At 64.4% G+C, this 53,911-nt stretch carries 62 protein-coding genes and 1 tRNA gene (1 of these 63 cut by a window edge); 24 read left to right on the top strand and 39 right to left on the bottom strand.

The window, feature by feature from the left end:
• A protein-coding gene (cysN, locus tag AB7F41_RS09570; RefSeq protein WP_428382420.1) for a sulfate adenylyltransferase subunit CysN crosses the window boundary here: on the top strand, positions 1-434 show its end. It extends 1,468 nt beyond the left edge of the window; the window shows 434 of its 1,902 coding nt (coding positions 1,469-1,902); its start codon lies off the left edge, out of view; the stop codon is at positions 432-434.
• Between the two features lie 84 nt (positions 435-518).
• On the top strand, positions 519-1,340 hold the full coding sequence (locus AB7F41_RS09565) for an ABC transporter permease (protein ID WP_428406524.1): 822 nt from the start codon (positions 519-521) through the stop codon (positions 1,338-1,340).
• On the opposite strand, the gene AB7F41_RS09560 is transcribed toward AB7F41_RS09565, so the two are convergent.
• The 3 genes from AB7F41_RS09560 to AB7F41_RS09550 are packed head-to-tail and all read right to left on the bottom strand — an operon-like array spanning position 1,245 to position 3,538.
• Positions 1,245-2,486 (bottom strand): GSCFA domain-containing protein, encoded by a 1,242-nt coding sequence (locus AB7F41_RS09560; protein ID WP_428382416.1) that lies wholly within the window; start codon positions 2,484-2,486, stop codon positions 1,245-1,247. The genes AB7F41_RS09565 and AB7F41_RS09560 overlap by 96 nt on opposite strands.
• Positions 2,483-3,253 (bottom strand): hypothetical protein, encoded by a 771-nt coding sequence (locus tag AB7F41_RS09555; protein ID WP_428382414.1) that lies wholly within the window; start codon positions 3,251-3,253, stop codon positions 2,483-2,485. The genes AB7F41_RS09560 and AB7F41_RS09555 overlap by 4 nt, the downstream gene beginning before the upstream one ends.
• 3 nt (positions 3,254-3,256) lie before the next feature.
• Positions 3,257-3,538, bottom strand: a complete 282-nt coding sequence (locus tag AB7F41_RS09550; RefSeq protein WP_428382412.1) for a hypothetical protein — start codon at positions 3,536-3,538, stop codon at positions 3,257-3,259.
• Between the two features lie 141 nt (positions 3,539-3,679).
• Between AB7F41_RS09550 and AB7F41_RS09545 the strand changes: the two genes are divergently transcribed.
• Together AB7F41_RS09545 and AB7F41_RS09540 are read left to right on the top strand one after the other, a co-directional pair.
• On the top strand, positions 3,680-4,840 hold the full coding sequence (locus AB7F41_RS09545) for a class I SAM-dependent methyltransferase (RefSeq protein WP_428382410.1): 1,161 nt from the start codon (positions 3,680-3,682) through the stop codon (positions 4,838-4,840).
• Entirely contained in the window at positions 4,833-5,819 is a 987-nt protein-coding gene (locus tag AB7F41_RS09540) for an alginate O-acetyltransferase AlgX-related protein (protein ID WP_428382408.1), read from the top strand. The genes AB7F41_RS09545 and AB7F41_RS09540 overlap by 8 nt, the downstream gene beginning before the upstream one ends.
• Here AB7F41_RS09540 and AB7F41_RS09535 read toward each other — a convergent pair.
• From AB7F41_RS09535 to AB7F41_RS09525, 3 genes are all read right to left on the bottom strand, one after another.
• The gene (locus tag AB7F41_RS09535; protein WP_428382406.1) at positions 5,795-6,121 is read right to left on the bottom strand and encodes a hypothetical protein; all 327 of its coding nucleotides are present in this window, start codon (positions 6,119-6,121) and stop codon (positions 5,795-5,797) included. The genes AB7F41_RS09540 and AB7F41_RS09535 overlap by 25 nt on opposite strands.
• A gap of 238 nt (positions 6,122-6,359) precedes the next feature.
• Entirely contained in the window at positions 6,360-7,898 is a 1,539-nt protein-coding gene (locus AB7F41_RS09530; protein ID WP_428382405.1) for a class I adenylate-forming enzyme family protein, read from the bottom strand.
• 161 nt (positions 7,899-8,059) lie between these two features.
• Positions 8,060-9,115, bottom strand: coding sequence for an aldose epimerase family protein (locus tag AB7F41_RS09525; protein ID WP_428382403.1), 1,056 nt, complete (start codon positions 9,113-9,115; stop codon positions 8,060-8,062).
• A 196-nt stretch (positions 9,116-9,311) separates the two neighbouring features.
• On the opposite strand from AB7F41_RS09525, the gene AB7F41_RS09520 reads away from it, so the two are divergent.
• Positions 9,312-9,764, top strand: coding sequence for an OsmC family protein (locus tag AB7F41_RS09520; protein ID WP_428382402.1), 453 nt, complete (start codon positions 9,312-9,314; stop codon positions 9,762-9,764).
• 77 nt (positions 9,765-9,841) lie between these two features.
• On the opposite strand, the gene AB7F41_RS09515 is transcribed toward AB7F41_RS09520, so the two are convergent.
• Positions 9,842-9,931 (bottom strand) — tRNA-Ser (locus AB7F41_RS09515).
• Positions 9,932-10,324: 393 nt separating this feature from the next.
• Between AB7F41_RS09515 and AB7F41_RS09510 the strand changes: the two genes are divergently transcribed.
• Both AB7F41_RS09510 and AB7F41_RS09505 read left to right on the top strand, forming a co-directional pair.
• Positions 10,325-10,561, top strand: a complete 237-nt coding sequence (locus AB7F41_RS09510; protein ID WP_428382400.1) for an antitoxin — start codon at positions 10,325-10,327, stop codon at positions 10,559-10,561.
• Positions 10,562-10,566: 5 nt separating this feature from the next.
• Complete coding sequence (locus AB7F41_RS09505; RefSeq protein ID WP_428382398.1) at positions 10,567-10,950, top strand: PIN domain-containing protein; 384 nt, start codon at positions 10,567-10,569, stop codon at positions 10,948-10,950.
• Positions 10,951-10,957: 7 nt separating this feature from the next.
• On the opposite strand, the gene prfB is transcribed toward AB7F41_RS09505, so the two are convergent.
• The 7 genes from prfB to AB7F41_RS09470 form a co-directional block, all read right to left on the bottom strand.
• A protein-coding gene (prfB, locus tag AB7F41_RS09500) for a peptide chain release factor 2 (RefSeq protein WP_428382480.1) occupies positions 10,958-12,089 on the bottom strand; the annotation gives its coding sequence in 2 pieces (ribosomal slippage) (positions 10,958-12,019 and positions 12,021-12,089; 1,131 coding nt in all).
• A 101-nt stretch (positions 12,090-12,190) separates the two neighbouring features.
• Positions 12,191-13,279, bottom strand: coding sequence for a transporter (locus tag AB7F41_RS09495; protein ID WP_428382396.1), 1,089 nt, complete (start codon positions 13,277-13,279; stop codon positions 12,191-12,193).
• A 69-nt stretch (positions 13,280-13,348) separates the two neighbouring features.
• Positions 13,349-14,845 (bottom strand): pyridoxal phosphate-dependent decarboxylase family protein, encoded by a 1,497-nt coding sequence (locus AB7F41_RS09490; RefSeq protein ID WP_428382394.1) that lies wholly within the window; start codon positions 14,843-14,845, stop codon positions 13,349-13,351.
• Positions 14,846-14,963: 118 nt separating this feature from the next.
• Complete coding sequence (locus AB7F41_RS09485) at positions 14,964-15,671, bottom strand: fumarylacetoacetate hydrolase family protein (RefSeq protein WP_428382393.1); 708 nt, start codon at positions 15,669-15,671, stop codon at positions 14,964-14,966.
• A gap of 21 nt (positions 15,672-15,692) precedes the next feature.
• On the bottom strand, positions 15,693-16,664 hold the full coding sequence (locus tag AB7F41_RS09480) for an Hsp33 family molecular chaperone (protein ID WP_428382391.1): 972 nt from the start codon (positions 16,662-16,664) through the stop codon (positions 15,693-15,695).
• Positions 16,664-17,608 (bottom strand): ornithine carbamoyltransferase, encoded by a 945-nt coding sequence (gene argF, locus AB7F41_RS09475; protein ID WP_428382389.1) that lies wholly within the window; start codon positions 17,606-17,608, stop codon positions 16,664-16,666. Before argF ends, AB7F41_RS09480 begins: the two co-directional genes overlap by 1 nt.
• Positions 17,608-18,804, bottom strand: a complete 1,197-nt coding sequence (locus AB7F41_RS09470; protein ID WP_428382388.1) for an aspartate aminotransferase family protein — start codon at positions 18,802-18,804, stop codon at positions 17,608-17,610. The genes argF and AB7F41_RS09470 overlap by 1 nt, the downstream gene beginning before the upstream one ends.
• 414 nt (positions 18,805-19,218) lie before the next feature.
• Here AB7F41_RS09470 and AB7F41_RS09465 point away from each other — a divergent pair, with 414 nt between their 5' ends.
• Positions 19,219-19,737 (top strand): GcrA family cell cycle regulator, encoded by a 519-nt coding sequence (locus tag AB7F41_RS09465; RefSeq protein WP_428382386.1) that lies wholly within the window; start codon positions 19,219-19,221, stop codon positions 19,735-19,737.
• 17 nt (positions 19,738-19,754) lie between these two features.
• Here the strand turns inward: AB7F41_RS09465 and phoB are convergent, their stop codons facing one another.
• From phoB to AB7F41_RS09425, 8 genes are all read right to left on the bottom strand, one after another.
• Positions 19,755-20,498, bottom strand: a complete 744-nt coding sequence (gene phoB, locus AB7F41_RS09460) for a phosphate regulon transcriptional regulator PhoB (protein WP_428382384.1) — start codon at positions 20,496-20,498, stop codon at positions 19,755-19,757.
• A 13-nt stretch (positions 20,499-20,511) separates the two neighbouring features.
• On the bottom strand, positions 20,512-21,228 hold the full coding sequence (phoU, locus tag AB7F41_RS09455; RefSeq protein ID WP_428382382.1) for a phosphate signaling complex protein PhoU: 717 nt from the start codon (positions 21,226-21,228) through the stop codon (positions 20,512-20,514).
• Between the two features lie 24 nt (positions 21,229-21,252).
• Complete coding sequence (gene pstB, locus AB7F41_RS09450; RefSeq protein ID WP_428382381.1) at positions 21,253-22,038, bottom strand: phosphate ABC transporter ATP-binding protein PstB; 786 nt, start codon at positions 22,036-22,038, stop codon at positions 21,253-21,255.
• Entirely contained in the window at positions 22,035-22,877 is an 843-nt protein-coding gene (gene pstA / locus AB7F41_RS09445) for a phosphate ABC transporter permease PstA (RefSeq protein WP_428382379.1), read from the bottom strand. The genes pstB and pstA overlap by 4 nt, the downstream gene beginning before the upstream one ends.
• Positions 22,878-22,889: 12 nt before the next feature.
• Entirely contained in the window at positions 22,890-23,807 is a 918-nt protein-coding gene (gene pstC, locus AB7F41_RS09440) for a phosphate ABC transporter permease subunit PstC (RefSeq protein WP_428382377.1), read from the bottom strand.
• A gap of 221 nt (positions 23,808-24,028) precedes the next feature.
• Complete coding sequence (pstS, locus tag AB7F41_RS09435) at positions 24,029-25,087, bottom strand: phosphate ABC transporter substrate-binding protein PstS (RefSeq protein ID WP_428382375.1); 1,059 nt, start codon at positions 25,085-25,087, stop codon at positions 24,029-24,031.
• Between the two features lie 171 nt (positions 25,088-25,258).
• On the bottom strand, positions 25,259-26,356 hold the full coding sequence (locus AB7F41_RS09430; RefSeq protein WP_428382373.1) for an ATP-binding protein: 1,098 nt from the start codon (positions 26,354-26,356) through the stop codon (positions 25,259-25,261).
• Entirely contained in the window at positions 26,353-27,450 is a 1,098-nt protein-coding gene (locus AB7F41_RS09425; protein ID WP_428382371.1) for a lysylphosphatidylglycerol synthase domain-containing protein, read from the bottom strand. The genes AB7F41_RS09430 and AB7F41_RS09425 overlap by 4 nt, the downstream gene beginning before the upstream one ends.
• Positions 27,451-27,766: 316 nt before the next feature.
• On the opposite strand from AB7F41_RS09425, the gene AB7F41_RS09420 reads away from it, so the two are divergent.
• Positions 27,767-28,114, top strand: coding sequence for a four-helix bundle copper-binding protein (locus tag AB7F41_RS09420; RefSeq protein WP_428382369.1), 348 nt, complete (start codon positions 27,767-27,769; stop codon positions 28,112-28,114).
• A gap of 25 nt (positions 28,115-28,139) precedes the next feature.
• Here the strand turns inward: AB7F41_RS09420 and AB7F41_RS09415 are convergent, their stop codons facing one another.
• The 4 genes from AB7F41_RS09415 to fabA all read right to left on the bottom strand — a co-directional run bounded on the left by AB7F41_RS09415 (position 28,140) and on the right by fabA (position 31,213).
• The gene (locus AB7F41_RS09415; RefSeq protein WP_428382367.1) at positions 28,140-28,448 is read right to left on the bottom strand and encodes a c-type cytochrome; all 309 of its coding nucleotides are present in this window, start codon (positions 28,446-28,448) and stop codon (positions 28,140-28,142) included.
• Positions 28,449-28,452: 4 nt separating this feature from the next.
• Positions 28,453-29,262: an enoyl-ACP reductase FabI gene (fabI, locus tag AB7F41_RS09410; RefSeq protein WP_428382366.1), complete on the bottom strand. Its 810-nt coding sequence runs from the start codon at positions 29,260-29,262 to the stop codon at positions 28,453-28,455.
• A gap of 152 nt (positions 29,263-29,414) precedes the next feature.
• Positions 29,415-30,638: a beta-ketoacyl-ACP synthase I gene (gene fabB, locus AB7F41_RS09405; RefSeq protein WP_428382364.1), complete on the bottom strand. Its 1,224-nt coding sequence runs from the start codon at positions 30,636-30,638 to the stop codon at positions 29,415-29,417.
• Between the two features lie 56 nt (positions 30,639-30,694).
• Positions 30,695-31,213 carry a 3-hydroxyacyl-[acyl-carrier-protein] dehydratase FabA gene (gene fabA, locus AB7F41_RS09400; protein ID WP_428382478.1) on the bottom strand — a complete coding sequence of 173 codons (519 nt, stop codon included), beginning with the start codon at positions 31,211-31,213 and terminating at the stop codon, positions 30,695-30,697.
• A 212-nt stretch (positions 31,214-31,425) separates the two neighbouring features.
• Here fabA and irrA point away from each other — a divergent pair, with 212 nt between their 5' ends.
• The 3 genes from irrA to AB7F41_RS09385 all read left to right on the top strand — a co-directional run bounded on the left by irrA (position 31,426) and on the right by AB7F41_RS09385 (position 33,330).
• A complete protein-coding gene (irrA, locus tag AB7F41_RS09395; RefSeq protein WP_428382362.1) occupies positions 31,426-31,872 on the top strand; it encodes an iron response transcriptional regulator IrrA in 447 nt (148 codons plus the stop codon).
• A 100-nt stretch (positions 31,873-31,972) separates the two neighbouring features.
• The gene (locus AB7F41_RS09390; protein ID WP_428382361.1) at positions 31,973-32,959 is read left to right on the top strand and encodes a sensor histidine kinase; all 987 of its coding nucleotides are present in this window, start codon (positions 31,973-31,975) and stop codon (positions 32,957-32,959) included.
• Complete coding sequence (locus AB7F41_RS09385; RefSeq protein WP_428382359.1) at positions 32,956-33,330, top strand: response regulator; 375 nt, start codon at positions 32,956-32,958, stop codon at positions 33,328-33,330. Before AB7F41_RS09390 ends, AB7F41_RS09385 begins: the two co-directional genes overlap by 4 nt.
• Here the strand turns inward: AB7F41_RS09385 and AB7F41_RS09380 are convergent, their stop codons facing one another.
• The gene (locus tag AB7F41_RS09380; RefSeq protein WP_428382476.1) at positions 33,331-33,942 is read right to left on the bottom strand and encodes an SH3 domain-containing protein; all 612 of its coding nucleotides are present in this window, start codon (positions 33,940-33,942) and stop codon (positions 33,331-33,333) included.
• Between the two features lie 191 nt (positions 33,943-34,133).
• On the opposite strand from AB7F41_RS09380, the gene AB7F41_RS09375 reads away from it, so the two are divergent.
• Entirely contained in the window at positions 34,134-35,129 is a 996-nt protein-coding gene (locus AB7F41_RS09375) for a 2-hydroxyacid dehydrogenase (protein WP_428382357.1), read from the top strand.
• A 64-nt stretch (positions 35,130-35,193) separates the two neighbouring features.
• Positions 35,194-35,682 (top strand): META domain-containing protein, encoded by a 489-nt coding sequence (locus tag AB7F41_RS09370; RefSeq protein ID WP_428382355.1) that lies wholly within the window; start codon positions 35,194-35,196, stop codon positions 35,680-35,682.
• A 92-nt stretch (positions 35,683-35,774) separates the two neighbouring features.
• Here AB7F41_RS09370 and AB7F41_RS09365 read toward each other — a convergent pair whose 3' ends face one another.
• The 5 genes from AB7F41_RS09365 to AB7F41_RS09345 all read right to left on the bottom strand — a co-directional run bounded on the left by AB7F41_RS09365 (position 35,775) and on the right by AB7F41_RS09345 (position 41,446).
• Positions 35,775-36,593, bottom strand: coding sequence for a universal stress protein (locus tag AB7F41_RS09365; RefSeq protein WP_428382354.1), 819 nt, complete (start codon positions 36,591-36,593; stop codon positions 35,775-35,777).
• 75 nt (positions 36,594-36,668) lie between these two features.
• On the bottom strand, positions 36,669-38,162 hold the full coding sequence (gene hisS, locus AB7F41_RS09360; RefSeq protein ID WP_428382353.1) for a histidine--tRNA ligase: 1,494 nt from the start codon (positions 38,160-38,162) through the stop codon (positions 36,669-36,671).
• Positions 38,163-38,278: 116 nt separating this feature from the next.
• Positions 38,279-38,725, bottom strand: a complete 447-nt coding sequence (locus AB7F41_RS09355) for a GIY-YIG nuclease family protein (protein ID WP_428382351.1) — start codon at positions 38,723-38,725, stop codon at positions 38,279-38,281.
• Positions 38,726-38,778: 53 nt separating this feature from the next.
• Complete coding sequence (dxs, locus tag AB7F41_RS09350; RefSeq protein ID WP_428382349.1) at positions 38,779-40,707, bottom strand: 1-deoxy-D-xylulose-5-phosphate synthase; 1,929 nt, start codon at positions 40,705-40,707, stop codon at positions 38,779-38,781.
• Between the two features lie 151 nt (positions 40,708-40,858).
• Positions 40,859-41,446: a L,D-transpeptidase gene (locus AB7F41_RS09345; protein WP_428382348.1), complete on the bottom strand. Its 588-nt coding sequence runs from the start codon at positions 41,444-41,446 to the stop codon at positions 40,859-40,861.
• A 254-nt stretch (positions 41,447-41,700) separates the two neighbouring features.
• On the opposite strand from AB7F41_RS09345, the gene lptM reads away from it, so the two are divergent.
• On the top strand, positions 41,701-41,991 hold the full coding sequence (gene lptM, locus AB7F41_RS09340) for an LPS translocon maturation chaperone LptM (protein ID WP_428382346.1): 291 nt from the start codon (positions 41,701-41,703) through the stop codon (positions 41,989-41,991).
• A 4-nt stretch (positions 41,992-41,995) separates the two neighbouring features.
• Positions 41,996-43,261: a diaminopimelate decarboxylase gene (lysA, locus tag AB7F41_RS09335; protein ID WP_428406523.1), complete on the top strand. Its 1,266-nt coding sequence runs from the start codon at positions 41,996-41,998 to the stop codon at positions 43,259-43,261.
• Between the two features lie 48 nt (positions 43,262-43,309).
• Here lysA and AB7F41_RS09330 read toward each other — a convergent pair whose 3' ends face one another.
• The gene (locus AB7F41_RS09330) at positions 43,310-44,176 is read right to left on the bottom strand and encodes an alpha/beta hydrolase (RefSeq protein WP_428381532.1); all 867 of its coding nucleotides are present in this window, start codon (positions 44,174-44,176) and stop codon (positions 43,310-43,312) included.
• Between the two features lie 40 nt (positions 44,177-44,216).
• Positions 44,217-44,357: a hypothetical protein gene (locus AB7F41_RS09325; RefSeq protein ID WP_428381530.1), complete on the bottom strand. Its 141-nt coding sequence runs from the start codon at positions 44,355-44,357 to the stop codon at positions 44,217-44,219.
• 134 nt (positions 44,358-44,491) lie between these two features.
• Here AB7F41_RS09325 and AB7F41_RS09320 point away from each other — a divergent pair, with 134 nt between their 5' ends.
• A complete protein-coding gene (locus tag AB7F41_RS09320) occupies positions 44,492-44,767 on the top strand; it encodes a DUF3303 domain-containing protein (protein WP_428381528.1) in 276 nt (91 codons plus the stop codon).
• Between the two features lie 10 nt (positions 44,768-44,777).
• On the opposite strand, the gene AB7F41_RS09315 is transcribed toward AB7F41_RS09320, so the two are convergent.
• Entirely contained in the window at positions 44,778-45,788 is a 1,011-nt protein-coding gene (locus AB7F41_RS09315; RefSeq protein WP_428381526.1) for an NAD-dependent epimerase/dehydratase family protein, read from the bottom strand.
• Between the two features lie 136 nt (positions 45,789-45,924).
• Here AB7F41_RS09315 and AB7F41_RS09310 point away from each other — a divergent pair, with 136 nt between their 5' ends.
• The 3 genes from AB7F41_RS09310 to AB7F41_RS09300 all read left to right on the top strand — a co-directional run bounded on the left by AB7F41_RS09310 (position 45,925) and on the right by AB7F41_RS09300 (position 47,601).
• Positions 45,925-46,542, top strand: coding sequence for a cytochrome b/b6 domain-containing protein (locus tag AB7F41_RS09310; RefSeq protein ID WP_428381524.1), 618 nt, complete (start codon positions 45,925-45,927; stop codon positions 46,540-46,542).
• Complete coding sequence (locus tag AB7F41_RS09305; protein ID WP_428381522.1) at positions 46,539-47,279, top strand: molybdopterin-dependent oxidoreductase; 741 nt, start codon at positions 46,539-46,541, stop codon at positions 47,277-47,279. The genes AB7F41_RS09310 and AB7F41_RS09305 overlap by 4 nt, the downstream gene beginning before the upstream one ends.
• A gap of 109 nt (positions 47,280-47,388) precedes the next feature.
• Complete coding sequence (locus AB7F41_RS09300; RefSeq protein ID WP_428381520.1) at positions 47,389-47,601, top strand: hypothetical protein; 213 nt, start codon at positions 47,389-47,391, stop codon at positions 47,599-47,601.
• 440 nt (positions 47,602-48,041) lie between these two features.
• Here AB7F41_RS09300 and truA read toward each other — a convergent pair whose 3' ends face one another.
• From truA to def, 3 genes are read right to left on the bottom strand one after another with little or no spacing between them, the layout of a single operon-like run.
• Positions 48,042-48,782 carry a tRNA pseudouridine(38-40) synthase TruA gene (truA, locus tag AB7F41_RS09295; RefSeq protein ID WP_428381518.1) on the bottom strand — a complete coding sequence of 247 codons (741 nt, stop codon included), beginning with the start codon at positions 48,780-48,782 and terminating at the stop codon, positions 48,042-48,044.
• Between the two features lies 1 nt (position 48,783).
• Positions 48,784-49,710: a methionyl-tRNA formyltransferase gene (gene fmt / locus AB7F41_RS09290; RefSeq protein ID WP_428381516.1), complete on the bottom strand. Its 927-nt coding sequence runs from the start codon at positions 49,708-49,710 to the stop codon at positions 48,784-48,786.
• 15 nt (positions 49,711-49,725) lie between these two features.
• A complete protein-coding gene (gene def, locus AB7F41_RS09285; RefSeq protein WP_428381514.1) occupies positions 49,726-50,292 on the bottom strand; it encodes a peptide deformylase in 567 nt (188 codons plus the stop codon).
• A gap of 162 nt (positions 50,293-50,454) precedes the next feature.
• Between def and AB7F41_RS09280 the strand changes: the two genes are divergently transcribed.
• From AB7F41_RS09280 to AB7F41_RS09265, 4 genes are all read left to right on the top strand, one after another.
• Positions 50,455-51,015 (top strand): LemA family protein, encoded by a 561-nt coding sequence (locus tag AB7F41_RS09280; RefSeq protein WP_428381512.1) that lies wholly within the window; start codon positions 50,455-50,457, stop codon positions 51,013-51,015.
• A gap of 146 nt (positions 51,016-51,161) precedes the next feature.
• Positions 51,162-52,277 carry a M48 family metallopeptidase gene (locus AB7F41_RS09275; protein ID WP_428381544.1) on the top strand — a complete coding sequence of 372 codons (1,116 nt, stop codon included), beginning with the start codon at positions 51,162-51,164 and terminating at the stop codon, positions 52,275-52,277.
• 308 nt (positions 52,278-52,585) lie between these two features.
• Positions 52,586-53,068: a flavodoxin FldA gene (gene fldA, locus AB7F41_RS09270; RefSeq protein WP_428381510.1), complete on the top strand. Its 483-nt coding sequence runs from the start codon at positions 52,586-52,588 to the stop codon at positions 53,066-53,068.
• Positions 53,047-53,481, top strand: a complete 435-nt coding sequence (locus AB7F41_RS09265; protein ID WP_428381508.1) for a DUF2023 family protein — start codon at positions 53,047-53,049, stop codon at positions 53,479-53,481. The genes fldA and AB7F41_RS09265 overlap by 22 nt, the downstream gene beginning before the upstream one ends.
• A 54-nt stretch (positions 53,482-53,535) precedes the next feature.
• On the opposite strand, the gene AB7F41_RS09260 is transcribed toward AB7F41_RS09265, so the two are convergent.
• Entirely contained in the window at positions 53,536-53,874 is a 339-nt protein-coding gene (locus tag AB7F41_RS09260) for an antibiotic biosynthesis monooxygenase family protein (RefSeq protein WP_428406525.1), read from the bottom strand.
• Between the last annotated feature and the right edge of the window lie 37 nt (positions 53,875-53,911).

Below are 53,911 nucleotides of genomic sequence, written 5' to 3'. Positions count from 1 at the left end.
CGCTGATGCTCGACGGCGACAATGTGCGGCACGGCCTCAACAAGGATCTCGGCTTCACAGAAGCGGACCGCGTCGAAAACATCCGTCGCGTAGGAGAAGTCGCGAAGCTCATGGTTGACGCGGGCTTGATCGTGCTTTGCGCCTTCATCTCGCCCTTCCGCGCCGAACGACAAATGGTCCGGTCGCTCGTCGGTGAACGAGAATTCATTGAGATCTTCATCGATGCGCCGCTCGACGTTTGCAAGGAGCGCGACCCGAAGGGACTGTATAAACGCGCGCTCGCCGGCGAGATCAAGAATTTCACCGGCGTCGACCAGCCCTACGAAGCGCCGGAATCGCCCGAATTGCGACTCAGCTCGGCCGAGCGCTCCGCCGAAGCCATCGCCGATCAGATCATCGCTTATCTCGAGGCGCACGGGATGCTGGGGGTCTAGTCCATGCGGCGCAGCGCGGCACAGGGGTTTTCATCCCGCCAGGTCCATCAGATTCATGTCGCCTTTCTGGCCTTTCAGAACAGAGTGGCGGGCCTCGCTTCGCATTCGCTCGTCACCGAGCGCTTTGCAAAGCACGCGCAGAAGTTTGCGGAGTTTCGCCAAATCATGAGCGCGGTTCTCGTCCAGGACATGCGCTCGCGCTTTGGACACAGCCACATCGGCTATTTGATCGCGATCGCCTGGCCCTTGTCGCACATTGGCGTGATCACGGCGGCCTATCTCTTCCGGGTCTCGATTGCGCCTGTCGGCGACAGCCCAACGATGTTCGTCGGAACTGGCGTCGTGCCCTATATTCTATGCCTCTATCCTGCGCGCGTGTTGGCTATGGTGATTCCGCAGAATCGCCAGCTCTTGAACATTCCCGTGATCCAGCCTTTCCATCTCATTTTTAGCCGTTGCATCCTTGAAACGCTGAACGCTGTCATCGTGCTCGCGCTTTTTTTGTCAGTCGTCAGTTTATTTGACGTTGATATCCTGCCCGCGGACACCGCCGAGGCCGCCAAAGCGATCGGGGCCGCCGTTTTCCTCGGCATCGGTCTTGGATTTTTCAATGTCGTGATGTGTGCGCTTGTGGGGCATTTCTTCCTGGTGTTTTTCATCCTGATCATGATCGGCCTGTATCTGTTCTCGGGCATCTATTTGCCGCCGACGGCCATGCCGGAAACCGTCCGGGACTACATGGCGTATAATCCGCTGCTGCATCTGGTCGAATGGCTGCGTTCGGCCTATTACGCCAGCTACGATCCAGAGCTAATCAACAAGTCGCTGGTTTTGTGGGTCGCCGGCGTCAGCCTCACATTCGGCCTTATTGGCGAGCGGTTCCTGCGGGGCAGATTCTTCTCCTGATCCATTCTGCGTCGCCGATTGGGCCTCCGCCGGCGCGTCGTCGCGCCCCGACGCCTCGATTCGCTCCAAAGACAACGCCTCCTCATCGCACATGAGGCGCATCGCGGCGGCGATGGGATCTTCGGTCGAGACCGCGCGCGACGGAGCGAGGGCGCGCAGCGCGCCGCGCAAGGCTTCCCCCGCCGTGTTGCGCTTGATGAAATGCCGATCGAAGACGCGCATGACATGCGCCACCCCCTCCTGGGTGACGCTGCGACGATCGGGCGCGAAATAATCCGTCGACGCATAGCCGCCGGCGACAATCTCGTAAGACGGAAAATAAGCGACCTGGTCCTGCGCGCGCGCCAGCATATCGCAGGCGACGCGCAGCGCCGATTTCGAATACATGGTCGACATCAGCACATGCCGCGGCTCGGCGGTGGCGACGAGCGGCACCGGCGACACGGTCAAAATGATTCGCGCGCCGGGATTGACGCCGCGCAAGCGCTCAATGAAGGCGGTCATGTCGGACACGACGTCGTCGACGCCGAGGTTGACGAACTCATGACGCGCTGAAGAATATTCGCCGCCAGAGACGCCGGGGCAGAGCGGAAACGCCGCGCCATCCTCGCGTGAACGCCAGAGTTCGGTCAGTCCAAGCGTGAACACGAACACGTCGAGCGTCTCGAAGGCGCGGCGCACGGCGTCGAAGTGACGTTCGCGATCATATTCGAGTTCGCGCGCCGAATTGAATGCGCCCGGCTGAATTTGCGGCCGGAACGGATCGACCACATGCGCGGCGCCTTCGCGCCAGGCGTTCTCCTTCGGCGTGAACCGCCCATAGGCGCGCTCGAACAGCTGAAGCAATTGGCGGCTCGTGTAAATATTGCCGTAGCGCGCCGTATAGAGCCCGTAGTTGAGCGTTTCGGCCGCCTGCGGGCTGATAAATGAATGCGGCTCCTCGGTGAGGAGATAGTTGCAGCCGCTCGATCTCAGGTAGCGGCCGATATGCTGGGCGAAACAGCTGCCGGCGGTCGCGACTTTTTCGCGAACGCCAAGCCGGAAAGGCGCCTCCACAACCGGATCGAGTTCGCCGGGGGCGACATCGGCGACGGCGCGCCGCCAAAGCGCGTAGTCGGGACGTTTGGAATAGGGATGCGTCTTCATTGCGGTCGATCGCCCAGCCGAGGCTCAACAAGCTCTCCCGCGCGCTGAATCATCCGCCGGCCAAAGAGCGCATTTGCATGAGACGCGTCGGCGCCCCAGACGGCCTCCGCCAGCACGCGTGACGGCGCAATGAATTCGGCGGGAACGGGCGCAAAGAGAATATCCGCCCGCGCGCAAACGTCGCGATAGATCGCAGACTGCGTGCGCCACATCTTGTAACGAAAAATCTCTCCGGAGAGTTTGCGCGGATCGAAGGATTTGCGAAAAAATTCCTGCGGACATTCCAAAATCCGCGAATTGGGCAGAGGCGGCGGCGGCTCGAGGCAGACGATAGGCGCCGCGGTTTCGCTTCGGATCGCTTCGATGGTTGCAAGGGTCGGCGCCATTTTTTCCCGCAACGTCTCGCGAATCGCGGCTTCCGGCAGCACGATGGCGCCGGATTCGAGATCAAGATCCGGTTCGGCGCCCAGGATAAAGTCGAAGCGCTCCTTGGGCTGCGTCACCGACAGCGCAATATGCTCATTGCCGCCGATCGACAGCACGATGGCGTCCGGCCGCTCCTCGTCGAGAATTTGGCGCAGGCGCGGATTCAGTCGCGAAGCAGCGCCCTGCTCGGTCAACGTCGGCGTGATCTCAGGATCGTAGAGATAGAGAAAGCGCGACACGAGCGGCGCGCCGCCAAGCCGGAATCCCTCATGCTGCAACTCGTAGCACCCCTTGGCGATCGCCACGACATGGCTGTGGCCGAGGCCCAAGATCTTGGTCATGTTTCAAACGGCGGAGACGTCGGGCGTGTCTCCGGCGCGCAGTTCCACGCCGATCGGTTCGCCCAATTGGATCGGTCCCGAAATCTGGCGCGCGATCGAGACGACGACATAACGGCGGGCGTCGGCTTCAATGACGCGGCCGATGATTTCGGCGCCGTCGGCGTCCATGGCGAAGGGCGCGCGAATGGCGAGCATATCACGACCCTTGTAGCCGTATCGATAGAACGCCTCGACCATGATCGGAGCCTCGTCGGCGCGAGCAGGTTCATCGCAGGTAGAAGACATCGTGATTCCGAAACAGGGTTAAATCAATCGTTGCAGCCGTCGCGTCGAACGCCTTTACCTGTCTAATGCGTGTTTCCCCACTCCACAGCTTGTGCTAGAAAATGCGCGGGGCTGGCTGTCGAGTCGTATTTCGCCGTCTGCATGAATAATCCCTTTCAGTCGGCGGCGCTGCAAGAGACGCCGACGCCGCAAACATTCAACGAGCAAGCTTATCTCGCCGTCAACCCCGACGTCGCTGAGGCCGTTCGCGTCGGCAAGATCTCATCCGGCTGGAACCATTTCAAGAAATTCGGCCATATTGAGGGCCGTCGGCAAAAGGTCGTCGATGACGAGCCCGCGACCTCGGAGAATTTCGACGAGGGACGCTACCTTGCCGCGAATCCCGACGTGCGACAGGCTGTCGAGCTTGGCCAATGTGAATCAGGCCGCGCGCATTTCGACCTGCTCGGCCGCGCACAGGGGCGCCGTCAGCAGCGCGCGAGCGATATTCCCGCCATCCGCGCGCGCAAGCTCGCGGCGGTGCGGCCGCTGCTGCTCGACCCGGAAACGCCACTGTCGGCTTCGGGCAAATTCGTGTTCGCAGACGAGGAGTCGTTTGAAGCCCAGGACTCGACCGACGAGATGCCGATCAGCGAGAACGGCTATGACGACGAAACGATCGAATGGATCGAGCGCCACGCCGACGGTTTGATCCTCGACGTCGGCGCAGGCTACCGTCCCGTTTACTACAGCAATGTCGTCAATTTCGAGTTGATGGATTATGCAACGACCGACGTTGTCGGCCTGGCGCATCGGCTGCCGTTCAGGGATAACGTCTTTGACGGCGTCATATCGATCGCGGTTCTGGAGCATGTGAAGGATCCGTTTCGCTGCGCCGCTGAAATCGCGCGCGTGCTCAAGCCCGGTGGATGGCTGAAATGCTGCGTGCCCTTTCTTCAGCCCTTGCATGGCTATCCGCATCACTATTTCAACATGACGCATGAAGGGCTGCGCACGCTGTTCGAAGGCCGCCTAACGATCGAGCGCCAGGAGGTCACCAACCCCACCCATCCGATTTGGGCGATCGCCTGGCAGCTGCGTTCCTGGTCGCAAGGCCTCTCGCCCCGCGCGCGCAAGCAGTTCTTGCGCACGCGCGTCGAAGATCTGATCGCCTATCCCGGCCCGCTGCTCGAAAAGCCGTGGGCGCGGGAGCTGCCGCGCGAGAAATTGTTTGAACTTGCCGCGGCGACAATTCTTTACGCGCGCAAGCCGGAGTCGTCGGAACGCGCGGCGGACCCTATGACCGTTTTGCGCCGTGGCTGAACTCATCGTTCACGAGGGCCACGACGGATGGCTGTTTCTCACCGGCGGAACCAATTTCGTCACGACGCTCTATGACCGCGACGGCGGCCATTTGCCGGACGTCAATCTGCTCCGGTGGCGTGACGCGATCGTCGAACGAAAGCGACGTTGCGACGCGCTCGGCGCCGCCTACGCCCATGTCGTCGCGCCGGAAAAGCTGACAATTTACGAGCACAAGCAGGCGACGCCGCTCGTTGACGCCGATCTCGCGCCGGCGATCCGGCTGCAACAGCTGTTCAAGGGCGACGCGCGCGCGGCCGGATGGGTCGATCTCGTCTGGCCGATGCGCGCGCAGCGCGACGCGGTCGAGCTCTATTGGCGCAGCGACACCCATTGGACGCCGGAAGGCAGCCTGCTCGCCTACCACCGCCTGTGCGACGCGCTGCGGCTGACGCCGAACGCCGATCTTGCCGCCCGGCCGTGCACCGCCACGCACAAAATCATGGATCTCGGCGGCAAATTCGATCCGCCGCGCTGGGAGGAGATTCGCGAGATCGACTGGATCGCCGGCGCGCGACGGGTTTACGCAAACGCCGTTGTGCGCATCCTCGAGGATCCCGTTCACGGCGGCGACATTCACGTCGGCGCGCATGCGGTCTACAGAAATGAACACGCGCCGAATGACGTGCGCATCTTGCTTTTCGGCGATTCCTTCGCCGGCGTCGGCCCCGACCGTCTAACGGCGCAGCTCGCCGAAACGGCGCGCGAACTGATTTTTGTCTGGTCGTCGAACGTCGACTGGCGGCTCGTCAAGCGCGTGAAGCCCGATATCGTCATCACCGAAATCGCCGAACGCTACATGGCGCTTGCGCCGAACGACCGCTTCAATCTGCGCCGCATCCAGCTCATGCAGCTGTTCAAGGCGCGACGCCGGGACGTCGCGGCGCGATGGCGCCAAGCGCGCGCCGAATGGCGTCAGCGCGCCAGGAACGGCGCATAGGCCTCGAGCGCCTTGCGCCAATCCTTGGGGTCGCGAATTAAATCGGCCAGGGTCGCGCCGCGCCGCGTCAGCCGGCGAAACAGCCAGTCGCGCTCGCGATAGACGCCCGGACCTTCGATGAAATCCAACCCGGCGAGCGTGTTGAGGCCCTCGATGATCTCCGACCGCGACCTGTGCAGAAGCTGCGCCAGTTCGCCGACGGCGACGAAGATCGGCTCTGGCGGCGAGCGCTGGACGTCCTCCAGCGCCAGCAGCAGCGCGCGCAACGCTTCGAAATCGCCGCCATCGAATTTTCGCGTCATCGCCAACGACCGGCACGAGCGGTGAAAGAGAATGCTCCGATCCAGCCTTTCCGCCGCTCAGTCGAACGGACGCGCATGGACAGGCGGAGGAAGCGCTAAGCCGTCGGACGTAAATCTATAGACGGGATCAGTTTTGCCAAGGCGCCATCGAGGGGCGCCGGCAGGCGAGCCAGAACCCAGGCGGCATTTTCGCCGGGCGCCGCCGTTCTGGGCGCGCTGAGACATGACCCATGATCGATCACCGGATAGAGGCGTGATCGGCGGCGGCGAGGCGCTTGAGAACGGCGCGATCGACCTTGCCGGTCGCGTTCATCGGCATTTCGTCGAGGACGACGATCTGCTCGGGCGCCTTGTAGCCGACGCGCGTCTGCGCGAAGGCGATCAGCTCGCCCGCCGTCGGGACCGGCGCGTCCTCACGCAGCGTGACATAGGCCCGCACAGTCTCGCCATGCAGCGCATCGTGGATGCCAATGACGCCGGCGCCGGCGACAGCGGGGTGTTCGAGCAGCGCGTCCTCGACTTCCTGCGGGCTGATGTTCGAGCCGTCATGGACGATGATCTGCTTGGCGCGGCCGCAGAACCACAGCCGCCCCGCGGCGTCCGATCGCATCACGTCGCCCGTGTCGAACCAGCCGTCGCGCATCACCTCGCGGCTCGCCGCCTCGTCGCGCCAGTAGCCGCAGGACTGGGTGGCCGTCTTCGCCCATAGCCTGCCTTCGAGTTCGGGCGCGGCCTCGGCGCCCGTCGCGTCGCGGATCGAGAAGGAAAAGCCCGGGCTCGGTCGCCCGACCGAGCCGAGCGCGCCCGGCTCCTCGGGCGCATTGAGCGCGGCGAGGCCGAACTCGGTCATCCCGTACCCTTCGCTGATCCGTTTGCCGACGCGCGCGAATAACTCCTTTTCGAGCTCATCCGGAACCTTGTCGCCGGCCGAGCGGATGAGGCGCAGCGACGCAAAATCCGCCGCCTCCATGTCGTGCTCGCGGATCAGCGTCAAAAGCGTCGCCGGCAGCATCGACATCATGCTGGGCTGCGTCGCGCGCAGGAGTTGGCCGATCTCGAGATGATCGAAACTCCTTGCCACTGCGACGCTCGCGCCGACCGAAAGCCCCGCCATCGCGCAGCTGAAGCCGCCGATGTGCGAGCATGAGGAGGCTGGCAGCACCACATCCGAGGCCGTGAGCCCGAAGGATTGCACGGCGCTCGAGAAGATCGCGGCGAGCGAGGCGCGCGTGTGGGTGACGCCCTTGGCCGGTCCGGTGCTTCCCGAGGTGAAGAAGATCGCCGCCGGCGCGCTGTCGAACGCCGCGGGCGCGGCGTCGAGCGGCGCCCCCGCGGCGAGTCGCGCCAAGTCGCCGCCGCCCTCATCGTCGAAGCGGATGATCGGCAGCGCGCTTGCGCGGCTCGCCGCAAGATCGGCGTCGCGTTCGCGATGCGCGACGACCACACGGGCCTCGCTAACGGAGAGAGCGTGATCGATCTCAGGCGGCGTGTAGCGATAGTTGAGCGGCGTGGCGACAAGCCCGGCGCGTTGGCAGGCGAGATAATGAACGAACAGAAGAGCGCGGTTCGGCATCAGCGAGACGATGCGGTCTCCGGGCGCCAAGCCCTGCGCGAGATAGGCGCGCGCCAGCGCGCCGGCCTGACGGTCGATGTCGCGGTAGCTCGTTACGCCGGCGCGCGAGACAAGCGCCGGCGCGTCCGGCCGGGAAGCGAGTCCCGCGTCCAGAAGTTCGTCGAGACGTTTCATCGCTGCGACCGGCGCGCCGGACAGGACCATCGCCACTCCTCACATTGGCGGATCGCACGGCCGCGCTCGCCGATCGGCGCCGGCGTGCGCGACATGCGCGACGCCGGGCGCATCCGCGCCGCGGAACGTGACGAAAAACATGCGCATCATGATTTCCCGCCAAGCTCACGTCAACGGCGACGCCAGCGCATTCAATCGACGCCAAAACAATATTCCGTCGCGCTCCTGAACCGCTCTCCCGGGCGCAGCACAGTGGAGGGAAAGGCTGGCTGGTTCGGCGAATCCGGGAAATGCTGCGTTTCGAGAGCGAAGCCGGCATGCTTGCCGTAGATCTCCCCGTTCGACCCACGCAACGTCCCATCAAGATGGTTTCCGGTATAAAACTGGAGCCCGGGTTCTGTCGTGCGCACTTCGAGGACGCGCCCGCAGCCCGGCGCGCGCACGCGCGCGGCGAATTGCGGTTCGACCCTCGCTGAACCGGCGAGCACATAATTATGGTCATAGCCGAGGGCGGCGGCGAGTTGCTCATCCTTCTCGCCGATGCGGGCGCCGATCGCATGCGGCGCCCGAAAATCGAACGGCGTGTTCGCAACGGCGCGCATCTCGCCGGTCGGAATGAGCCGCGCATCGATCGGCATGAAGCGCTCGGCGGCGATCGTCACTTCGTGATCCAGGATATTGGCTGTCGTCGCGCCGCCCAGATTGAAATAGGCGTGATTGGTGAAATTGACGACGGTCGGGCGGTCAGACTCGGCGTGATAGGCGATCCGCAGAGTGTTTCCGCCCGACACGGAATAGGTGACGTCGACGGTGATTCCGCCCGGAAAGCCCTGATCTCCGTCCGGACTGAAATGGCGAAGGGCGAGGCGCGGCTCCGGCGCGTCCGCGTAATCGAGGACGCGCCAGACCGCCTTGTTGAACCCGACGCGCCCGCCATGCAGGCAGTTGCCGTTTTCATTCCTGGATAATCGATAGTCGACGCCGTCGAGCGCGAATGACGCGCCGCCAATCCGATTGGCGAATCGCCCGACCAGCGCGCCGAGATAGGCGTCTTGCGCCAGATAGTCCGCGAGCGAGGGCAAGGCGAGGACGACATTGGCGCGCACGCCATTGCGGTCGGGCGTTTCGATCCCGACGATGGCGCCGCCATAAGTTATGACATGCGCGCGAAGTCCCGATTCATCTCCCAGCGTGTAGAGATCGACCGTCGCGCCGTCCGGCGTCACGCCATATGATCGCACAGGCATTAGCGTCCCCTCGTTTGCGCGATGCGACGCGGGTTCACTCAAAACGTCTCATGCCCGTACGTAATTTGGCGGCGCCTACAGGTCAACGCGCGGCGCTGACGGCGACGGGGATGAAGCCGTCGCCCCTTCGGTCGTTGACCTCGCAACGAGACTGAATACTTTCCGTTTGCAGCGCAGCCCATGGGAGCGAGTTTCTATGTCCGAACATAGAGCCACGATCAGATGGTCACGAAATGACGCAGATTTCAGCTATAAGAACTATAGCCGCGATCACGTCTGGCTTTTCGATAATGGGTTCGAGGTGCCGAGCTCAGCTGCGCCCGCCTATTTGGGCAATCCGGAGCGCGTCGATCCGGAGTCCGCGTTCGTCGCGGCGCTGTCGAGCTGCCACATGCTCACCTTTCTCGCCCTAGCCTCCTACAAAGGCTTCGTCGTCGATCGCTATGAGGACGAGGCGGTCGGGTTTCTCGAGAAGAATGCGAACGGCAAACTTGCCGTGGTCCGGGTCGATCTGCATCCCAGCATTTTCTTCGGCGGGAATGCTCAGCCCACGCAGGCCGAACTCGATTGGCTTCACGACAAGGCGCATCGCGAATGCTTTATCGCCAATTCGGTCACGACACAGGTCAACGTCGCGCCGCCGAAATAATGGCGCCGGCGCAGGAGCGCAGAGTGGCCGAATTCGTGGCGTCTCCCACGATCTTGCCGGCTCTCATTCCCTGATATTGGCGGAGAGGGAGGGATTCGAACCCCCGATACAGTTGCCCGTATGCCGCATTTCGAGTGCGGTGCTTTCAACCACTCAGCCACCTCTCCGCGGCGCACACGTGGCGCGCCGCAGATAGCATGCGGTCGCGTGAGGGATCAAGCGCGAGACATGCGCGCGGACGCGATCATTTGTCGAGACGGCCAACGGCGGCGACTTGCACCATCCGCCGCAAGCGCCGCGTGTAAAATGGTCGGAAGTTATGGTCGGTCCGTGTGCATCGCGCGACGGCGGATCCGTCTGGCGTCCGATAGGCGCGCGAACTTGCTGGCCAAGCGCTCTGTCTCATTGAGGAGCCTCTGTGTGTGGCGGAGGTCCGGCGCGATGGCGCGCCGAGATCGACCCGGGGCGAACGCTCGAGTTAATCTTCATTGTGGGGAAACCCTCGTCCTGTAGTATATACCTAGATTGACAATATATGCCGCGCCGGCCACACTGGCGTCATGAGCGCGACTCGCATTTTCAAATCGGGCAACAGCCTGGCGGTGCGGCTGCCGCGCGGCATCGCCTTCGACGAGGGCACGGAAGTCCTCGTGCGGCGCCAGGGGAACAGTCTCGTGGTGACGCCGGCGCGTCTCGACATGGCGGGGCTTGTCACGCGGCTGAAAGCCGCGCCGGCTCCCGCGCCGATGACGCGCCCCGAGTTCAAGCCGCCGAAGCGGCTGTTCGACGCGCGCTGACCGGCATGGCGCGCTATCTGCTCGACACCAATGTCGTCGTCGCCGCGGCGCTCGGCCTGCCCGGCGTGCTTGAGCGGCTGTCAGCGCTTGAAATCGGCGACGTCGCGCTCTCGGCGATCAGCCTCGCCGAAACGCTCGCCGGCGCCGAGACTGACGTCCGGCTCTCCGAGAACATCGCGCTTCTCGCCGAAAATTTGGATGTGCTGCCCTTCGACCGAAGCGCGGCCGAGGCCTATGGCGCGTTGCTCCGCAAGGTGGACCCGAAGCGCCGCCGCACGCTCGACCGGATGATCGCGGCGCAGGCGCTCGACCTCAACCTCACGCTGATCGCGGCGAACACCGAGGATTTCGACGACATTCCCGGCCTGACGGTCGAGAAATGGGCGTGAGCGCGCGCTATTCGACGTCCTCGACCTCGTCCGGCCCGCCGCCGTAGATGCGCTGCGCCAGCGAGGCCTGCATGAAGTCGTCGAGTTCGCCGTCAAGAACCTCCGACGGCGTCCCGGAGGTGAAGCCGGTGCGCAGATCCTTCACCAGCTGATAGGGCTGCAGCACATAGCTGCGGATCTGGTGGCCCCAGCCGATGTCGGTCTTCGAGGCGGCGACCTTGTTGGCCTCCTCCTCGCGCTTTTCCAGCTCGAGTTCATAGAGTCGCGCGCGCAGCATGTTCCAGGCGGTCGCGCGGTTCTTGTGCTGCGAGCGCTCGGCCTGACAGGCGACGACGATGCCGGTCGGAATATGGGTGATGCGGATCGCGGAGTCGGTCGTATTGACGTGCTGGCCGCCGGCGCCTGATGATCTATACGTGTCTATACGACAATCCGATTCATTGACGTTCACTTCGATGCGGTCGTCGACCACCGGATAGACCCAGACCGACGCGAAGCTCGTATGCCGTCGGGCGTTGGAGTCGAACGGCGAAATGCGCACCAGACGATGCACGCCGGATTCGGTCTTGGCCCAGCCATGGGCGTTGTGGCCCTTGACGAGGATCGTGCCGGATTTGATGCCGGCCTCTTCCCCCGGCGTCTCCTCGATCACGTCGACCTTGAATTTGTGGCGTTCGCCCCAGCGCGCATACATGCGGAACAGCATGCGCGCCCAATCCTGGCTCTCGGTGCCGCCGGCGCCGGAATGAACCTCGATATAGGTGTCGTTGGCGTCGGCTTCGCCGGCGAAGAGCGCCTCGGTCTGGCGCGCGCGCGCCACCTTGAGGACGCTCTTCAGCGCCTCGACGCCTTCTTTTTCGGTTGCCGCGTCGTCTTCGGATTCGCCAAGCTCGACGAGCGTCAGCGCGTCCTCGAGCTCGCGTTCGAGGGTCGAGAGCGCGCCCATCTGCTCTTCGAGCTGCGTGCGCTCGCGCATCAGCTTTTGCGCGACGTCGGGATCGTTCCAGAGTTCGGGGTCTTCGGCCCTGACGTTCAGTTCGGCGAGGCGCCGTTGCGACGTATCGACGTCAAAGATGCCTCCTCAGCAGCCCTATGGACTGCTCGATGTCGGCTTTCAGCGCAAGCGGTTCGGCGCGCATGTTCTTCCCAATGGCGTTGATCATTGCGGCTCTGCCGCAGTCGGCCCGGAAATTAGGCGGCGGGCGCGCCCCTGTAAACCCCGCGGACCGAGACGCGATCGTCAAAAACTCCTGTCGGCGGGCCGATCCCGACGCTCCGCCGCGCCGGGCCGCTGATCCTCGTTTTCCGGCGCGCCGGCGAGGCCCCAGCGCCGCATCAGGAAAAGCGCGACCGCCGAGGCGAGCACGCAGAGGATCGTCGCGTAGATCGTGCCGTTCTCTTCTTCGGCGAACAGCAGATTCTTGGTGTTCATGCCGAAATAGCCGGTGACGAAGGTCGCCGGCAGCAGCAGCATCGTCGTCACGGTCAGCGCGTAGAGCCGGTCATTGGTCTCCAAATTGAGGATCGCGTTCAGCTCGTCCTGCAGCAGCCGGGCGCGCTCCTGAAGGCTTGCCACGTCCTGCGTCAGCGCGCCGGCGTGCTGGACGAGCCTCGACGCCGCGTCGCGCAGATCATTGTCCCGCTGCTCGCCGACCACGTCCTCGATCGATTCAAGCCGGGCGACGGTCGTCGACAGACCGCTGATCTGGCGCGCGAGCCGGACCGCGTCGCGCCGCGCGGCGCTGAGCGCCGGCCGCGCCTGGCGGCCGCGCTGATCGATGATGCGGTCCTCCACCCGATCGAAGGCCGCGCCGAGTTCGGCGGCCTTGCGCCCAAGCCCGTCGATCAGCGCGTCGGTCAGCATTTCGAACAGATCGATCGGCGAGGTCAGGCGCGCGCCGCGATCGATGGCGATGCGCGTCGCCTCGACGCTGTCCATCGGCAACCGGCGCGCGCTGACGAAAAAACCCGCGCCCGAGGCGAAGCGGACATAATCGGTGCGCGAGGTTGGCCCGCTCAGATCGCGCTCGTAATCGAGCAGCGCGCCGCTCAGCATGCCGTCCGAATATTCGAGATGCTGGTGGTCGACGGGATCGCAGAGCGAATTGCGCGCGTCTTCGGACAGCGCCGCGATGCGCGCAAGCAGCGGCCGCGTGCGCACGTCGGCGAGATCCATGTGGAGCCAGACGAAACCCTCGCGCGGCGCGCCGATGGTTTCGAAGTCCTCGAGCGTTCCGGGTTCGGCGTCGCCGGCCTCATTGAACCGCACGAACCAGAGACATCCGGGAATGTCGCAATTGGGCGGTTTGGCGAGGCGGTCAGGGATCATAGCGGCGCTCCCGGGACGTCTCGAACAGACAGCCCAACGAATTATGACAGGCTCACGACACGCGCGGCGTCAATCCTCGGATAGACGGGTCTTGCCCGGCCCGTGCGGCTCGACGAGCGCGCCGAAATCATGCGGCTCCTTGCGCGCGCGCCTGAGCGCCGCCACCAGGAACTGCGTGAACGCGTCGATGTCGCGCTCTTCGGTCCGGTGATTGATGATCGCGGCGCGGATCGCGGGAACCCCGTCCAGAATGGTCAGCGACGGGGCCGCTTCGCCGCGCTCATGCAGCTCCATCACGATTTCGCGCGCCAGCGAGCCGTCGTCGTCATCCTTGACGCCGAAGCAGACGATATTGAGCGTCACCGGCGCGCGCAGCGCGAAAGCGTCCGATTGCGCGATCCAGGCTTCGAGACGCTTCGCCATGCGGCAGGTCTGTTCGATGCACTGGCCGAGACGCTTGGCGCCGAAGGTTTCGATGGTGAACCAGGCTTTGAGCGCGCGGAAGCTACGCGACAGGTCTGGGCCGAGATCGCAGGGCCAGGTGTCGCCGGCCGCGAGGCCGCGCGGCGCGCGCGTCAGATAGGCGGCGTTGGCCGCGAAGGCGCGCTTATGGGCGTCCTTGTCGCGCACGAGAAAGAAGCCGGCGTCATAGGGAACGTGCAGCCATTTATGAAAGTCGAAGGCAACGCTGTCGGCGCGCTCCAGCCCCTTGACCATCGGCTTCAGCGTCGGCGAGAGCGCCGCCAGCGCGCCGAACGCTCCGTCGATGTGGAACCACATGTCTTCGGTGTGCGCGACGTCCGCGAGCCGGTCGAGCGGATCGATCGCGCCGGTGTCGACCGTCCCCGCCGTGCCGACGATCAGAAAGGGCCTGAAGCCGGCCGCGCGATCGGCGGCGATGGCGCGGCGAAGATCGCGCACTTTCATCGCCCGGCGCTCGTCGGACGGGATGAGGCGCAGATGCCTGGCGCCGAGCCCGGCGAGCTCCATGGCCTGCCGGACGCAATTATGCGCTTCGCGCGACGCATAGGCGATGAGCTGGCCCGACAGCGCACAAAGCCCGTTCAGCCGCACGTCCTTGTCGCCATAGGCCTGGTCGCGCGCCACGAGCAGGCATAGGAAGTTGGCGATCGACGTTCCGGTGACGAAAACGCCGCTGGCGTCCGGCGGAAAGCCGAAGGCCTCGGCCATCCAGGCGGCGATCTGGCGCTCGACGTCGATGGCGATATGGTTGCGTCCGCCGCAGTTCGAATTCATGCCGGCGGCGAGCATTTCGGCGATCATGCCCGCCGGCGTGCCCGCCCCCTGCGCCCAGCCCATGAACATCGGATGGGTGTTGCCGGTCGCGAAAGGCTTGATGTAGCGGTCGAAATCCTCGAGCACCGCGGCGAGGTCGCGCCCCTCCTGCGGCAATTCGCGCGTGAAGCGCGCCCGCGCCTCTTCGCTCGGCTCGGTCCAAACGGGGCGTTCGCGGATCCCGCGCAGATAGTCGAGCATCATGTCGAGCGCGCGATGGCTCTCGGCGCGAAACTCGTCCCAGTCTTCGGGGTCAAGATTGACCGGCATGTCCAGAGCCTCGCGCGCCGGCCGTTTGGCGGTGGCGCAACGACGGTTGCGAGAGATCGCGCGAAGGCGTTTCACGCTTCTGCAAATAGCCGGGTTTCCCTGTCTGGCGCAACCTGCCCTATTTTCCGATGCTTACGGTCACAGACCCGACCCCTTCGATCGCCCCGTCGACCTGCTCGCCGGGAAGGATGGGCCCGACGCCCGAAGGCGTGCCGGTGAAGATGAGATCGCCGGGCGCGAGCGCGACGTTGCGCGAGAGCGCGGCGATGATTTCGGGAACGCTCCAGATAAGATCGCTGAGATCGCCGTCCTGTCGAAGTCCGCCATTCACGGAGAGCGATATGCGCCCGCGCGTCGGATGGCCGATGACGGCCGCCGGGCTGATCGCGCCGATCGGCGCGGAATGGTCGAAGCCCTTCGACATGTCCCAGGGACGGCCGGCGTTGCGGGCCGCCGCCTGCAAATCACGCCGTGTCAGGTCGATTCCAGCGGCGTAGCCGAAGACGCAGTCGAGCGCCGCCGCCGCCGGGATATCTGCGCCGCCGCGGCCGAGCGCCGCGACCAGTTCGATTTCGTGGTGAAGATCATGCGTCAGCGTCGGATAGGGAATGGTCGCGCCGCTCTCGACGACGGCGTCTGCGGGCTTCGAGAAAAACACGGGCGGCTCCCCATCGCCGTTTGTCGCGGGCTCCTTGCCCATCTCGCGGGCGTGCGCGGCGTAATTGAGCGCGATGCAGAAAATGCGCCGCACGGGAAAACGGCGCGCGTCCTGCGCGATGGCGACGCTGGGGCAGAGCGGCGGCGGGAAGATAAATTCGGCGGACATCTGGCTTCGCGCTCGCGGGTCTCAGTCGAAATCGGCGGGATCGAACCCGCGCATCGCGCCGCAGAATTCGCAGGTGACGCCGATGCGGCCGTCGTCGCCGATCATGTCGCTGCGCTCCTGCGGCGAGAAGCTCCTCAAGAGCTTGTCGATGCGCTCGCGCGAGCACCGGCAGAATTCTTCGACCGCGCGCTCGGCGAAGACTTTGACGCCGCGCTCATGGAACAGACGGTAGAGCAGGCGCTCGCCGGAGAGCGCCGGATCGACAAGCTCGTGATCTTCGAGGGTCGCGGCGAGCGCCTGCCCTTCGGTCCAATGATCATTGTCGTCGTCGGGAAAGGCGTCCGCGCCATCGGGCGCGTCGCCCGGCGGAAGATCGCGGGCGCGGGCGTCGCCGGACGGCAAATATTGCAGCAGCAGTCCGCCGGCGCGCCAGCTGCGGCCCTGCGGCGTGACGCTTTCAGCGACCGCGAGGCGCACGAAAGACGGAATCTGCTCCGACTGGCGGAAATAGATATGCGCCGCCTCGGCGAGGCTTTCGCCCTCCAGCGGCACGACGCCCTGGTAGCGCGCGGCGTCTTCCTCGCGTTCGATCGTGAGCGCGAGATGGCCGCGTCCGAAGAGCGCCGCCGGCGACGCGTCGCGCCTTTCAGCGACGCGCGCGGCGTCGAAGCGGGCGAAGCCGCGCAGCTTCCCCGGCGCGTCATAATCGACGACGAGCATGTCGACGGGCCCGTCGCTGCGCGTCTGCAGCTGAAAGCGGCCATGCGATTCAAGGATAGAGCCGAGCAGCGTGGCCAGCGCCACGGCTTCGCCCAGCAGGCGCGCAACCTGCGGCGGATAGGCGTAGTGGCTGAGGATCGAGTTGACGGTCGGACCGAGGCGCACGACGCGGCCGCGCAGATCGAGCGCCTCGACGGCGAACGGCAGCACCCGATCGTCCTCGGAATGTAACGCGACCGGCCGGCTTGGCGCCGGGTCCCCGCCTTGCGGCATCAGACCTGCCCCGGCGCAAGACACCAGCACAGCACGCCCTTTTGCGCGTGAAGGCGGTTCTCGGCTTCGTCGAAAACGACCGACTGCGGGCCGTCGATCACTTCCGCCGTGACCTCCTCGCCGCGATGCGCCGGCAGACAATGCATGAAGAGCGCATGTTTCGCCGCCGCGCGCATCAGTCGCGAGTCGACCTGATAGGGCGTGAGCGCGGCGCGGCGCGCCTCCTCGTCGGCATCGCCCATCGACACCCAGCAATCGGTGATCACGGCGTCGACGCCCGCCACCGCCTCATATGCGTCGCGCGTCAAATTGATCTTCGCGCCATTGGCCTTCGCCCAGCCGAGAAGGTCGTCCGAGGGCGCAAATTCCGCCGGCGTCGCCACATTGATCATAAAGCCCAATCGGGCGGCGGCGTGCACCCAGCTCGTGAGCACGTTGTTGGCGTCGCCGCTCCAGGCGACCGTTCGCCCTTCGATCGGACCCAGATGCTCCTCGAAGGTCATGACGTCCGCCATCACCTGACAGGGATGCGACTGCTTGGTGAGCCCGTTGATCACCGGCAGATTGCCGAAATGCGCCAACTCTATGAGGTCTGGATGCGAGAGAATGCGCACCATGACCGCGTCGAGAAAGCGCGCAAGCACGCGCGCCGTGTCGGCGATGGTCTCGCCGCGGCCGAGCTGCATTTCGGCCCCGGTCAGCATGATCGTTTCGCCGCCGAGTTCGCGCATCGCGATATCGAACGAGACGCGCGTCCGGGTCGACGGCTTGTCGAACACCATGCCGAGATATTTGCCGGCGAGCGGCCGTTCGCTCGGCTCGGCGCCTTTGACGCGGCGCGCCTTGAGCGATTTGGCGAGATCGAGAATGCGGCGCAGCTCTTCGCCGGAGTGATCGGAGAGATCGAGGAAGCTGCGCGGCCGCGTCATGGCATGAGCGGTCATCACGCGGCTCCGCGCTTTTCCGCCGGCGCGGCGAGCCGGGCGCAGGCGGCCGAAAGGCGCGACGCCGCTTCCGCGATGTCGCTCTCGTCGACGATCAGCGGCGGCAACAGCCGCACGACATTGTCGCCGGCCAGCACGGTCAACAAGCCTTCAGCGCGGGCGGCGGCCCCGAAGTCGGCGTTCGGAACGCGCGTCTTGACGCCGTACATCAATCCCTCGCCGCGAATTTCCTCGATCACCGTCGGATAGCGGTCCTCGAGCTCGGCGAGCCGCTGGCGCAGCAGGGCGCCGAGCCGCGCGACGCGCGCCATGAAGCCTTCCGCGAGCACCACGTCGAGCACGGCGCCGCCGACCGCCGTCGCCAGCGGATTGCCGCCGAAGGTCGATCCATGCGCGCCGAGCGTCATCCCCTTGGCCGCCTCGCGCGTCGCGAGGCAGGCGCCCAGCGGAAAGCCTCCGCCAAGCCCCTTGGCGAGCGCGGCGATGTCGGGCGCGACGCCCGCATGTTCGCAGGCGAGGAACCTGCCGGTGCGGCCGACGCCGCACTGGACTTCGTCGACGACGAGCAGCAGCCCGCGCGCGTCGCAAAGCGCCCGCAGCCGCGTGAGGAAGGACGGCGCAAAGACGCGCAGGCCGCCTTCTCCCTGGATCGGCTCGAGCAGCACGCCGGCGGTTTGTTCCGTGATCGCCGCCTCGACGGCGTCGAAATCGCCGAACGGAACCTGATCGAAGCCCTCGACGGGCGGTCCGAAGCCGTCAAGATATTTCGCATTGCCGCCCGCCGCGATCGTAGCGAGCGTCCGGCCGTGGAAAGCGCCTTCGAAAGTGACCAGCCGGTAGCGTTCCGGGCGACCATTGACCGCATGGAATTTGCGCGCGGTCTTGATCGCGCATTCCACCGCCTCGGCGCCGGAATTGGTGAAAAAGACCAGATCGGCGAATGTGGCGTCGCAGAGCCGTTCGGCGAGGCGCTCGGCCTGCGGAATGCGAAAAAGATTGGAGACGTGCCAGGGTTCTTCGGCCGCGCGCTTCAGAGTCTCGACCAGATGCGGATGATTGTGGCCGAGCGACAGCACGGCGACGCCTGCGCTGAAATCGAGATAGCGGTCGCCGTTCTCCGCGATCAGCCACGCGCCCTCGCCATGTTTGAACGCGAGATCGGCGCGCGGATAGGTCGGATAAAGCGCTGACGTCAAAAGCCCTGCTCCATGCTGCCGTCGCTGGCCCCGCCAGAGGAAGCTCGAAAAACAAAGCGCCGCCCTTTTAAGGGCGGCAGTTCGGGTCGCGATTTTAAGCGCGCCGCCCGATGCGGTCAAATCCGTGACGACGCGCGATTCATTGGGGGAAGGCCGCAGCGCGCGCTCATAAAAGTGAGTCCCTTGGGCAACAGTCCCGGCGAAAGCCTGTTGAGAACGCCAGCGCGCGCTTGCCAGCGCGACTCGCGCATGATTCAAAGTAAACAGTTCGTTTCTAGTCAGCGCCCGTTTCGTTTGTTCGGGCGCGTTCTCTCGAGTGTTGATGCGCGTCACATCGCCGCTGGGCTTCAGGCCTGCGTTGCGGCCGGAAGCAGACTCCGGCCCGCGCTCGACCCGAAAGAATGGAGAAGCCTAATGTCATGGACCGACGAACGCGTCGAACTGCTCCGCAAGCTGTGGAGCGACGGCCTGAGCGCCAGCCAAGTGGCGGCCGAACTCGGACCGGGCATCACGCGCAACGCCGTGATCGGCAAGATCCACCGCCTCGGCCTGGCGGAGCGCGCCAAGACCGCCAACGCTCAGCGGCCGCGCGTCGCCAAGGCGCCGCGCCCGACGCAACCGCGCATGAACGGCGTCTCTTCGCATGGCAATCTCGCGCTCGCATTCGCGCCGCACGCGCTCGCGGCGCCGCGGCTTGCCCCTGAAGAAGAGGTGGTGATCCCGATTTCGGAGCGCGTCACGCTCATGGAGCTGCGCGAATCTATGTGCCGCTGGCCGATGGGCGACCCGACGTCGCCGGAGTTCCGCTTCTGCGGCGGCAAGTCGAGCGTCGGCGGCGGCCCTTATTGCGCCTATCACGCGCGCGTCGCCTATCAGCCTGTGCAGGATCGTCGCCGCGCGCGGGATCAGCTCAGAGCGCAGCGTTACGCCTGACCCCCGAGGCGGACGCCTCACTCGTGTCCGAAGGTTTCGTCGAAGGAATAGCCGGCGCCGCGCACCGTGCGGATCGGATCCTTTTCACGGCCGCGGATCAGCGCCTTGCGCAGCCTGCCGACATGGACGTCGACCGTCCGCTCGTCGATCTCGGCCGACATGCCCCAGACGCTGTCAAGCAATTGCGCGCGCGTGAACACGCGTCCGGGCTTCTCCATGAAATATTCGAGCAGCCGGAATTCGGTCGGGCCGAGATGGATCTCGCGGCCGGATCGCCGCACGCGACGGGTGTCGCGGTCGAGATCGATGTCGCCGAGCGTCAGCCTCGAGGCGACGCGCTCGGGCCGGGCCCGGCGCAACAAGGCGCGCACCCGCGCCATCAGCTCGGGCGTCGAAAACGGCTTGACGACATAATCGTCGGCGCCGACCGACAGGCCGCGCACGCGCTCGCCTTCCTCGCCGCGGGCGGTCAGCATGATCACCGGCATATCTCTGGCGCTGTCGCGCGCGCGCAGGCGCCGGCAGATTTCCAGTCCCGAGACGCCCGGGAGCATCCAGTCGAGAATGACGAGATCCGGCGGAGACTCGGCGAGCCGCAATTCGGCTTCGTCGCCATTGTCGACGTGCTCGACCTGATACCCTTCCGCTTCGAGATTATAAACGAGCAGGGTCGCGAGCGACGTTTCGTCTTCGACGACAAGAATGCGCGGCGCGCGATCGGTTTTTACGCTCCGCTGGACGATGGAAGTGACTTCGTTCATGGCGCCGCCTCTCTCATTGCGCCGCCTCGTCCTTCACGCCGAAGTCGGGGACGCGCGACTTCGGCCGCTCGGTGGGCATTGCCTCGCCGGTGACGAGATAGACGACGGTTTCCGAAATATTGGTCGTGTGATCGCCGATCCGCTCCAGATTTTTCGAGCAGAACAGCAGATGCGTGCAGAAGGAGATGTTGCGCGGGTCCTCCATCATGAAGGTGAGGAGATCGCGGAACACCGAATCCTCCAGCGCGTCCAGATCGGAATCATTATGCCATACCGCGCGCGCGCGTTCGGTGTCGCGCAAGGCGTAGGCGTCGAGCGCGTCCTTGAGCTGCATCGCGGCGACTTCATGCATCGACTTGAGGCCGACGATCGCGCGCGGCACGCGCGCCTCCGACACGATCTTGAGCGTTCGCTTGGCGATGTTCTTGGCAAGATCGCCGACGCGTTCGATATCGCCGGAAATGCGGATCGCGGCGATGCATTCGCGCAAATCCACCGCGAGCGGCTGCCGACGCGCGATCGTGAGGATGGCGTTCTCCTCGATCTCGCGCTGCAGCGCGTCGAGCCGCGGATCGCTGGAGACGACCCGGTGGGCGAGGTCGACGTCGAAGCTGGAGAGCGCATCCATCGCCTCGGCCAGCATCTTTTCCGCAACGCCGCCCATTTCAGCGATGCGCCGTCCAAGGGACTCGAGGTCCCGGTCGTAGGATTTGACAATATGATCGCTCATGAGCGCCGTCCCTGAATCGCTGGTTTAGCCAAAACGGCCGGTAATGTAGTCGAGCGTGCGCTTTTCTTTCGGCTTGTTGAACACATCATCCGTCTCGCCAAATTCGACGAGTTCGCCGAGATACATGAAGGCGGTAAAGTCGGAGACGCGCACCGCTTGCTGCATGTTGTGAGTGACGATCGCGATCGTGTAGCGGTTGGTGAGCTCGTCGATGAGTTCTTCGACCTTCGCCGTCGAAATCGGATCGAGCGCCGAGCAGGGTTCGTCGAACAGGATGACTTCCGGCTGCACGGCGACGCTGCGCGCGATGCAGAGCCGCTGCTGCTGTCCGCCGGACAGGCCGAGGCCGCTGGCGTGGAGCTTGTCCTTCACCTCATCCCAGAGCGCCGCGCCGCGCAGCGCCGCCTCGACGCGCGCGTCGAGATCGGCGCGCGGCAGTTTTTCATACAGCCGAATGCCGAAGGCGATGTTCTCGTAGATCGACATCGGGAAGGGCGTCGGCTTCTGGAAGATCATGCCGACCCGCGAGCGCAGGGCGTTGAGATCGATCGCCGGGTCGAGAATGTTCTCGCCGTCGAGCAGCACCTCTCCCTCGGCGCGCTGTCCCGGGTAGAGATCGTACATCCGGTTCAGCACGCGCAGCAAAGTCGACTTGCCGCAGCCCGAAGGGCCGATGAACGCCGTCACTTTGTTGGCGCGCAACGGCAGGTTGATGTTCTTCAGCGATCGATCGGCGCCGTAATAGAAATCCAGGCTATTGACCGAGATTTTCGTCGCTGGGTCTTTCGGGGCTTGGACAGCGGCGTTCATTTCGATTTCCTCCGGCCGGCGCTCAGGGTGCGCGCGACGATAGACAGGACGAGAACTGCGACGGTGATGAGCAGCGCGCCCGTCCAGGCGAGTTGCTGCCAGTCCTTGTAGGGCGAGAGCGCGAACTGGAAGATGACGACCGGCAGGCTCGCCATCGGCGCGGCAAGATCCGTGCTCCAGAACTGATTGTTGAGCGCGGTGAACAGCAGCGGCGCGGTCTCGCCGGAAACGCGCGCCACAGCGAGCAGGACGCCGGTGACGAGGCCCGCCTTGGCGGCGCGATAGGCGACGCTGGAGATGACATGCGCCCGCGGCGCGCCGAGCGCGGCGGCGGCCTCGCGCATCGATCCCGGCACGAGCAGCAGCATGTCCTCCGTCGTCCGCAGGACGACCGGAACGACGAGCAGCGCCAGCGCCGCGGCGCCGGAGATCGCCGAGAAATGCCCCATCGGGTGCACGAGGATCTCGTAGATGAACAGGCCGATGACGATCGACGGCGCGCTGAGCAGAATATCGTTGATGAAGCGCACGACGGTCGTAAGCTTGGAATAGCGCCCGTATTCGGCCATGTAAGTCCCGGCCAGCATGCCGAGCGGCGTGCCGATCGCGACGCCGATCACCGTCATGATCAACGAGCCGACAATCGCGTTGAGCAGTCCGCCGGCGCTGCCCGGGGGCGGCGTCATTTGGGTAAAGACCACCGGCGACAGTCCGCGGACGCCTTCATAGACAAGCGCCACAAGGATCAGGAACAGCCAGGCCAGGCCGAAAATCGCCGCCGCCCAGCAGAGCGTGGTGGCGATGGAGTTGGCGCTGCGCCGAGATGCGTAAAGCGACATTGAGCGTCTCCGTTACGCCGAATTCCGTTCGATGCGCATCAGCATGTATCGCGCGATCGCAAGAACGACGAAGGTGATGAAGAACAGGATCAGGCCCAGCTGGATCAGAGATGACGTGTAGAGATCGCCGACGGCTTCGGTGAATTCATTGGCGATGGTCGCCGAAATCGTGGTGCCTGGCGCGAGCAGCGATCCCGAAATCTTGTGGGCGTTGCCGATGACGAAGGTGACGGCCATCGTTTCGCCAAGCGCGCGCCCAAGCCCGAGCATGACGCCGCCAATCACGCCGACCCGCGTGTAGGGGATCACGACGTAGCGCATCACTTCCCAGGTCGTGCAGCCGATGCCCGTGGCCGCCTCCTTGAGAACGGACGGCACGGTTTCGAAGACGTCGCGGGAGATCGAGGCGACGAAGGGCAGCACCATGATCGCGAGGATGAAGCCGGCGGTCAGCATGCCGATTCCATAAGGCGGGCCTGCGAACAGCGTTGAGAACACCGGGATGTCGCCAAACGCCGCAATCAACGCCGGCTGGACATGCGTTTGGAGAAACGGCGCCAGAACGAAGAGACCCCAGATGCCGTAGATGATCGACGGGATTCCGGCGAGCAGCTCGATCGCCGTGCCGATCGGCCGGCGCAGCACATAGGGGCAGAGCTCGGTCAGGAACACCGCGACGCCAAGGCCGACGGGAACCGCGATCGCCATCGCGATGATCGACGTCATCACCGTGCCGTAGATCGCCGGAAGCGCGCCGAAATTCTCGGTGACGGGATTCCATGACTGCGAAACGAAAAAGCCGAGACCAAAGGCCTTCATCGATGGCCACGAGCCGTAGACGAGCGAGATGATGACGCCGCCGAGGATCGCCAGCACGATCACCGCCGAAGCGCGCGTCATCTCACGAAATATTCGGTCGACAAGCGCCATTCGTCCCAGGACGCGCGTTCGGTCGGGGGCGACTGACGTCGACGATGTCTGCTGCAAGACTACTTCCGACATATCCGAACCTGCTTCCTCGCCGGATCCGTTCGCGCTTCGCCGGCTCGGCTCGATTGAGAACATTTCGTTCAACTCCCGGCGTCGTTCATCGAGAACTGCGCCAATGAAATCGACGGCCGCATCGAGCGGCCGCCGGTTTTATCGAGCCGTCACTGCGGCCGCGTCGCGAGAGACAGCGGCTTGCCGTCACTCCCCTTGACGCTCGACCAGCTCTTTTTGATCAGCTCGACGACGGATTTCGGCATCGGAATGTAGTCGAGCTCTTCGGCCATTTTCCCGCCATGCGCGAAAGCCCAGCCAAAGAACTTCATGGCTTCGCCCGCAGCGGCTTCGTCCTTCGGCTCCTTGGGCAGAAGGATAAAGGTGGCGGCGGTGATCGGCCAGGCCTTGGCGCCAGGCTCATTGGTCAGGATTTCGTAGAATCCCGGCGCATGCGCCCAATCCGCGCCCGCGGCGGCCGCCTGGAAGGACTCCATGCTGGGCGCAACGGCCTTGCCGTCCTTGTTGACCATTTTCGTATGGCTCAACTTGTTCTGCTTGGCGTAGGCGTATTCGACGTAGCCGATCGACCCTTTGGTGTTGGCGACGTTGTTCGCGACGCCTTCATTGCCCTTGGCGCCAATGCCGACCGGCCATTCGACCGAAGTGTTCGCGCCAACTTTCGACTCCCAGTCGGGCGACGCCTTCGAGAGATAGTTGGTGAAGTTGAAGGTCGTTCCGGATCCGTCGGAACGATGCACGACGACGATCGGCGACGAAGACAGCTTCGCCTTCGGGTTGAGCTTCTTGATCGCCGGATCGTCCCACTTGGCGATCTCGCCCAGGAAGATCTTCGCCAGAGTCGGACCGTCGAGCGTGAGCTCCCCGCCCGACATGCCGGCGAGGTTGACGACCGGCACGATGCCGCCGATGACCTGCGGCCACTGGATCAGGCTGGCGGCCTCGAGGTCCTCGGGCTTCAGCGGCTGGTCGGTGGCGCCGAAGGTGACGGTCCGCGCCTTGATCTGCTTGATGCCGCCGCCGGAGCCGATCGACTGGTAGTTCAGCCCGCTGCCCGTCTCTTTCTTATAGGCTTCGGCCCATTTGGCGTAGATCGGATAGGGGAAGGTGGCGCCGGCGCCGGAGATGTCCAGCGCCGTCGCCGCGCCGACCATAGCGGCGAGAGCGAGCGCTGCGCCAGCGCCGCGCCTGAAAATCGTCGAGATCATTTGAAGGTCTCTTTCGCTCGAGAACAGACTAGCGGCGCGCGCCCCGCGTCGCCGCGCGCGAGAACCTATCGGGCCGACAATAGCGTTTCGTGACACAAATATTACAGTATAATGACAACAACAATATATTCAATTCATTGGCTTACCGTTGATTTCACGGGCCGGCCGACCTCACGCCGCTTCGCCCGCCGGCAGGATCACCCGAAACAGCGTTCCCTCGCCAATCGCGGACTCGATCGCGAGCCGGCCGCGGTGGCGCAGCACGATATGTTTGACGATGGCGAGCCCGAGCCCAGTCCCGCCTTTCGCGCGGCTTTTGCCGGCGTCGACGCGATAGAAGCGCTCCGTCAGTCGCGGAATATGCTCCGGCGCGACACCCGGTCCGTAGTCCCGCACCGAAAGCACGACGAGCGCGCCCTGCCTGGCGAGCGACACGTCGATCGGCTTGCAGGCGCCGTCGTCGCCGCAGCCATATTTGAGAGCGTTCTCGACGAGATTCTCAATGACGCGGGCAAGCTCGTCCCGATCGCCCGGCGCCACGACGTTCGGCTCAAGGTCAAGATTGATGGCGACGCCCCGCTCCTCGGCCATCTGCGACAGCGTATCGACGATATGCGTGACGAGCAGCGTCAGATCGACGGGCGTCGCCGGCCGCAGATGCATATGCTGCTCGATGCGCGACAGCGAGAGCAGATCATCGACGAGGCGCGCCATCCGTTCGGCCTGCTCGCGCATGATGCCGAGAAATTTGTTGCGCGTCACGGCGTCTTCGCGGGCCGGACCCTGCAGGGTCTCGACGAAGCCGAGCAGCGACGCAAGGGGCGTGCGCAGCTCATGGCTGGCGTTGGCCACGAAGTCGACGCGCATCCGCTCCACGCGCCGGGACTCGGTAAGATCGCGCAGGCTGACCATGGCGGCGGGCTCGAACCCCTCGATCTGCATCGGCGCGATATGGGCCTCGAACCAGCATTCCACCGGCAGCCGCTCGACCCACACGGTCTTTTCGGCCTCGCCGCCGGCGAGCACGCGGGCGACGGCGTCGAGCATGTCGGGCGAGCGGAGACTGCGCGACAGCGGTTCGCCCAGACGAACGGCCGGCGAGAGCGCCTGCGCCGCCGCATTGATCGCCGCGACATGGGTTTCGGAGTCGATGACGAAGATCGGCTCCGGAAGCGCATTGATCAGCGGCGCCAGGAGATCAATCGCCTGATCGCGCCATTTCCGCCTCACGTTCGACTGCGTCGTGGCGACGGTTCCGACGTGGGTCAATTTGACCGCTCCTCAACGATGCGCGCAATCGCGCCGCGCAACGTCGCCCAGCGGCGCGCCCCCTCGTCAGCGCCCAAGAGCGCGAGCGCGACGATGAAGGGAATGAAATAGTAGATCACCCGAAACAGCAGCAGCGACGCCAAAAGGCTCTCCTGCGAGGCCGCGGGAACGGCGTGGAGCATGGTCGCTTCGAAAACGCCGATGCCCCCCGGCGCATGGCTGATGACGCCGAGAATGCAGGCTACGATATAGACCGCGACAAAGGGAATGAAGTCCAGCGGGACGCCCTGGGGCAGCAGCACATAGAGCGCGCCCGAAGCGCAGCACAGATCGGCCACGCCGAGCGCGAACTGCGCCACCGTCGGAACGAAGCCCGGCAGCTCCAGCGCATGGCCGCGAAGCTTGATGCTGCGGCGCTCGATTGTCACCCAGACGAAATACAGGAGCACGCCGGCAAGTATGAGCACGCCCGGAATGACGTGAACGAAGGCCGGCGCGCCGTCGAGCGCGGCAAGCGCGCTCGCGCCGTAAACGAAGCCGACGCCCATCATCAAGGTCATGCCGAGCCAGAAGGTCACGCCGGCGAAAACAGTGATGTTGGCGACCTGCAGCGCCGACAGGGCCACGCGCGAATAGATCCAGTAGCGCACGGCCGCGGAGGTTATGACGGGAAATCCGAGATTGAAGGAAATGGCGTAGCTCGCGAAGGACGCGAGCGCAGCCACCCTGTACGGCGCACGCGCGCGCATGTGGCGCAGCGCGATGACGTCATAGCCTGTCAGGAAAAGGTAGGAGAGCGCAGAGAGCGCGAGCGCCTTCAGAATCTGCGCGGCGCTTGTCGCGCGAAAGGCGGTCAGCAGATCGGCGTAGCGGAGATTCGAGAGCGTCGTGCCGAGAACATATGCGGCAAGCCCGAAGACGGCGAGGCTCGCCGCCACGCCCAAGACACTGAGAGCGCCTTTCGGCAGCCGCTGCCGCAGCACATCGAAGAACCCGCCAGGGCTTTGACGCCGCACGACGGGCAGACCCGGCGGCGGGGCGTCCGTGAGATCGTTCACGAGTTCGTTCATGAGATCATTATCGCGCGGGGTCATATCGACCGCCGCCCTGCATCCGCCACTGGGAATTTGGAGCCCCTACCTAATGCGCACAGACGTTTGGTCGCCATGTCCTTGCAGAGTCGTCGTTCAAGGCTCGTCCCGTTCAATCCCTTAATCATGTCACAGCAATGACTAGCACAATCTCGGTCATTCGGATCCTCAAAAGGTTGGCGCTCCGGGGCGCGCCGTCAAGCCCTCAAGCCGAAGCGCAGCCGAACGCGTCCGCCGCGCAATCTTGACCTGCGAGTCTCGCGAACTAGCTGCCTGCGGAGCGGCGCAGAGCCCAAAGCCTTAGGAGGAACCGACAATCATGCGAACGATCTCGAAGGAAATGCAGGCTTGTATCGACGCCTGCCTGAGCTGTTACCAGATGTGCTTCGGCATGGCGATGAGCCATTGCCTCGAGCAGGGCGGAGCGCATGTGAAGCCCAAACATTTCAGGGCGATGATCGCCTGCGCCGAAATGTGCCGCGACAGCGCGCATATGATGCTGATGGATTGGACGCAGGCGAAGAGTCTCTGCGCGCTGTGCGCGGAAGCATGCGAAACCTGCGCAAAGGAATGCGAAGCGCTTCCCGACATGAAGGACTGCGTCGACGAATGCCGTCGCTGCGCCGACGCGTGCCGCAAAATGTCGGGACAGAAGATGGCGGCTTAGCCGCCGACGCCGAACCGCTTGGCGGCTATTTGCCGCCAAGCCCCAAAATATAGCTCGCAAGCGAGTCGATCTCTTCGCGCGAGAGAATGATGTTCGGCATGTTCTTGTGCGACGAGCGCAGGAACACTTTCAGCGACAATTCCGTCGTCGACGGCATCTTGGCGACGTCGACGAATCGCGGCGCCTTCCGATCGCGACTCTCGTCGTCGATCCCGATGGCGTGACATGACGCGCATTCGGCTTTGGCGATTTGTTCGCCGGTCGCCGGATCGGCGCTCGCGGCGAACGCCGGCGCGCCAACGAGGACCAGAGCTAAAGAGAGCGCTATTCGCATGGCCTCACTCCTCGCCGTTCAAATCCTCGGGACGAGGCTGCAACATGATGTTGTAGCCAGCGTCGACGAGATGAATTTCCCCGGTCACCCCGCCCGACAGCTCCGACAGGAGATAGAGCGCCGAACCGCCGATTTCATCAAGCGTGATCATCCGGCGCAACGGACAATGCTTCTTTTGGAACGCGCCCATCGCGCGCGCGCCGGTGATGCCGGCGCCCGCCATGGTCCGCACGGGGCCAGGCGACAGCGCATTGACGCGGATGCCGCGCGCGCCGAAGTCGGCGGCGAGATAGCGCACCGATGAATCGAGCGCCGCCTTCGCGACGCCCATGACGTTGTAATTCGGCATCACGTGGGTGCCGCCGCCAAAACTCACCGTGAGCAGCGATCCACCGTTCTTCATCAACGCCGCCGCGCGGCGCGCGGCTTCGGTGAAGGAGAAACAGGAGACGACGAGCGTGCGAATGAAATTCTCGCGCGAGGTGTCGGCGTAAAGCCCCTTCAATTCGCTCTTGTCGGAATAGGCGATCGAATGGACGAGAAAATCCATATCGCCCCAGTCATATTCAAGACGCGCGAACGTCTGGTCCACCGTCGCAATGTCTTCGACGTCGCAAGGCAGCACCAGATTCGATCCGAGCGCCTCCGCGAGCGGCTTGACGCGCTTGCCCAGCGCCTCGCCCTGATAGGTGAACGCGAGCGTCGCGCCGTGACGCGCAAGAACGCGCGCAATGCCGTAGGCGATCGAATGATCATTCGCGACGCCCATGACGAGGCCGCGCTTACCGTGCATGAGACCAGTTGCAACTGTCATCTTTGTGATTGTCGTCTTTGGTGAGATGGAAAGGATGGGCCTAAGCCCTGCCGAAGAAAGACACAAGCAAAGAACGGCGCAATCGCTGACCGCGTTTCTCGACACGTCACGGCCGGATTAATCCGGCCGCGACCGATCGGCGGGCCTGAGGGTCAGGCGTCCGGATGCTTGAACACCAGTGTGGCGTTGGTGCCGCCAAATCCGAAGGAGTTCGACAGAACCGCGCCGAGCTTCACATTGTCGCGCCGCTCGCGCAGGATCGGCATGTCGGCGAATTCAGGGTCGAGCTCTTCGATATGGGCGCTTTCGCAGATGAAGCCGTTCTGCATCATCAGCAGCGAATAGATCGCCTCCTGGACGCCGGTCGCGCCGAGCGAATGGCCGGTCAGCGACTTCGTCGCGGCGATCGGCGGGCATTTGTCGCCGACGCCGAAAACTTCGCGCAGCGCTTCGATCTCCTTGGCGTCGCCAACCGGCGTCGCGGTGGCGTGCGGATTGATGTAGTCGATCGGGCATTTCACGGTCGCAAGCGCCTGCTGCATGCAGCGCACGGCGCCTTCGCCGGACGGCGCCACCATGTCGTGGCCGTCCGACGTCGCGCCATAGCCGGCGACCTCGGCGTAGATTTTCGCGCCGCGCGCCTTTGCGTGTTCGAGTTCTTCGAGCACCAGCACGCCGGCGCCGCCGGCGATGACGAATCCATCGCGATTCTTGTCATAGGCGCGCGAGGCCGTCGCCGGACGATCATTATAGGCGGAGGACATCGCGCCCATGGCGTCGAACAGGACGGAAAGCTCCCACTCCAGCTCTTCGCAGCCGCCGGCGAAAATCATGTCCTGCTTGCCGTATTGGATCAGCTCATAGGCGTTGCCGATGCAATGATTGGACGTGGCGCAGGCCGACGAAATCGAATAGTTGACGCCCTTGATCTTGAACCAGACGGCGAGCGTCGCCGAAGCGGTCGACGACATGCATTTCGGCACGGCGAAGGGACCGACCCGCTTCGGCCCCTTGGTGCGGGTGATGTCCGCCGCTTCGACAAGCGTGTGCGTCGAGGGACCGCCGGATCCCATGATGATGCCCGTGCGCTCATTCGAGATTTCGGCTTCGCTCAGTCCCGCGTCGGCGATCGCCTGATCCATGGCGACATGGTTCCAGGCGGTGCCGGTCGCATGAAAGCGCATGGCGCGGCGATCGACGACCGTCGAAGGGTCGAGTGACGGCAGGCCGTGAACCTGCGAACGGAACCCCAGTTCGGCGTATTTTTCAGCGCGCACGATGCCCGACTTCGCCTCGCGCAGCGAAGCGATCACTTCCTGGGTCGTGTTGCCAATCGACGACACGATGCCCATGCCGGTGACGACGACTCGTCTCATTGCTCCAACTCCCATGGCGTCCGGGCCTCAAGCTCTCCGTCGCCTTTTGTGAACGGTCAGGCGGCCGGCGCCTCTTTGGCGAGGCAGACCTTGAGGTCCTTGGCCTCGTAAATGCGCTCGCCATCCGCCGCGACCCAGCCGTCGGCCAAACCGATTACGAGCTTGCCTGTGCGCAGGCGCGTGAAGTCGACGCCATAAGTGACGAGCTTGGTATGCGGCCGCACCTGGCCGGAGAATTTCACCTCGCCGACCCCGAGCGCCATGCCGCGTCCAGGATTGTCGAGCCAGGCCAGATAAAAGCCGACCATCTGCCACAGCGCGTCCAGACCCAGACAGCCGGGCATCACGGGATTTCCCTTGAAGTGGCAGTCAAAGAACCAAAGGCTCGGCTTAACGTCGAGTTCGGCGCGCATATAGCCTTTGCCATGCGCGCCTCCCTCTTCGAAAATCTCGGTGATGCGGTCGAACATCAGCATCGGCGGCAGCGGCAGCTGCGCATTGCCGGGGCCGAACAGCTTCTCCTCGCCGCACGCCAGTAAATCCTCGTAGCCGAATGAGGAGCGCCTCTCGCCCATCGTTCCCTGTTCCTCGCGTTGGAGCCTCATGGAGGCCCGTCTCCCTTGCGTCGCCACGGACGCGCCCTTTTGCTTATGTGCGCCGATGACGCCGTTCTTGGGCGAAGCGATCCGTAACATAGCCTTGCGCAGGCCGAAAGCGCCGCCGCGGACCGCTTCCAACAGCCGAACGGCGTTGAATTTCCCGCCGTTCCCCCTATGATGGCCCTAGAATGAACGCTGACCCGATCCCGACCCACCCGCCAGACGCCGCGCCGCGCAGATCGGTCAGCGAACTGCTGGCCGATGCCGGCCTGCGGCCGACCCGGCAGCGGCTGGCGCTCGGCGAACTGCTGTTCGGCGAGGGCGGCGATCGGCATGTGACGGCGGAGCGGCTCTACGAAGAAGCGCTCGCCGCCGATCTCTCGGTGTCGCTCGCAACAGTGTATAATGCGCTGCACCAATTCACCCAGGCGGGTCTGCTGCGGGAGATCGCCGTCGACGGCGAGCGGGTCTATTTCGACACCAACACTGCCGACCACCACCATTTCCTACTTGAGGACGACGGCGAGCTTTACGACATCGACGGCGCCAACATATCGGTGTCCGATCTTCCTCGCCCGCCGGACGGTTTGCGCGTCGCGCGCATAGATGTCGTCGTGCGCCTTCGCCGCGCCTAAGCCCGCTCTATATCTCCGGGAGAAGACAGATTTCCAGAGAGCTCGGCGTCGCCGCGGGGCGTCGACCACTCTTTGGAAAAAAGGTTTCGGGCGGGGAGCAATGTCGCAACGGACAGCCGAAAAAGAAACCGAAATCACCTACGCGCAATTCAAGGCGCTCGCCAACTCTATGCCCAACCTCGCCTGGATGGCGCGTCCGGACGGCTGGATCTTTTGGTATAATGATCGCTGGTATGACTACACCGGCACGACTCCCGAGGACATGGCGGGATGGGGCTGGCAATCCGTGCATCATCCGGACGTGCTGCCCAAAATGCTGGAGCGCTGGACGCATGCCATCCAGCACGGCGAATTCTTCCAGATGATCTTCCCGCTGAGAGGCGCAGACGGACTCTATCGGCCGTTTCTGACGCGCGTCGAACCCCTGCGCGAGAACGGCGCCATCGTCGGCTGGTACGGCACCAACACCGACGTGACCGAACAGGAGCGCGATCGCGAGCGCCTGCAGCTTCTGATCGACGAGCTCAATCATCGGGTCAAGAACACGCTTGCGACAGTGCATTCCCTCGCCATGCACTCCTTGCGGGAATTGAAGCCGGATTCCGCGGAGCTGTTCGAAAATCGCCTCCTGGCGCTCGCGGCGGTGCATGACGTTCTGACCCGCGAGAATTGGACGAAGGCGGACATCGGCGAACTCGCGCGCACGGCGATCGCGCCGGGCGGCTCAGAGAACTTCGACGTCTCGGGGCCGCCCGTCGACGTTTGCCCGCGCATCGCATCGGCGCTGGCGATGACGCTGCACGAATTGTGCGCCAACGCCGTGAGACATGGATCGCTGTCGGCGCCAGGCGGACGAGTCGCCGTCGACTGGAGCGTCGATTCTGCGCGGCGAACGCCGATGCTCCATCTCGTCTGGCGCGAGCATGACGGACCGAGCGTGTCGCCCCCGTCCGACAAGGGGTTCGGCATGCGGCTGATCGAACGGACGCTGGCGGCGGACGCCGGCGCTCACGTCGCGGTCGAAATCCCGCCCGAGGGATTGCGCTGCGCAATGGACATTCCGCTAACCATGGACGTGCTCAAATGAGCCAACCACGCATTCTCATCGTCGAAGACGAGGCCGTCATCGCCATGGCGCTCGAGATGTTTCTCGAGGAGCTTGGCGCTCAGGTCGTGGCCAGCGCCGGGAATATTCAGGACGCGCTGCAAAAGGCGACCAACGAAGATTTCGACCTCGCCTTTCTCGACGTCAACCTCAATGGCCAGAAGGCGCATGTTCTGCCCGGCGTCCTCGAGCGCCGGCGGAAGCCCTTCGCCTTCGTCACCGGTTATGGCGAACAGGGCGTGCTCGCGGCGCACGCCGACGCGCCGGTCGTCACCAAGCCGTTCAGTCGGGGCGCCATTTCCACGGCGCTGGAGACGCTCAAGAGCCGTCTGCCGGCAAAGCCGTCCGCCTGACTATTCGAATTTCTCGCCGGGATAGACGCCCCAGAGATTTTCCTGCTGCATGTAGCCGTCGAAGCCCTTGCCGGCGATGCGGCACCATTGGCCGTCGCAGCCGCGCAAATTTCCGATCACGCCCGGACCGAGCTTCGCCGTCGGCGTCGAATGATCGGCGGCGACGAGCAGCTGCGGCTCCTTTTTCCAGGGCGCGACCAAGGCGGTGCGCCTTCCGGACAGCAGCGAATGCAGCACCCAGCCCTCGGAGCCTTCGGAATCGCGGATCTTGCGCCAGGTTTCGAATTCCGCAGTGATCTCGACCGGAAGCGCCGCGCGTTCATAGACCCAGAGCGTCGGATGTTCCTTGCTCGGCCCCTCCCGAACATTGACGCGATCCGATTTGAGGCTGACATAACGGGGCAAGGGCAGACCGCTGACCGGACCTTTTTGCGGCTCCTGAGCGTCGGCGTGCGCTGCGCAAAAAAACGCCGTCAGACACGCCGCGAGCAGAGCGCGCCGATGCTTCCGGAAATGCTCCCGAGCCCCTGAGAAACCTGTCGAAATTGGCGCAAATTCTGCATTTATCCGCGGCATGATGAAGTGATCGCTCGCTTGTCTTTGGCCCGTCATCTGGTAGGAAAGTCGAATGCGTCCGCCGAAGGGCGTATTGGTTTTGTCGCCGACCGCCGTTAAGACCCGGTTGAAGCCGGCGCACCCCGCCGGCGTCTTTTCATCCGCCGCCGCCTGGCGGCGAAGATCATAGCGCGAATCGCAGAATCGCTGCTGCGACACAACATAAACGCGGAGGCGCGACCAAGGATATGCCGAAAAAGAAGCCGCTCGTTGTCGTGTCGCGCCGGCTGCCCGAGGTGATCGAGACCCGCATGTGCGAGTTGTTCGACACGCGGCTTAATGAAAGCGACAAGCCGCTCACTCATGACGAACTCGTTGAGGCCATGCGCACCGCCGACGTGCTGGTGCCGACGATCACCGATCGCATCGACTCGCATCTGATCGCACAGGCCGGCGAACAAATGAAGCTCATCGCCAATTTCGGCAATGGCGTCGACAATATCGACGTCGCCTCGGCGCTTGACCGCTCGATCACCGTCACCAACACGCCCGGCGTTCTCACCGAAGACACGGCCGACATGACCATGGCGCTGATCCTGTCGGTGGCGCGCCGGCTCGTCGAAGGCGCGAGCGCGATCCCCGACGACGCCTGGGCCGGCTGGTCGCCGACCTGGATGCTCGGCCATCGAATCACCGGCAAGAGGCTCGGCATCGTCGGCATGGGCCGGATCGGCCAGGCCCTGGCGCGTCGCGCAAAAAGCTTCGGCCTTTCAATTCACTACCACAATCGCCGGCGAGTCTCGGCGGATATCGAAGAGCAGCTGGAGGCGACCTATTGGGAGTCGCTCGACCAGATGCTGGCGCGCGTCGACGTCGTGTCGATCCACTGCCCGCACACGCCGGCGACCTATCATCTTCTCTCCGCCCGCAGGCTGTCCCATCTGCGCCCCCACGCCATTCTGGTGAATACGGCGCGCGGCGAAATCGTTGACGAGAACGCGCTGGTCCGGATGCTCGAAGCTGAGGAGATGGCCGGAGCCGGCCTCGATGTCTTTGAGCACGAGCCCGCCGTCTCTCCCAAACTGCTGAAGCTCGCGAAGGCCGGAAAGGTCACGCTGCTGCCGCATATGGGCTCCGCGACGATCGAAGGCCGGATCGATATGGGCGAGAAAGTGATCATCAACATCAAAACCTTCATGGACGGCCACCGCCCGCCTGACCGCGTCCTGCCAAGCATGCTATAAGGCCTGCGCAGCGGCCGCGGCCGCCTTCGGGCGCAGGCCGCCTTACGGGAGGATAACTGACGCGATGAACAGGATTTTGCTCGCCTTAACCGCCTCGCTCTGCGCCGTTGCGCTCGCCGCCGCGCCAGCCGACGCCAAGAGCCGCGCAAAGTCGCCTCAAGGGGCGGAGCAGCAGCAACCGGAGGACGAAAACAAGGAGACGGGCGGCATTCCGCGCTATCAGCCCTTCCCGCACAATGTGAATTTCGTGCTCAAGGAGATCAACGGCAAAGCGCCGCCGGTGGAGATGTGGATCTCGATCGACTCGACGGGCCGCGCCAATGGCTTTTCGGGCTGCAAGAACTGGTCTGGCATCTTCATCATCGGGCCCAATCGCCTCGGCCCGCGCACCATGCCGGCGATCAATGAGCGCAAATGCGAAGGCCCGCTCGCGGCGTTCGAACGCGATTATTGGGCGGTCCTGCTCTCTGGCCCCTATTGGGACACCAAGGGCGACGATCTTTTCCTGAAGGGCGCGCAGGGCGGCGTCCTGCATTTCCAGCGTTCGCTGTAACGCCTGCGATCGTCATAGCGCGCGAAGCAATCCAGCGCAGGACGCTTTGCTGGATCGCTTCGGCGCATGCGCCGCGCAACGACGACCTATCGTTATTTCACCGGCGAGGCGAGCAGCGGACAGGGCGCCTCATGCAGCACGCGCTGCGTCGTTGAACCGCGCAGCGCTTCGAGCAGGCTTCGACGCCCGCGCGTCGGCATGGCGATCATGTCCGCCTTGATCTCCTGGGCATAGGAGAGAATCGTCTCGACGACCGGCCCGCGGCGCAATTCGATATGCGGGAGCAGCCCTTCGAAAATCGGCAGCTCCTCGCCGACATGCAGCATCATGACGTCGGCGGACGGATTGAGACAATGCGCCAGATCGGCGACGTGGCGGAAGGCGTCGAGCGGCGAGACCGACGCCTCGACGGGCATCAGCACCGTGTTGAGCGAGACCGCGCCCGTCTCCCGATCGACGAACCCCTTCTGATCCTCGCGCAGGAACAGCGCCGGCACATGAGTCTCGCGCGCCGTTTCCTCTGCGATCGAGCCGTCCAGCAGGCGCTCCAGCACGCTGCGCGGCCGGGTCATCATCACCAGCAGATCGCTCAAATGCCGCTCGACATAGGCGGAGATGCCGGCGACGGGCGATTCCGATTCGACCGACGCCTTGACGAATTTGACGCCAAGCTGGGCGGCGACCTCCTCACGGGACGCGCTCGGCGAGATCATCTTCCAGCGCGCGAGCATTTCGCGCACATGCGGAAAGCGATCCCAATCGTCGTCCTCGGACGCAGGCGCCTCGATATGCAGGACGTGCAGCATGCTCTTGCAGTCGACGGCGATCCGTAACGCATGGGCGAATGCGTCCAGACTCGCGAAGGAGAGATCGGTCGGATGAACGATTGATTTGGGCGTGTCGCCATTCATATGCGTTTGCTCCTCTGTCTCTTCGCGAAACCTATATGCGCCAGCCTGTGAGGCAATGATCAGCTTCGCCGCAGGCTAGATGTGCTCTTTCAGCGCCTTTGCGACCTGCTCGACGAGCTCGGCCTCCGGAACGGCGAACTGGGCGGGGCGAAGCGCCTTCCATTCCTCATTGGTGGCGATATTGGCGGCCGCCCTTGCGCCGGCGACGAGATCCTTGAGGGTGACTTCCCCTCGCGCCTTTTCGTCGGAGCCCTGAATGACGGCCAGCGGGCTGTTGCGGCGGTCGGCGTATTTCATCTGCGCCTTCATGCCCGCCGCGCCGAGATAGATTTCGGCGGCGATGCCGGCGTTGCGCAGCTGCGCCGCGATCCGCTGATAGTCGGCGAGCCTGTCGCGATCGAGCACCAGCACCACCACCGGGCCGACATGCGGACGCGCCGAGACGATTGGGCTGCCGATGAGCTTGAGCGCCGCAAAGAGCCTGGACACGCCGATCGAGAAGCCGGTCGCCGGCGTATTCTCCGGCCTGAAGCGCCCGACGAGGCCGTCGTAGCGGCCGCCGCCGCCCACCGAGCCGAAGCGCACGGGATGTCCCTTCTCGTCGCGGGTCTCGAAGGTGAGGTCCGCCTCGAAAACGGGCCCGGTGTAATATTCGAGGCCGCGGACGATGCTGGGATCGATGCGGATGCGGTCGGGGCCGAAGCCGGCGTCGCGCGCGAGATCCTCGATCTCCAGGAGCTCCTCGGCGCCCTGCGCGCCGATCTCGCTCTTGCCGAGCAGGCCGAAGAGATCGAAGGCCGGCGCGCCGTCGCGATATTGGCCGCCGAGGCTGAACGACAGGACGGTGTCGATCGCCGGCAGATCGAGCCCCGCGCCTTTGGTGAAATCCCCGCTTTCGTCCTTGCGGCCCTCGCCGAGCAGCTGCCGGACGCCGTCGGGACCGAGCCGGTCGAGCTTGTCGATCGCGCGCAGCACGACGAGGCGTCGCGGCGCGTTTTCCTCGCCGGACAGGCCGATCGACTGCATCACGCCGTCGAGCACCTTACGGCTGTTGATCTTGATGACGTAATCGCCGCGCGCGATCCCCAGACGCTCCATCGCGTCGGCGGCCATCATGCAGATCTCGGCGTCGGCGGCGGGCGAGGCCGAGCCGACCGTGTCGGCGTCGAACTGCATGAACTGCCGAAACCGCCCGGGTCCCGGCTTTTCATTGCGATAGACCGGACCGACCCGATAGGAGCGATAGGGCTTGGGCAGCCGATCGAAATTCTGCGCGACGAAGCGCGCCAACGGCGCGGTCAGATCATAGCGCAGCGACAGCCATTGCTCGTCATCGTCCTGAAAGGAGAAAACCCCCTCATTGGGCCGATCCTGATCGGGCAGGAATTTGCCGAGCGCGTCAGTGTATTCGATCGCTGGCGTCTCCAGGGCCTCGAAGCCATAGAGTTCGTAGACCGAACGGATGACGTCGAGCATCCGGCCGGTGGCGGCGAGCTCCCCGGCTTCGCGGTCGGCGAGCCCACGCGGCGCGCGCGCTTCGACTTTGGTCGTTGTTTCGTCTTTGGACATCAGGACAGCTGCCTTGACCCTCTCCTTGACGGGGAGGGTCGGACTGCGACGCAGTCCGGGGTGGGGTGGCGATGCGCCGAGGGGTGAGGTTCGTCTCCGCTCGGCGTGCGCCTCCCTCAAGCGGGAGGCGGCGACTCGGCCGCCTTCCTAGCATTTTCCCACCGGGAAGGAAGCGCCGCGCCGGCCGGCCAATATCTCAAATGCGCAACGCAGCGCCGGCAATCCGAACTGCCGAAGCCGGCGACCGGGATCGGCAAATCGCCAAGGGCGGCGTTAAGGGCGCATTCGTCGCCCGCTTCCTCGACGAAGGCGCCAAGCACATGCGCCACGGCGGTGAGCCGATCGATATGCCAGTGGACGCGCTTTTTCGGCCGCATGTGCCGCGCGAGCCGCGCGCGCAATCCGCCGGGGCCGTTGGCGGAGCCGCAATACAGGTAATCGCCCGCGGGAAGCTGCGCCGCGATCTTTCCGAGGCGAATCTCGAGCGGCGCGTCGAGACGCAACGCCAGAGCATAAGCGCCGGAGGCGGCCGGAGCGGAGGCGGCCGAAGCGACAAAAATCATCTGCCCTTTCGGCGCTGACGCCCTCCCGCCGGGAGAGCGAAGGGCGCGCGTCCTCAGGCGATCATCACCCGCGCGGCGCCTTTTTCGTCGCCCAGGAGTTCAAGCGCCTTGCCGACGATCGCCTTGCTATCGAGCATCGCCTTGGCGACCATCAGCTCATGCTTGTCGTGGTCAATATAGGCGTCGGGCAGCGTCATGCTGCGGAACTTGAACGCGCCGCGCGCGCCGTCCAGCATGCCGTCTTCGGACAGCGCCTGGAAAACCTGCGCGCCAAAGCCGCCGATCGAGCCCTCCTCGATGACGATGAGGACCTCGTGGTTGGCGGCGAGCCGGCGCAGCAGGTCGCGGTCGATGGGCTTGGCGAAGCGGGCGTCGGCGACCGTCGTCGAGACGCCATAGCTCTCGAGCTCCGCCGCCGCCTTCATCGAGTCGGCGAGCCGCGTGCCGAGCGAAAGGATCGCGACCTTATCGCCCTCGCGCAGGATGCGCCCCTTGCCCAGCTCGAGAATTTCGCCGCGCGCCGGCAATTCTATGCCGACGCCCTCGCCGCGCGGATAGCGGAAGCCGATCGGCCCTTCGTCATACGACGACGCCGTCGCCACCATATGCATCAGTTCGCCTTCGTCGGAGGGCGCCATGATGACGAAGCCCGGCAAGCAGCCGAGATAGGCGAGATCGAACGCGCCGGCGTGTGTGGGGCCGTCGGCGCCGACGAGGCCGGCGCGATCCATGGCGAAGCGCACCGGCAGGTTCTGGATCGCGACGTCGTGCACGACCTGATCATAGCCGCGCTGCAGGAAGGTCGAATACAGCGCGCAGAACGGCTTGTAGCCCTCGCAGGCGAGGCCCGCGGCGAAGGTGACGGCGTGCTGCTCGGCGATCGCCACGTCGAAGGTCCGGTGCGGGAACGCTTTGCCGAAAATGTCGAGGCCGGTGCCCGACGGCATCGCCGCGGTGATGGCGACGATCTTGTCGTCGTGTTCGGCTTCGGCGATCAGCGCCTTGGCGAACACATTCGTGTAGGTCGGCGCATTGGCCTTGGGCTTGATCTGGATGCCGGTCGCGACGTCGAATTTATTGACGGCGTGGCACTTGTCGGCGGATTCCTCCGCCGGTCCGAAGCCCTTGCCCTTCTGGGTGACGACGTGAACGAGCACAGGGCCGTCGTCCTTGTCGCGGACGTTCTTGAGCACGGGCAGCAGATGATCGAGGTTGTGCCCGTCGATCGGGCCGACGTAGTAGAAGCCGAGCTCCTCGAACATCGTGCCGCCGGTGATGAAGCTGCGCGAGAATTCCTCGGCCTTGCGGGCCTTGTCGTAGATGAAGCGCGGCAAATGACTGGCGAGCTGTTTCGCGGCCTCGCGAATTGAGCGGTAGGCGCCGCCGGAGACGAGCCGGGCGAGATAGGCGGACATGGCGCCCGTCGGCGGGGCGATCGACATGTCGTTGTCGTTCAGGATGACGATCAGCCGGGAGTGCAAGGCGCCGGCGTTGTTCAGGGCCTCATAGGCCATGCCGGCGGACATCGAGCTGTCGCCGATCACCGCCACGACGTGATTGTCGCCGCCGGCGAGATCGCGCGCCACGGCCATGCCGAGCCCCGCCGATATCGACGTGGAGGAATGGCCGGCGCCGAAAGCGTCATATTGGCTTTCGGCCCGTTTGGTGAAGCCGGACAGGCCGCCGCCCATGCGCAGCGTGCGAATGCGGTCGCGTCTGCCGGTAAGGATTTTGTGGGGATAGGTCTGGTGGCCGACGTCCCAGATCACCTTGTCGCGCGGCGTGTCGAAAACATAATGCAGGGCGACCGTCAGCTCGACGACGCCGAGACCCGCCCCCAGATGGCCGCCGGTCACCGAGACGGCGTCGATCGTCTCGTGGCGCAATTCCTCTGCGAACTGCTTGAGCTCATTCGGGCGCAGCTTGCGCAGGTCTTCGGGAGTGGCGATCCGGTCGAGAAGGGGGGTCTTCGATGTCGTCAACGTCTCTACTCTGCTCGTCGTCAACAAGCGCCAGAAATCCGAGCATTACTCGCTAACAAGCAGCGCGGCAAACGCGCGGCAGCATCCATTGCGATTCTGTTTAAGACTGTTGCCAAGATGCAACGGCGGGCCGTTGCGGACGGGGCGGACGTCAGAAGAGGGAAAAGCTCTCCATGCTGGGATCATAAGCCGGTTGTTCATACGTAGGGCGCGGGCGGCGCGGCAGAGGAGCACGCTCGAGGGGGCGCTCGACCTCGGCCTCCTGGCGCCTGGAGGCGCGGGGGGAGCCCCTTCCGGAAATTTCGATCGTCGCCCCGCCGTGCTTTTCGACCCATTGGAACAGCTGGCGCGCGTTGGGAACCGCGAGGCGCACGCAGCCATGGGAGCGCGGACTGCCAAGGCCACGCTCGTAGCTGCCATGGATCGCAAGGCCTCGCGGCGAAAAGAAAATGGCGTAGGGCATGGGCGCCTGATCATATTCGTCCGAATAATGATCAGCCTCCATGCGCATCACGCTGAATGTGCCGGTCGGCGTTTCATAGCCCCGCCGACCGCTGGAAATTTTCCAGGACACGGCTTCGCCCTGAGGGGTCACCGCCTCGAGCCGTTGCGCCGAAAGATCGATGCGGATGCGCATCGCAGCGCCCGCCGGACCGGCCGCCAGGGGAATCACCATGAAGAGCGCCGCGACGACGGCGGCGAATAAACGCCGAACGCTGACCATGCCGGACCTAACCACGCCAAGGCCCAATCGTAAAGACTGAGCGCCGGATCATCAGCCTTTTCAGCATTTTTCGGTTAATCGGCGGGCGGCGGACGCGGTCTGAGCGGTCGCTGAACGGCCGCGCCGGCGAGTGGCCGGCGATCGGATTCGCTTCGGATTAGTCAAATTCTGCTCCCGCGCGCCAGGAAAGCGGAGGCCATTCTCCGGCGCCCTCGCCTTTTTCGACGTCATCGCTATAGTGCGCCGGCTTTCCCTTGGGACGAATCGCCGTGACGCCTTCCTCGCCGTTCCTCGCCCGCCGCCCGATGGCGGTTCTTGCGCTGGCGCTCCTCGCCGCGAGCCTCGGCGCCTGCGGCCGGCGCGGGCCTTTGGAGCTGCCGCCGGAAACCCAGGCGCGCGGGGCGGCGTTGCGCGCCGAGGCCGAGGCCAGATCGGCGCGAACGGCGCGCCAGCCGACGCCAGGCGCCCCTGAATCGTCTCTCCCGCCGCCGCCCATCCCCGGCACGATCGGCAATCGTCCGCCAGCGCAATACCCCTTCCCGCTCGATCCGCTGCTTTAAGCCGATGCATCTTTTCGACTATCGGGACGGCGCGCTCCACGCCGAGGACGTCGCCGTGGACACGCTCGCCGACGCGGTGGGCACCCCCTTTTATTGCTATTCGGCGGCGACGATCCGACGCCACTACCGGGTCTTTTCCCAGGCCTTTGCGGGGCTCGACGCGCTCGTCTGCTATGCGGTGAAGGCCAATTCCAACCAGGCCGTGCTGCGCCTCCTCGCACAGGAAGGCGCCGGCATGGACGTCGTTTCGGGAGGAGAGCTGGCGCGCGCGCGCGCCGCCGGCGTTGCGCCCGAAAAGATCACCTTTTCGGGCGTCGGCAAGACGCGCGAGGAGATCGCCGCGGCGCTCGAGGCGGGAATCTTCTGTTTCAACGTCGAATCGGAGCCTGAGCTCGAAAGCCTGTCGCAAGCGGCGGCGGCGCTCGGGCGCGCCGCCCGCGTATCGCTGCGCGTCAATCCGGACGTCGACGCCCGCACCCATAAGAAAATCTCGACCGGCCTCGCCGAAAACAAATTCGGCGTGCCGCTGTCGCGGGCGCGCGAAGTTTACGCCTTCGCCGCGAAGCTCAAAGGAATCGAAATCTCCGGCGCCGATATGCATATCGGTTCGCAGCTCACCGATCTCGCGCCCTTCGACGAGGCTTTTTCGCTGCTCGCCGAACTCGTGCGCGACCTGCGCGCGGACGGGCACAGGATTTCGCATGTCGATCTCGGCGGCGGACTGGGAATCCCCTATCACGAGGGCGACGACCCGCAGTCCTACCATCCCGAGAAATACGCCGAGATCGTGCGCCGGCATTTCGGCGCGCTCGACTGCAGGCTGGTGCTGGAGCCGGGACGCCTGATCGTCGGCAACGCCGGCATCCTCGTCACGCGCGTCATCTATGTGAAGCATGGCGACGCCAAGACGTTCGTGATCGTCGACGCCGGCATGAACGACCTTATCCGCCCGACGCTGTACGACGCCTGGCACGACATCATCCCCGTGCGCGAGAACGCCAATCGGCGCAAGATCGTGGCCGACGTCGTCGGACCGGTCTGCGAGACGGGCGATTATCTCGGGCATGGGCGCGAGATGGTCGAACCGCGCGCCGGCGAACTGCTGTGCGTGCTGACGGCGGGCGCTTACGGCGCCGTGCAGTCCGGCGCCTACAACACGCGGCCGCTCGTACCGGAAGTTTTGGTCGACGGCGAGCGCTTCGCCGTCATTCGCAAGCGTCAAAGCGTCGAGGAGATCATCGCGCTCGACCGCCTGCCGGACTGGCTTTAGATCGCATTGCGTCGCGGCGGATCGCCCAGACAAAAAACACGATCGATTTCATTTTTTTGTGAGCGCTTCGCGCGGAACGCCCGCGTCCGCTTTTTCGCAACCGGCGCCGGCGGCGCGCGCCTCGATCCAGTCGCGCACGCGCGGATAAACGCCCGGATCGAGCAGCGCCAGATGATTGCGGCCGGGCGCTGAAAGAAAAGTCTTCGGCTCATTGGCGAGATCGAAGAGCCGGCGCGCGAGGCGAATGGGAATGATGGAATCATTCTCGCCGTGGAGCATCAGGACCGGCGCCCGCGCCTTGCCGATCTCTCGATCCGAGCGAAACGGATCGCGCGCGAGATAATGGACTGGCGCCCAGGCGTATCGCTCCGCCGCCACGTCGGCGATGGAGGAATAGGGGGAATCGAGCACCAGTCCCGCGGCAGGATGCGCGGCCGCAAGATGAGCAGCGACGCCCGTTCCAAGCGACTCGCCCATGATGACGATCCGCTCGGGCGCATAGCCGAGCCTCAGCGCCTCGGCGTAGGCCGTCTCAGCGTCGAGGAAGAGGCCTTCCTGCGCCGGCGCGCCGGTCGAGCCGCCGTAGCCGCGATAGGAGACGGCGAGCATGCCGAATCGGTCTTCGACAAAGCGTCTGAACCGGGGAACGCGATCGCGAAGCGCGCCGCCATTGCCGTGAAAATAGAGAATGAACGGCCGGCCGCAGTCGCCGGGAATGCGCCAGGAGACGAGCGTCTCGCCGTCGCGCGTCTTGAGCGTCGTTTCCTGCGCCTCGGCAAGCCCAGCCGCGGCTGGATCGGCGCGCAGCGCGTCGGGACGAAAAAGGACGTCGCGCTGAAAGGCGGCGAGGGCGGCGAGGGCCAGGAGATAGGCGGCGCAAAAAGCTGCGAGCGCATATTTCAGATAGCGCGTCATGGCATTCCTAATCATCCGGCGCGCCAAGACGCCAAGGACGTCAATCGCGCAGCAGCTGGCCGCGACGCCAGTCGACGCGCGCAAAGAAAATATGCGCCGGCCTTCCCGAAAACAAATTGCGCGTGCCGCTGTCGCGCGCGGAGGTCGACGCCTTCGCCACGAGGCCGTATCGATGACGCATGGTGCGCCGTCATTCGCCAGCGCCAAAGCGCCGAGCCGCTCGGCTCAGGTTGTATGTGACGTCAGAGTCGGGCAGTTTGAGCGCCCGTCGCCCTCGCGAACACATGCATCTTCGAACAAGGGGAGGAACGGCCCATGTTGTTTGCAATCTATTATGAAATGACGCCCCAACATCGCGACGAGGTTCTCAAGCGTTTTCAGAAACTCGGCGACGCCGCTCCGAAGGGCATGAAAGTGATCGGAAACTGGCTTTCCGTCACCCTGCTCGAAGGCTGGAGCATCGTCGAAGCCAACGACGTCGCCGATCTCGGCAAGCTTTTTCAGTCGTGGACCGACCTCAATGTGAATCACGTCACGCCGGTCTTCGACGAAGCCGGGGCGCACAGCTTCCTCTCCGGGCACAAGAAATAGCGATCGCCGCTCAATAGGCCAGTTCGCCATGAGCGCGGCGATAGTCGCGATACCAGTCGACGAGCGCCGCGACGCCGTCGTCAAGCGACGTCTGCGGGCGATAGCCGGTCAAGCGCTCTAACAGATCGGCGCTGGCGAAGGTGCGCGGCACATCCCCCGGCTGCATGTCGAGATAATTGCGTTTCGCCTTTTTGCCGAGCGTTCTTTCGATCGTGTCGATGAAGTCGAGAAGCTTCACAGGCGCGCCACGGCCGATATTGACGATGCGAAACGGCGCGACGGGCGAAACGCTGTCGTCGCCCGAATCGCGCACGGGAACGCAGTCGATCAAGCGCGCGACGGCTTCGACAAGATCGGCGACATAGGTGAAATCGCGCGACATGTCGCCATGGTTATAGATATCGATCGCGCGGTCGTTCTCGATGGCGTCGACGAATTTCAACGGCGCCATGTCGGGCCGGCCCCACGGGCCATATACGGTGAAGAAGCGAAACATCGTCGTCGGGATCGACCACAGATGCGCATAGGAATGCGCCATCGCTTCGCCGGCCTTCTTCGTCGCCGCGTAAAGCGTCAAGGGAAAGTCGGTCCGATCGCTTTCGTGGAATGGCACGGTCGGACTCGCGCCATAGACCGAGCTCGTCGAAGCGAACAGAAAATGACGCGGCTTGAGCCGTCGCGCGATCTCCATGACATTGAAGGCGCCGACGAGATTGGCGTCGACATAGGCGCGCGGATTTTGCAGCGAGTAGCGCACGCCGGCCTGCGCCGCGAGATGGACGATAACGTCCGGCGCGGCCTGCTCGGCCGCGCTGGTCAGCGCCTCCATGTCTTCCAGCATCGCGATCGTGTCGCGATAGCCGTTGGTCCGCAGCAGAATGGCGCGACGCGCCTCTTTCAGGCTCGGATCGTAATAGGGCGTCATGCCGTCGTAGCCGTCGACGAGATGCCCGGCGTCGAGGAGACGCTTCGCCAGATGGAAGCCGATGAAGCCGGCCGTGCCGGTCACGAAGACGCGCATGAGCCGCCATATTCCCGCAGGTTGAAAGCTTCGCCGTCATGGGCGAAGGCGATCCGCCTGTCAACGCGGCGCGGCCGGCGGCCTTCGCTTTCGGACGCTCACGCCATATGTTTGCGCGCAAAGAGGAGAAACCGTCATGGTTTACGGCGCCGACAGGGCCAAAACGATTCACCCGCTCTTCGTTCGGGTGACGCACTGGCTGAACGCGCTTGCGATTTTCATCATGGTCCTGAGCGGCTGGCGCATTTACGACGCCGCCCCGTTCTTTGGCTTCGAATTCCCCAAGGACGCCACGCTCGGCGGATGGCTCGCCGGCGCGCTCGCCTGGCATTTCGCCGGCATGTGGCTCCTGGCCGTTAACGGCATGGCCTATCTCGCCTATGGCGTCGTTTCAGGTCATTTCCGAAAGCGCTTTCTGCCGATCTCGATCAAAGAGGCGCTCGCCGACGTCGTTCGCGCGCGCCGAGGCCGTTTGGATCATGCGCCCGGCCGCTACAACGCCGCGCAACGGCTGCTCTATGTCGGCGTCATCCTTGCCGTGATCGTCGCCATTCTGTCGGGCCTCGCGATCTGGAAGCCAGTGCAGTTGCAGGAGCTGACGGCCGTGATGGGCGGCTATGAGGCAGCGCGACGCGTGCATTTCTTCGCCATGGCGGCGATCGTCGCCTTCCTTGTCGTTCACATCGCGCTCGCCCTGACGGTCAAGGGCGCACTCACGCCGATGTTCACCGGCCGCGCGGAGGCGTCGCAATGAAGCCGCCCCGCAGCGCAGGCCTTACCGCCTTCCGGCCGCAGATCGCGAAGCTCGAGCGCCGTCTCTTCCTTAAGCAGGGGCTGTCGCTTGGGGCGCTGTCGCTTCTCTCAGGCTGCACCTTGAAGGACGATGACGTCGTCGATCGGCTGCTGTTCGCCATGTCGCGCTTCAACGACAAGATGCAGGCGGCGCTGTTCGATCCCACAAGGCTTGCGCCAACCTATTCCGAGGCCGACGTCACGACGCCCTTTCCCTTCAACGCCTATTATGAAGAGAAGGACGTCCCCCATATCGACCGCGAGAGCTACCGACTGCAGCTCTCCGGCCGCATCGCCGACAAGCGGCCCTGGAGTCTGGACGATTTGCGCGCGCTGCCGCAGACGAGCCAAATCACCCGTCTGGTCTGCGTCGAGGGCTGGAGCGCGATCGGCAAATGGCGCGGCGTCGCGCTCCGCCATTTTCTCGAACGAATCGGCGCCGACCTGACTGCGCGCTACGTCGGCTTCAACTGCGCCGACAAATATTATTCGAGCGTCGACATGCAGAGCGCGCTGCATCCGCAGACTCTGCTCGCTCTCGATTTTGCGGACGCCAAATACGGCTACCCGCTACGCCTGCGCATCCCGACGAAACTCGGCTTCAAGAATCCGAAATTCATCGGCGAGATTTTCGTGACGAACGAATATTCGGGCGGCTACTGGGAGGACAAGGGATACAATTGGTTCAGCGGGTCTTGATTTGAAATGGCGCCCGCATACCTAGTCTCGACGCTTTCTCGCCACTTTTTTGACGCTCAATGCGCAAGGCGGTGATTGAGTCGGCGCCGCGACATCATGCGAGAGACATATGACCAATCGTCGACCCTGCGTTAACGGCATTCTCGCTGCGGTCCTGTCCGCAAGCATCATCCCGCTTCACGGGGCGCTTGCGCAGGAAAAGACGCCGACCGCGCAGCGGCCCGTCGCCAGACTTCCCGCCAGTTTGCCGGTGAAGACCGAGTCTTCCATGGGCGAGGCCGTCAAGCCGGAAGAGATGGAAGCGGCTGAAGGCGGCGGCTGAAGGCGAATGACGCGCGTGATTTTTTTAAGCATTCATTAGCCAGTTCGACACGATTCCGCTAAGCGCGCGAATTGCGTCATGAAATAACCTCAGCGCAGGCGTGACGGCGGCCCAACTTCATCACCGTTGACCGGCTTGATGTCGATGGGGCGGGCCGGACGATTCGGCGGGGGCTCTCACATTTGAGGGAACCATCAAGCGATGAATCAGCGATCCTGCGCAAATGGAATATTGGCCGCTGTGTTGTCGGCAAGCTTTCTTCCTATTCACGGCGCGCTCGCCAAGGAAGCACGATCCCCGACTCCGCCAGGCGCCGCGAAACATGCGGCGAAGAAACCCGCCAAGCCGTCGGCGTTGAAGCAAGACGCGACGAAACCGTCGCCGGACGGCGACGCAGGAGCCGGCGACAAGCCGTAGCGGCCGTCGTCGCGCGTCCTGCGCTAATAATCGACAGCAACAAGGTAAAGACCGTGCGGCGGCGCGACCTGTCCGCAGCGCGCACGGTCTTTCGCCAAAAGCGCCAGCGCAAGATCCTCGACGCGCCACTTGCCGCTGCCGACATGCTCCAGCGAACCGGCCATGGAGCGCACCTGATTGTGCAGGAAGGAGCGCGCCGAAACGACGATCTCGATTCGTTCGCCGTCACGGCGCACGTCGAGGCGCTCCAGCGTGCGCATCGGCGAGTTCGCCTGGCATTCGGAGGCCCGAAAGGTCGTGAAGTCATGGCGTCCGACGAGCGACTGCGCCGCTTCATGCATCGCGCCGGCGTCAAGCGGCCGCTTGACGTGCCAGGCGCGGCCGAGGGTCAGGGTCAAGGGCGCGCGACGATTGTCGATGACATAGCGATAATGGCGGCGCACCGCCGAGAACCGCGCCTCGAAATCGTCGCCGACCGTTCGCGCCGACAGAACCGCGATCGGATCCGGCTTCAGATGCGCATTGATCGCGTCGCGCAGACGATCGACCCGCCAGTCGCGCGAAAGATCGACATGGGCGACTTGCCCCAGCGCATGCACGCCGGCGTCGGTGCGGCCGGCGCCATGCACGACGGCGCGCGCGCCGCCGGTGAGCGCCGCCAGGGCCTCTTCGAGGCGCTGCTGCACGGAAACGCCATTCGTCTGCCGCTGCCAGCCGACGTAAGGCGCGCCGTCATATTCAATGGTCAGGGCGAAGCGGGGCATGTCAGCCCAGCGAGACGCCGCGCGTCAGCTTGCGGCCGCGCGCGAATTCTTCGAAATCCATCTCGCCCTTGCCGGCGCGCTGCACGCGCAACAGCCGCAACGCGCCCGCGCCGCAGGCGATGAGGCCGTGATCGTCGAGCGCGGCGCCTGGCGCGCCCTCTCCCGCCTCGACCCGCGTGCGCAGAACCTTCACGCGCTCGACGCCATGGCCGAGATCGGCTTCGAAAAAAGCGCCCGGAAAGGGCGAGAGGCCGCGCGCGAGATCGTGCAGGTCCTGCGCCGAGCGGCGCCAATCCATCCGGGCTTCGGTCTTATCGATCTTTCGCGCATAGCAGGCGCCCTCTTCGCCTTGCGGCGTGTACTGCAGTTCGCCTTTCGCGAGCAGATCGAGCGCCTGCGCCATCAGCGGCGCGCCAAGCGCGGCGAGGCGGTCATGCAGCTCGCCCGCGGTCATGTCTGCGCCGATCGGCGTTTTCGCCGTCAGCGCCACGGGGCCGGTGTCGAGGCCCGCCTCCATCTTCATCACCATGACGCCGCTCTCCCGATCCCCCGCCATGATCGCGCGCTGGATCGGCGCGGCGCCGCGCCAGCGCGGCAGCAGCGATCCGTGAAGATTGAGGCAGCCATATCGCGGCGCGTCGAGGATCGGCTGAGGCAGCAGCAGACCATAGGCGGCGACGACGGCGACGTCCGCGTCAAGCGCGGCGAAATCCGCCTGGGCCTCGGCGCTCTTCAGGCTTTTTGGCGTGCGGACGGGAAGATTGAGGCGCTCCGCCAGAAGGTGGACGGCGGATTTCTTCTCCGCCATGCCGCGTCCGGCGGGGCGCGGCGGCTGCGTATAGACCGCGACGACCGCATGGCCGCGGGCGGCGATTTCCTCGAGGAGATGCGCCGCGAAATCCGGCGTGCCCATGAAGACGACGCGCATTCTGTCGCGCAATCGTCAGGCCCCGGCTTGTTCCGACTGGCGTTCCGCGGCGGCGCGACGCTCGGCGACGATCTCGTCATGGCGCGCTGCCTTGTTGAACTTCTTGACCACCCGTTCCCGCTTCAGGCGCGACAGATGGTCGATGAAGAGACCGCCTTCGAGATGATCCAGCTCATGCTGCACCACGGTCGCAAGCAACCCTTCGGCGTCGAATTCCTGAACAGCGCCCGCGCGGTCGAGATGGCGCACGCGCACCCGCGCCGGCCGCTTCACGTCCTCGAAATAGTCGGGCACCGAGAGGCAGCCCTCCTGATAGACGCTCAATTCCTCCGACGCCCAGATAATTTCCGGATTGATCAGGAACAGCGGCGCGCGGGTCTCCTCGGTCTTGCCGACGTCGAGGACGACGATGCGCTTGGCGACGGCGACCTGGATGGCCGCGAGCCCGATGCCCGGCGCCTCGTACATCGTCTCCAGCATGTCGTCGAGCAGACGCCGCACCTCCTCGTCGACCCGGTCGACCGGTTCGGAAACCTTTCGCAGCAGCGGATCCGGAAGCGTGATAATCGGCAGAATGGCCATCGTGTTTCGCCGTGTCTCTTTGCGTTTCCATGAGATAGGCGCGCCCGGCGCGTGCGTCAAATCTAAAGGGAGCGGCGCATCTTTGCCTAGCCGGGAATAGCGGCTAACATAGCGGCGCAAAAACGACGCCGCACGAAGCGGCGCGCCGCGGGAGAGCGCGCCATGTCTTTGCTGATTTTTCTAGGGCTGATCGCCGCCGTGGCCTTCTGGCTGGTCGGCGTTTACAACGGCCTGGTCACGCTGCGACAACGGAGCAAACAGGCGTTTTCCGACGTCAACGTGCAGCTCAAGCAGCGCCACGACCTCGTGCCCAACCTCGTCGAGACGGTCAAGGGTTACGCCACCCACGAGAAAACCACGCTCGAGGACGTGATCAAGGCGCGCAACGCCGCCATCGAGGCGCATGGCCCGGCGCAGCAGGGCGCCGCCGAGGGCGCGCTGACCGGCGCCCTGTCGCGGCTGATCGCTCTGTCAGAATCCTATCCGGATCTCAAAGCCAACCAGAATTTCCAGGACCTGCAGCGGGAACTGTCCGACATCGAGAACAAGATTTCCGCGGCGCGGCGTTTCCTCAACAATACGGTCGCGGAATATAACGCCACGCGCGAAGGCTTTCCGGGCTTCCTGATCGCGGACCGCTTCGGCTTCGAGCCGCTGGACTATTTCGAGCTGGACGAGGCGCAGCAGCGCGCGATCGAAGCCCCGCCGAAGGTGCAGTTTTAGGCGGACTGGCGAAGGCGCCGCGCAAAGTTGTCATTCCCGACAGGCCACAGGCCTGATCGGGAATCCAGCTCTAGCAAAGTCGTAGCGCCTGGATTCCCGATCGCGCGCGACGTGCGCGGGTCGGGAATGACAGCAGCGGGAGCATGATGTTCAAAGCCTACGGCCTCTATTCCCATATTCGCGCAAATGAGCTGCGCTCGGCCTTTCTGCTCGCGGGATTCGTCGTTCTGCTTCTCGCGCTGATGTTCTCATTCGCGCTGCTGATCGAAGCGATGAGCGCGCGGCCCGGCGCGCCATTCGACTATATTCTCGCGCTCGCCGTCGATGATTTGAAGCGCGGCTGGCCGATCGGAGTCGTCGCCGCCGGCGTCTGGTTCGTGATCGCCTATCTCTTCCATCAGAAGATGATCGACTTCGCCACCGGCGCGGCGAATCTGTCGCGCGCGGAGTCGCCGCGCGTCTACAACCTACTCGAAAATCTTTGCATCTCGCGCGGCGTGCCGATCCCCGCCCTGCAGCTCATCGAAAGCGACGCGCTCAACGCCTACGCCTCGGGACTGAAAGAAGGACAGTACAAGATCGCGGTGACGCGCGGTCTGACCCGGTATCTCACCGACGCCGAACTGGAGGCGGTGCTCGCGCATGAACTGACGCATATTCGCAACCGCGACGTTCAGCTTCTGGTGATCGCCGTGATCTTCGCGGGCATTTTTGCCTTCGTCGCCGATCTGACGATCCGTCGCTGGGATTTTCCGTTCGGCTTCTCGCCGCATCGTCCCGAGCGCGATGACAGCAGACGCGGCAATGGCGGCGCAGCCCTCGCCATTCTGATCGCGCTGTTTATCATCGCGCTGAGCTGGGGCGCGTCGGTGCTGATCCGCTTCGCGCTGTCGCGTTCGCGCGAATTCCTCGCCGACGCCGGCAGCGTCGAACTGACCAAGAATCCAGACGCGATGATCTCGGCGCTGCGCAAGATCGAAGCGCATGCGACGATGCCGACCATTCCGTCGCGCATGCAATATTTCTTCATCGAAAGCCCGGCGCTTCATCCGGAGTCGGGCTGGCTCGCGACGCATCCGAGCGTCGACGCCCGCATCGCGGCGCTGGTCAAATTCGCCGGCGGCCGGGACATCCCGGTCGCGCGCGCCGGGGACGAGCCTGGCGCGATCAATGCGCCGCGGCCGGGCGAAGCCTCGTTCCTGCCCAAGGACGGCAAACCCCCGCTCTGGCCGCCACGCGGCCCCTGGGGCGCCCCGCGCTGATCGCCCGTCGTCTTGAGCGGTCCCGCGCAGACGCTTGCGCGATCCACGACGTCAAAAAATCCGTCGCTTTGGCGCGCAAGGCGCGTCATTCGCCTGTCTCTATGGAATTCATGATCGCGCTTCGTAATTAAAATAAATCCAGAGTACATGCCTTTGTGATTACACTTCTTCCAGAAGATAGGCCCTTCATACGTAATAGAGATTATGTATATTTCGAGGAACGACAGCAGTTGCGCTCACAGCGAACTGTTTCAACTTTTCTCGGCGCTCGCTGAGTTCGACCTTCAAAATTCCGTGGAAGAGGCGGCATGAGCATTACGGTCATCTTCGGCTCCGACGGCGGAGCGACGAAAGGGGTTGCGTCCAAAATTTCGAAGAAGTGCCAGGGGCGGTCGGTCGACATCAAGAACGCCACGACGGACGACTTCGAAAACTGCCATCTGTTGATCCTTGGTTCGCCGACCTATGGCGACGGCACTCTGCAAACGGATTGGGAAGAGAACATCGACAAGCTGCGCGCCTCCGATCTGAAGGACAAGAAAGTCGCGCTGTTCGGCACCGGCGACCAGCAGACCTATCCGCTCTCCTTCGTAGACGCGATGGGCATCCTTTACGACGAAGTGTCGGCGCTCGGCGCCAAGGTGGTCGGCTTCACCGAAACCGCCGGCTACGACTATGTCGGCTCCACCGCCGAGCGCGACGGCAAATTCGTGGGCCTCGCCCTCGATCAGGACACCCAGTCCGGCATGACCGAAAAAAGAGTGACCGCATGGCTGAGCCAGTTACTTTGAGCGGCGAGAGCGTTCAAACGCTCTCGTCAACGCATTCTCGATGCATCGACGCAGCGCCGGTGCTGCGACTTTTTCATCACAACATCTACGAATGCGGCAGAGGCGTTCGCGGCCTGTTTCTGATGACCCTCAGCCGTCAGGAACTCGAATTGGTGCTCGGCAAGCTCGAGCGGCAAGGCGTCCATCACTTCGTTCAGGAGCTCAATCCGATCAAGGTGAACCTCTTCTTCGGCCGGCCCGCGTTCGTCGCCGTGGCGCGGTCCATCATCACGCGTCCGCTCAACGCGCTTACGCCGGAGGAAGACTTCATGCTCGGCACGCTGCTCGGATATGATCGCGAGCAGCAGTGCCGACGTTTTCTCACGCGTTCCGGACAGTGCATGCCGGAGGAGCCGCCGCTCGCGGCCGAATAATTTGCGGAGGCTTGAGTCTGTGCGGCGCTTGACCGAAAGCGCGCGCCGTCTCGTTCAGGCGTCCTGCGGCGCGTAATTTGGATTCTGTTCCGTCAGAACCACGTCAAACCCCTCGAACTCAGGACCGCCAAGATAGAGGTGACGGTTCTGGCCGGCGTTTTTATGGGACTCCCGAAAATGCTCGGAATGCGTCCAATCCACGAAATGTTGCCGGGTCTCCCACAGCGCATGCGACGCGTAGAGCGTATGGTCTTCGCGCTCGGGCCCTTTGAGCAGATGGAAGACGATGAACCCGGGCCTTTCGTGCAGCCGCGACTGACGCGACCGCCACACCTCTTCGAAATCCTGTTCCTTCCCTCTGACGATCCTGAAGCGGTTCATTGCAAAGAACATGATTCGGCTCCTGTCTTTGTCCCGGCCGTTCGACCAC

It is taken from the genome of Methylocystis sp. (assembly GCF_050251305.1).
In the GTDB taxonomy this organism is placed as follows: Bacteria; Pseudomonadota; Alphaproteobacteria; order Rhizobiales; family Beijerinckiaceae; genus Methylocystis.
The sequence above is the reverse complement of the archived record's forward strand: the minus strand, read 5'-3'. Positions and strand labels throughout refer to the sequence as shown.

Bases quoted from the DNA above. Each gene is read 5' to 3' on its own strand.
- AB7F41_RS09560 (WP_428382416.1), bottom strand. From the start codon at position 2,486: ATGAAGACGCATCCCTATTCCAAACGTCCCGACTACGCGCTTTGGCGG.
- AB7F41_RS09555 (WP_428382414.1), bottom strand. From the start codon at position 3,253: ATGACCAAGATCTTGGGCCTCGGCCACAGCCATGTCGTGGCGATCGCC.
- AB7F41_RS09550 (WP_428382412.1), bottom strand. From the start codon at position 3,538: ATGTCTTCTACCTGCGATGAACCTGCTCGCGCCGACGAGGCTCCGATC.
- AB7F41_RS09545 (WP_428382410.1), top strand. From the start codon at position 3,680: ATGAATAATCCCTTTCAGTCGGCGGCGCTGCAAGAGACGCCGACGCCG.
- AB7F41_RS09535 (WP_428382406.1), bottom strand. From the start codon at position 6,121: ATGACGCGAAAATTCGATGGCGGCGATTTCGAAGCGTTGCGCGCGCTG.
- AB7F41_RS09530 (WP_428382405.1), bottom strand. From the start codon at position 7,898: ATGGTCCTGTCCGGCGCGCCGGTCGCAGCGATGAAACGTCTCGACGAA.
- AB7F41_RS09525 (WP_428382403.1), bottom strand. From the start codon at position 9,115: ATGCCTGTGCGATCATATGGCGTGACGCCGGACGGCGCGACGGTCGAT.
- AB7F41_RS09520 (WP_428382402.1), top strand. From the start codon at position 9,312: ATGTCCGAACATAGAGCCACGATCAGATGGTCACGAAATGACGCAGAT.
- AB7F41_RS09510 (WP_428382400.1), top strand. From the start codon at position 10,325: ATGAGCGCGACTCGCATTTTCAAATCGGGCAACAGCCTGGCGGTGCGG.
- AB7F41_RS09505 (WP_428382398.1), top strand. From the start codon at position 10,567: ATGGCGCGCTATCTGCTCGACACCAATGTCGTCGTCGCCGCGGCGCTC.
- AB7F41_RS09495 (WP_428382396.1), bottom strand. From the start codon at position 13,279: ATGATCCCTGACCGCCTCGCCAAACCGCCCAATTGCGACATTCCCGGA.
- AB7F41_RS09490 (WP_428382394.1), bottom strand. From the start codon at position 14,845: ATGCCGGTCAATCTTGACCCCGAAGACTGGGACGAGTTTCGCGCCGAG.
- AB7F41_RS09485 (WP_428382393.1), bottom strand. From the start codon at position 15,671: ATGTCCGCCGAATTTATCTTCCCGCCGCCGCTCTGCCCCAGCGTCGCC.
- AB7F41_RS09480 (WP_428382391.1), bottom strand. From the start codon at position 16,664: ATGCCGCAAGGCGGGGACCCGGCGCCAAGCCGGCCGGTCGCGTTACAT.
- argF (WP_428382389.1), bottom strand. From the start codon at position 17,608: ATGACCGCTCATGCCATGACGCGGCCGCGCAGCTTCCTCGATCTCTCC.
- AB7F41_RS09465 (WP_428382386.1), top strand. From the start codon at position 19,219: ATGTCATGGACCGACGAACGCGTCGAACTGCTCCGCAAGCTGTGGAGC.
- phoB (WP_428382384.1), bottom strand. From the start codon at position 20,498: ATGAACGAAGTCACTTCCATCGTCCAGCGGAGCGTAAAAACCGATCGC.
- phoU (WP_428382382.1), bottom strand. From the start codon at position 21,228: ATGAGCGATCATATTGTCAAATCCTACGACCGGGACCTCGAGTCCCTT.
- pstB (WP_428382381.1), bottom strand. From the start codon at position 22,038: ATGAACGCCGCTGTCCAAGCCCCGAAAGACCCAGCGACGAAAATCTCG.
- pstA (WP_428382379.1), bottom strand. From the start codon at position 22,877: ATGTCGCTTTACGCATCTCGGCGCAGCGCCAACTCCATCGCCACCACG.
- pstC (WP_428382377.1), bottom strand. From the start codon at position 23,807: ATGGCGCTTGTCGACCGAATATTTCGTGAGATGACGCGCGCTTCGGCG.
- pstS (WP_428382375.1), bottom strand. From the start codon at position 25,087: ATGATCTCGACGATTTTCAGGCGCGGCGCTGGCGCAGCGCTCGCTCTC.
- AB7F41_RS09425 (WP_428382371.1), bottom strand. From the start codon at position 27,450: ATGACCCCGCGCGATAATGATCTCATGAACGAACTCGTGAACGATCTC.
- AB7F41_RS09420 (WP_428382369.1), top strand. From the start codon at position 27,767: ATGCGAACGATCTCGAAGGAAATGCAGGCTTGTATCGACGCCTGCCTG.
- AB7F41_RS09415 (WP_428382367.1), bottom strand. From the start codon at position 28,448: ATGCGAATAGCGCTCTCTTTAGCTCTGGTCCTCGTTGGCGCGCCGGCG.
- fabI (WP_428382366.1), bottom strand. From the start codon at position 29,262: ATGACAGTTGCAACTGGTCTCATGCACGGTAAGCGCGGCCTCGTCATG.
- fabB (WP_428382364.1), bottom strand. From the start codon at position 30,638: ATGAGACGAGTCGTCGTCACCGGCATGGGCATCGTGTCGTCGATTGGC.
- fabA (WP_428382478.1), bottom strand. From the start codon at position 31,213: ATGGGCGAGAGGCGCTCCTCATTCGGCTACGAGGATTTACTGGCGTGC.
- irrA (WP_428382362.1), top strand. From the start codon at position 31,426: ATGAACGCTGACCCGATCCCGACCCACCCGCCAGACGCCGCGCCGCGC.
- AB7F41_RS09390 (WP_428382361.1), top strand. From the start codon at position 31,973: ATGTCGCAACGGACAGCCGAAAAAGAAACCGAAATCACCTACGCGCAA.
- AB7F41_RS09385 (WP_428382359.1), top strand. From the start codon at position 32,956: ATGAGCCAACCACGCATTCTCATCGTCGAAGACGAGGCCGTCATCGCC.
- AB7F41_RS09380 (WP_428382476.1), bottom strand. From the start codon at position 33,942: ATGACGGGCCAAAGACAAGCGAGCGATCACTTCATCATGCCGCGGATA.
- AB7F41_RS09375 (WP_428382357.1), top strand. From the start codon at position 34,134: ATGCCGAAAAAGAAGCCGCTCGTTGTCGTGTCGCGCCGGCTGCCCGAG.
- AB7F41_RS09370 (WP_428382355.1), top strand. From the start codon at position 35,194: ATGAACAGGATTTTGCTCGCCTTAACCGCCTCGCTCTGCGCCGTTGCG.
- AB7F41_RS09365 (WP_428382354.1), bottom strand. From the start codon at position 36,593: ATGAATGGCGACACGCCCAAATCAATCGTTCATCCGACCGATCTCTCC.
- hisS (WP_428382353.1), bottom strand. From the start codon at position 38,162: ATGTCCAAAGACGAAACAACGACCAAAGTCGAAGCGCGCGCGCCGCGT.
- AB7F41_RS09355 (WP_428382351.1), bottom strand. From the start codon at position 38,725: ATGATTTTTGTCGCTTCGGCCGCCTCCGCTCCGGCCGCCTCCGGCGCT.
- lysA (WP_428406523.1), top strand. From the start codon at position 41,996: ATGCATCTTTTCGACTATCGGGACGGCGCGCTCCACGCCGAGGACGTC.
- AB7F41_RS09330 (WP_428381532.1), bottom strand. From the start codon at position 44,176: ATGACGCGCTATCTGAAATATGCGCTCGCAGCTTTTTGCGCCGCCTAT.
- AB7F41_RS09325 (WP_428381530.1), bottom strand. From the start codon at position 44,357: ATGCGTCATCGATACGGCCTCGTGGCGAAGGCGTCGACCTCCGCGCGC.
- AB7F41_RS09320 (WP_428381528.1), top strand. From the start codon at position 44,492: ATGTTGTTTGCAATCTATTATGAAATGACGCCCCAACATCGCGACGAG.
- AB7F41_RS09315 (WP_428381526.1), bottom strand. From the start codon at position 45,788: ATGCGCGTCTTCGTGACCGGCACGGCCGGCTTCATCGGCTTCCATCTG.
- AB7F41_RS09310 (WP_428381524.1), top strand. From the start codon at position 45,925: ATGGTTTACGGCGCCGACAGGGCCAAAACGATTCACCCGCTCTTCGTT.
- AB7F41_RS09305 (WP_428381522.1), top strand. From the start codon at position 46,539: ATGAAGCCGCCCCGCAGCGCAGGCCTTACCGCCTTCCGGCCGCAGATC.
- AB7F41_RS09300 (WP_428381520.1), top strand. From the start codon at position 47,389: ATGACCAATCGTCGACCCTGCGTTAACGGCATTCTCGCTGCGGTCCTG.
- truA (WP_428381518.1), bottom strand. From the start codon at position 48,782: ATGCCCCGCTTCGCCCTGACCATTGAATATGACGGCGCGCCTTACGTC.
- fmt (WP_428381516.1), bottom strand. From the start codon at position 49,710: ATGCGCGTCGTCTTCATGGGCACGCCGGATTTCGCGGCGCATCTCCTC.
- def (WP_428381514.1), bottom strand. From the start codon at position 50,292: ATGGCCATTCTGCCGATTATCACGCTTCCGGATCCGCTGCTGCGAAAG.
- AB7F41_RS09280 (WP_428381512.1), top strand. From the start codon at position 50,455: ATGTCTTTGCTGATTTTTCTAGGGCTGATCGCCGCCGTGGCCTTCTGG.
- AB7F41_RS09275 (WP_428381544.1), top strand. From the start codon at position 51,162: ATGTTCAAAGCCTACGGCCTCTATTCCCATATTCGCGCAAATGAGCTG.
- fldA (WP_428381510.1), top strand. From the start codon at position 52,586: ATGAGCATTACGGTCATCTTCGGCTCCGACGGCGGAGCGACGAAAGGG.
- AB7F41_RS09265 (WP_428381508.1), top strand. From the start codon at position 53,047: ATGGCTGAGCCAGTTACTTTGAGCGGCGAGAGCGTTCAAACGCTCTCG.
- AB7F41_RS09260 (WP_428406525.1), bottom strand. From the start codon at position 53,874: ATGTTCTTTGCAATGAACCGCTTCAGGATCGTCAGAGGGAAGGAACAG.